Annotated in this window: 58 protein-coding genes, 2 tRNA genes and 1 other RNA gene (2 of these 61 cut by a window edge); 20 read left to right on the forward strand and 41 right to left on the reverse strand. The window is 64.3% G+C overall.

From position 1 onward, the window contains the following. On the reverse strand, positions 1 to 216 hold the 5' end (the start) of the coding sequence (locus MTX35_RS02685; RefSeq protein WP_243593454.1) for an ABC transporter ATP-binding protein. The gene continues 627 nt to the left of window position 1, outside the view; the window shows 216 of its 843 coding nt (coding positions 1-216); its start codon is at positions 214 to 216; its stop codon lies beyond the left edge, outside the window. A 73-nt stretch (positions 217 to 289) separates the two neighbouring features. On the opposite strand from MTX35_RS02685, the gene glgX reads away from it, so the two are divergent. Then, positions 290 to 2413 (forward strand): glycogen debranching protein GlgX, encoded by a 2124-nt coding sequence (gene glgX / locus MTX35_RS02690; protein WP_243593633.1) that lies wholly within the window; start codon positions 290 to 292, stop codon positions 2411 to 2413. A gap of 666 nt (positions 2414 to 3079) precedes the next feature. On the opposite strand, the gene MTX35_RS02700 is transcribed toward glgX, so the two are convergent. The 3 genes from MTX35_RS02700 to ctaD all read right to left on the reverse strand — a co-directional run bounded on the left by MTX35_RS02700 (position 3080) and on the right by ctaD (position 7017). Beyond that, on the reverse strand, positions 3080 to 3844 hold the full coding sequence (locus MTX35_RS02700) for a peptidyl-tRNA hydrolase (RefSeq protein WP_374230229.1): 765 nt from the start codon (positions 3842 to 3844) through the stop codon (positions 3080 to 3082). Positions 3845 to 3855: 11 nt separating this feature from the next. Further along, positions 3856 to 5082, reverse strand: a complete 1227-nt coding sequence (gene serB, locus MTX35_RS02705; RefSeq protein ID WP_243593456.1) for a phosphoserine phosphatase SerB — start codon at positions 5080 to 5082, stop codon at positions 3856 to 3858. A 144-nt stretch (positions 5083 to 5226) separates the two neighbouring features. Beyond that, positions 5227 to 7017: a cytochrome c oxidase subunit I gene (gene ctaD / locus MTX35_RS02710; RefSeq protein ID WP_243593457.1), complete on the reverse strand. Its 1791-nt coding sequence runs from the start codon at positions 7015 to 7017 to the stop codon at positions 5227 to 5229. A 302-nt stretch (positions 7018 to 7319) separates the two neighbouring features. Between ctaD and MTX35_RS02715 the strand changes: the two genes are divergently transcribed. The 4 genes from MTX35_RS02715 to MTX35_RS02730 all read left to right on the forward strand — a co-directional run bounded on the left by MTX35_RS02715 (position 7320) and on the right by MTX35_RS02730 (position 10100). Then, on the forward strand, positions 7320 to 8405 hold the full coding sequence (locus MTX35_RS02715) for an ABC transporter substrate-binding protein (RefSeq protein ID WP_374230230.1): 1086 nt from the start codon (positions 7320 to 7322) through the stop codon (positions 8403 to 8405). A gap of 4 nt (positions 8406 to 8409) precedes the next feature. Beyond that, positions 8410 to 8883 (forward strand): NUDIX domain-containing protein, encoded by a 474-nt coding sequence (locus MTX35_RS02720; protein WP_243593459.1) that lies wholly within the window; start codon positions 8410 to 8412, stop codon positions 8881 to 8883. A gap of 98 nt (positions 8884 to 8981) precedes the next feature. Beyond that, positions 8982 to 9899: an SPFH domain-containing protein gene (locus tag MTX35_RS02725; protein ID WP_243593460.1), complete on the forward strand. Its 918-nt coding sequence runs from the start codon at positions 8982 to 8984 to the stop codon at positions 9897 to 9899. Positions 9900 to 9902: 3 nt separating this feature from the next. After that, positions 9903 to 10100, forward strand: a complete 198-nt coding sequence (locus MTX35_RS02730; RefSeq protein ID WP_243593461.1) for a hypothetical protein — start codon at positions 9903 to 9905, stop codon at positions 10098 to 10100. A gap of 24 nt (positions 10101 to 10124) precedes the next feature. On the opposite strand, the gene nrdF is transcribed toward MTX35_RS02730, so the two are convergent. The 7 genes from nrdF to MTX35_RS02765 form a co-directional block, all read right to left on the reverse strand. Further along, positions 10125 to 11090 carry a class 1b ribonucleoside-diphosphate reductase subunit beta gene (gene nrdF, locus MTX35_RS02735; protein WP_008717549.1) on the reverse strand — a complete coding sequence of 322 codons (966 nt, stop codon included), beginning with the start codon at positions 11088 to 11090 and terminating at the stop codon, positions 10125 to 10127. A gap of 161 nt (positions 11091 to 11251) precedes the next feature. Then, on the reverse strand, positions 11252 to 12646 hold the full coding sequence (locus MTX35_RS02740; RefSeq protein WP_243593462.1) for a DUF2252 domain-containing protein: 1395 nt from the start codon (positions 12644 to 12646) through the stop codon (positions 11252 to 11254). Between the two features lie 69 nt (positions 12647 to 12715). Continuing rightward, on the reverse strand, positions 12716 to 14878 hold the full coding sequence (gene nrdE / locus MTX35_RS02745; protein WP_374230219.1) for a class 1b ribonucleoside-diphosphate reductase subunit alpha: 2163 nt from the start codon (positions 14876 to 14878) through the stop codon (positions 12716 to 12718). Between the two features lie 36 nt (positions 14879 to 14914). After that, positions 14915 to 15376 carry a class Ib ribonucleoside-diphosphate reductase assembly flavoprotein NrdI gene (gene nrdI / locus MTX35_RS02750; protein WP_243593463.1) on the reverse strand — a complete coding sequence of 154 codons (462 nt, stop codon included), beginning with the start codon at positions 15374 to 15376 and terminating at the stop codon, positions 14915 to 14917. A gap of 24 nt (positions 15377 to 15400) precedes the next feature. Further along, on the reverse strand, positions 15401 to 15634 hold the full coding sequence (locus tag MTX35_RS02755) for a redoxin NrdH (RefSeq protein WP_243593464.1): 234 nt from the start codon (positions 15632 to 15634) through the stop codon (positions 15401 to 15403). A gap of 408 nt (positions 15635 to 16042) precedes the next feature. Beyond that, positions 16043 to 16165 (reverse strand): type B 50S ribosomal protein L36, encoded by a 123-nt coding sequence (ykgO, locus tag MTX35_RS02760; RefSeq protein WP_243593465.1) that lies wholly within the window; start codon positions 16163 to 16165, stop codon positions 16043 to 16045. Positions 16166 to 16207: 42 nt separating this feature from the next. Further along, positions 16208 to 16774 carry an NAD(P)H-dependent oxidoreductase gene (locus tag MTX35_RS02765; protein ID WP_243593466.1) on the reverse strand — a complete coding sequence of 189 codons (567 nt, stop codon included), beginning with the start codon at positions 16772 to 16774 and terminating at the stop codon, positions 16208 to 16210. Between the two features lie 106 nt (positions 16775 to 16880). On the opposite strand from MTX35_RS02765, the gene MTX35_RS02770 reads away from it, so the two are divergent. Then, positions 16881 to 17480, forward strand: coding sequence for a TetR/AcrR family transcriptional regulator (locus tag MTX35_RS02770; protein WP_243593467.1), 600 nt, complete (start codon positions 16881 to 16883; stop codon positions 17478 to 17480). Positions 17481 to 17487: 7 nt separating this feature from the next. Here MTX35_RS02770 and MTX35_RS02775 read toward each other — a convergent pair whose 3' ends face one another. Further along, the gene (locus tag MTX35_RS02775; protein WP_279395534.1) at positions 17488 to 18318 is read right to left on the reverse strand and encodes a fructosamine kinase family protein; all 831 of its coding nucleotides are present in this window, start codon (positions 18316 to 18318) and stop codon (positions 17488 to 17490) included. 12 nt (positions 18319 to 18330) lie between these two features. Between MTX35_RS02775 and nadE the strand changes: the two genes are divergently transcribed. Then, positions 18331 to 19176: an ammonia-dependent NAD(+) synthetase gene (gene nadE / locus MTX35_RS02780; RefSeq protein ID WP_243593469.1), complete on the forward strand. Its 846-nt coding sequence runs from the start codon at positions 18331 to 18333 to the stop codon at positions 19174 to 19176. Between the two features lie 33 nt (positions 19177 to 19209). On the opposite strand, the gene MTX35_RS02785 is transcribed toward nadE, so the two are convergent. After that, entirely contained in the window at positions 19210 to 19464 is a 255-nt protein-coding gene (locus MTX35_RS02785) for a MoaD/ThiS family protein (protein ID WP_243593470.1), read from the reverse strand. Next, complete coding sequence (gene moaA / locus MTX35_RS02790) at positions 19457 to 20539, reverse strand: GTP 3',8-cyclase MoaA (RefSeq protein WP_374230220.1); 1083 nt, start codon at positions 20537 to 20539, stop codon at positions 19457 to 19459. Before moaA ends, MTX35_RS02785 begins: the two co-directional genes overlap by 8 nt. A 147-nt stretch (positions 20540 to 20686) precedes the next feature. On the opposite strand from moaA, the gene glp reads away from it, so the two are divergent. The 3 genes from glp to MTX35_RS02805 are packed head-to-tail and all read left to right on the forward strand — an operon-like array spanning position 20687 to position 23290. Then, positions 20687 to 21877, forward strand: a complete 1191-nt coding sequence (glp, locus tag MTX35_RS02795; RefSeq protein WP_243593471.1) for a gephyrin-like molybdotransferase Glp — start codon at positions 20687 to 20689, stop codon at positions 21875 to 21877. After that, complete coding sequence (moaCB, locus tag MTX35_RS02800) at positions 21865 to 22884, forward strand: bifunctional molybdenum cofactor biosynthesis protein MoaC/MoaB (protein WP_243593472.1); 1020 nt, start codon at positions 21865 to 21867, stop codon at positions 22882 to 22884. The genes glp and moaCB overlap by 13 nt, the downstream gene beginning before the upstream one ends. Continuing rightward, entirely contained in the window at positions 22877 to 23290 is a 414-nt protein-coding gene (locus MTX35_RS02805) for a molybdenum cofactor biosynthesis protein MoaE (protein WP_243593473.1), read from the forward strand. The genes moaCB and MTX35_RS02805 overlap by 8 nt, the downstream gene beginning before the upstream one ends. Positions 23291 to 23294: 4 nt before the next feature. Here the strand turns inward: MTX35_RS02805 and MTX35_RS25950 are convergent, their stop codons facing one another. Next, positions 23295 to 24341 (reverse strand): GTP-binding protein, encoded by a 1047-nt coding sequence (locus MTX35_RS25950; RefSeq protein ID WP_243593474.1) that lies wholly within the window; start codon positions 24339 to 24341, stop codon positions 23295 to 23297. Positions 24342 to 24352: 11 nt separating this feature from the next. Continuing rightward, a complete protein-coding gene (locus tag MTX35_RS02815; RefSeq protein ID WP_243593636.1) occupies positions 24353 to 25408 on the reverse strand; it encodes an N-acetylmuramoyl-L-alanine amidase in 1056 nt (351 codons plus the stop codon). Positions 25409 to 25961: 553 nt separating this feature from the next. Between MTX35_RS02815 and MTX35_RS02820 the strand changes: the two genes are divergently transcribed. After that, positions 25962 to 26306, forward strand: a complete 345-nt coding sequence (locus MTX35_RS02820; protein WP_243593637.1) for an Lsr2 family protein — start codon at positions 25962 to 25964, stop codon at positions 26304 to 26306. 118 nt (positions 26307 to 26424) lie between these two features. Here the strand turns inward: MTX35_RS02820 and MTX35_RS02825 are convergent. The 19 genes from MTX35_RS02825 to prfB form a co-directional block, all read right to left on the reverse strand. Then, positions 26425 to 26497, reverse strand: a tRNA-Ala gene (locus tag MTX35_RS02825). 127 nt (positions 26498 to 26624) lie between these two features. Continuing rightward, on the reverse strand, positions 26625 to 27371 hold the full coding sequence (locus tag MTX35_RS02830) for a DsbA family protein (RefSeq protein ID WP_243593475.1): 747 nt from the start codon (positions 27369 to 27371) through the stop codon (positions 26625 to 26627). A 25-nt stretch (positions 27372 to 27396) separates the two neighbouring features. Further along, positions 27397 to 28554: an MFS transporter gene (locus MTX35_RS02835; RefSeq protein WP_243593638.1), complete on the reverse strand. Its 1158-nt coding sequence runs from the start codon at positions 28552 to 28554 to the stop codon at positions 27397 to 27399. 77 nt (positions 28555 to 28631) lie between these two features. Further along, positions 28632 to 30272 carry a phosphoglucomutase (alpha-D-glucose-1,6-bisphosphate-dependent) gene (gene pgm / locus MTX35_RS02840; RefSeq protein WP_243593476.1) on the reverse strand — a complete coding sequence of 547 codons (1641 nt, stop codon included), beginning with the start codon at positions 30270 to 30272 and terminating at the stop codon, positions 28632 to 28634. Positions 30273 to 30342: 70 nt separating this feature from the next. Further along, positions 30343 to 31074 (reverse strand): DUF1295 domain-containing protein, encoded by a 732-nt coding sequence (locus MTX35_RS02845; RefSeq protein WP_279395622.1) that lies wholly within the window; start codon positions 31072 to 31074, stop codon positions 30343 to 30345. Between the two features lie 56 nt (positions 31075 to 31130). Further along, positions 31131 to 32456 carry a cyclopropane-fatty-acyl-phospholipid synthase family protein gene (locus tag MTX35_RS02850; RefSeq protein WP_243593478.1) on the reverse strand — a complete coding sequence of 442 codons (1326 nt, stop codon included), beginning with the start codon at positions 32454 to 32456 and terminating at the stop codon, positions 31131 to 31133. Beyond that, positions 32453 to 33766 (reverse strand): cyclopropane-fatty-acyl-phospholipid synthase family protein, encoded by a 1314-nt coding sequence (locus MTX35_RS02855; RefSeq protein WP_243593479.1) that lies wholly within the window; start codon positions 33764 to 33766, stop codon positions 32453 to 32455. The genes MTX35_RS02850 and MTX35_RS02855 overlap by 4 nt, the downstream gene beginning before the upstream one ends. Next, positions 33763 to 34542: a DUF1365 domain-containing protein gene (locus MTX35_RS02860; RefSeq protein WP_243593480.1), complete on the reverse strand. Its 780-nt coding sequence runs from the start codon at positions 34540 to 34542 to the stop codon at positions 33763 to 33765. Before MTX35_RS02860 ends, MTX35_RS02855 begins: the two co-directional genes overlap by 4 nt. Next, the gene (locus MTX35_RS02865) at positions 34533 to 35804 is read right to left on the reverse strand and encodes an FAD-dependent oxidoreductase (protein ID WP_243593481.1); all 1272 of its coding nucleotides are present in this window, start codon (positions 35802 to 35804) and stop codon (positions 34533 to 34535) included. Before MTX35_RS02865 ends, MTX35_RS02860 begins: the two co-directional genes overlap by 10 nt. Then, a complete protein-coding gene (locus tag MTX35_RS02870) occupies positions 35801 to 36496 on the reverse strand; it encodes a S9 family peptidase (RefSeq protein WP_243593482.1) in 696 nt (231 codons plus the stop codon). Before MTX35_RS02870 ends, MTX35_RS02865 begins: the two co-directional genes overlap by 4 nt. 118 nt (positions 36497 to 36614) lie before the next feature. Further along, positions 36615 to 36985: a transfer-messenger RNA gene (gene ssrA, locus MTX35_RS02875) on the reverse strand. A gap of 65 nt (positions 36986 to 37050) precedes the next feature. Continuing rightward, on the reverse strand, positions 37051 to 38511 hold the full coding sequence (locus tag MTX35_RS02880; protein ID WP_243593483.1) for an NAD(P)H-binding protein: 1461 nt from the start codon (positions 38509 to 38511) through the stop codon (positions 37051 to 37053). A gap of 31 nt (positions 38512 to 38542) precedes the next feature. Continuing rightward, complete coding sequence (locus MTX35_RS02885; RefSeq protein WP_243593639.1) at positions 38543 to 39397, reverse strand: DMT family transporter; 855 nt, start codon at positions 39395 to 39397, stop codon at positions 38543 to 38545. An 8-nt stretch (positions 39398 to 39405) separates the two neighbouring features. After that, positions 39406 to 39879, reverse strand: a complete 474-nt coding sequence (smpB, locus tag MTX35_RS02890; protein ID WP_243593484.1) for an SsrA-binding protein SmpB — start codon at positions 39877 to 39879, stop codon at positions 39406 to 39408. 83 nt (positions 39880 to 39962) lie between these two features. Then, entirely contained in the window at positions 39963 to 40868 is a 906-nt protein-coding gene (ftsX, locus tag MTX35_RS02895; protein ID WP_094674812.1) for a permease-like cell division protein FtsX, read from the reverse strand. 66 nt (positions 40869 to 40934) lie between these two features. Next, the gene (gene ftsE / locus MTX35_RS02900) at positions 40935 to 41624 is read right to left on the reverse strand and encodes a cell division ATP-binding protein FtsE (protein WP_027496574.1); all 690 of its coding nucleotides are present in this window, start codon (positions 41622 to 41624) and stop codon (positions 40935 to 40937) included. 86 nt (positions 41625 to 41710) lie between these two features. After that, positions 41711 to 42157: a hypothetical protein gene (locus MTX35_RS02905; RefSeq protein ID WP_243593485.1), complete on the reverse strand. Its 447-nt coding sequence runs from the start codon at positions 42155 to 42157 to the stop codon at positions 41711 to 41713. Next, the gene (locus tag MTX35_RS02910) at positions 42154 to 43053 is read right to left on the reverse strand and encodes a mechanosensitive ion channel family protein (protein WP_243593486.1); all 900 of its coding nucleotides are present in this window, start codon (positions 43051 to 43053) and stop codon (positions 42154 to 42156) included. Before MTX35_RS02910 ends, MTX35_RS02905 begins: the two co-directional genes overlap by 4 nt. A 5-nt stretch (positions 43054 to 43058) precedes the next feature. Next, positions 43059 to 44171, reverse strand: a complete 1113-nt coding sequence (gene prfB / locus MTX35_RS02915; RefSeq protein WP_027496571.1) for a peptide chain release factor 2 — start codon at positions 44169 to 44171, stop codon at positions 43059 to 43061. 93 nt (positions 44172 to 44264) lie between these two features. Here prfB and MTX35_RS02920 point away from each other — a divergent pair, with 93 nt between their 5' ends. After that, complete coding sequence (locus MTX35_RS02920) at positions 44265 to 45068, forward strand: inositol monophosphatase family protein (protein WP_243593487.1); 804 nt, start codon at positions 44265 to 44267, stop codon at positions 45066 to 45068. On the opposite strand, the gene MTX35_RS02925 is transcribed toward MTX35_RS02920, so the two are convergent. Next, positions 45065 to 45433 (reverse strand): DUF1304 domain-containing protein, encoded by a 369-nt coding sequence (locus tag MTX35_RS02925; RefSeq protein ID WP_243593488.1) that lies wholly within the window; start codon positions 45431 to 45433, stop codon positions 45065 to 45067. The genes MTX35_RS02920 and MTX35_RS02925 overlap by 4 nt on opposite strands. A 142-nt stretch (positions 45434 to 45575) precedes the next feature. Between MTX35_RS02925 and MTX35_RS02930 the strand changes: the two genes are divergently transcribed. The 4 genes from MTX35_RS02930 to MTX35_RS02945 all read left to right on the forward strand — a co-directional run bounded on the left by MTX35_RS02930 (position 45576) and on the right by MTX35_RS02945 (position 50107). Further along, positions 45576 to 46985, forward strand: coding sequence for an acyl-CoA dehydrogenase family protein (locus MTX35_RS02930; protein WP_243593640.1), 1410 nt, complete (start codon positions 45576 to 45578; stop codon positions 46983 to 46985). Between the two features lie 44 nt (positions 46986 to 47029). Continuing rightward, positions 47030 to 48250, forward strand: a complete 1221-nt coding sequence (locus MTX35_RS02935; RefSeq protein ID WP_068045941.1) for an acyl-CoA dehydrogenase family protein — start codon at positions 47030 to 47032, stop codon at positions 48248 to 48250. 185 nt (positions 48251 to 48435) lie between these two features. Next, positions 48436 to 48780, forward strand: coding sequence for a YciI family protein (locus MTX35_RS02940; protein ID WP_243593489.1), 345 nt, complete (start codon positions 48436 to 48438; stop codon positions 48778 to 48780). A gap of 46 nt (positions 48781 to 48826) precedes the next feature. After that, the gene (locus MTX35_RS02945; protein WP_243593490.1) at positions 48827 to 50107 is read left to right on the forward strand and encodes an RNA polymerase sigma factor; all 1281 of its coding nucleotides are present in this window, start codon (positions 48827 to 48829) and stop codon (positions 50105 to 50107) included. Here MTX35_RS02945 and MTX35_RS02950 read toward each other — a convergent pair. Continuing rightward, positions 50080 to 50625: a GNAT family N-acetyltransferase gene (locus MTX35_RS02950; protein ID WP_243593491.1), complete on the reverse strand. Its 546-nt coding sequence runs from the start codon at positions 50623 to 50625 to the stop codon at positions 50080 to 50082. The genes MTX35_RS02945 and MTX35_RS02950 overlap by 28 nt on opposite strands. A 69-nt stretch (positions 50626 to 50694) precedes the next feature. On the opposite strand from MTX35_RS02950, the gene MTX35_RS02955 reads away from it, so the two are divergent. Continuing rightward, entirely contained in the window at positions 50695 to 50874 is a 180-nt protein-coding gene (locus MTX35_RS02955) for a hypothetical protein (protein WP_243593492.1), read from the forward strand. Between the two features lie 7 nt (positions 50875 to 50881). Then, positions 50882 to 51487: a hypothetical protein gene (locus tag MTX35_RS02960; protein WP_243593493.1), complete on the forward strand. Its 606-nt coding sequence runs from the start codon at positions 50882 to 50884 to the stop codon at positions 51485 to 51487. A gap of 6 nt (positions 51488 to 51493) precedes the next feature. Here MTX35_RS02960 and MTX35_RS02965 read toward each other — a convergent pair whose 3' ends face one another. Both MTX35_RS02965 and MTX35_RS02970 read right to left on the reverse strand, forming a co-directional pair. Then, positions 51494 to 52006 (reverse strand): putative immunity protein, encoded by a 513-nt coding sequence (locus MTX35_RS02965; RefSeq protein ID WP_243593494.1) that lies wholly within the window; start codon positions 52004 to 52006, stop codon positions 51494 to 51496. Between the two features lie 111 nt (positions 52007 to 52117). Then, positions 52118 to 52194 (reverse strand) — tRNA-Met (locus MTX35_RS02970). Between the two features lie 499 nt (positions 52195 to 52693). Here MTX35_RS02970 and MTX35_RS02975 point away from each other — a divergent pair. Next, complete coding sequence (locus MTX35_RS02975) at positions 52694 to 53272, forward strand: transglycosylase family protein (RefSeq protein ID WP_243593495.1); 579 nt, start codon at positions 52694 to 52696, stop codon at positions 53270 to 53272. Positions 53273 to 53413: 141 nt separating this feature from the next. Here the strand turns inward: MTX35_RS02975 and MTX35_RS02980 are convergent, their stop codons facing one another. After that, positions 53414 to 56398 (reverse strand): UPF0182 family protein, encoded by a 2985-nt coding sequence (locus MTX35_RS02980; RefSeq protein WP_243593496.1) that lies wholly within the window; start codon positions 56396 to 56398, stop codon positions 53414 to 53416. A gap of 277 nt (positions 56399 to 56675) precedes the next feature. On the opposite strand from MTX35_RS02980, the gene MTX35_RS02985 reads away from it, so the two are divergent. Beyond that, the gene (locus tag MTX35_RS02985) at positions 56676 to 57254 is read left to right on the forward strand and encodes a PPA1309 family protein (protein ID WP_243593641.1); all 579 of its coding nucleotides are present in this window, start codon (positions 56676 to 56678) and stop codon (positions 57252 to 57254) included. A 12-nt stretch (positions 57255 to 57266) separates the two neighbouring features. Here MTX35_RS02985 and MTX35_RS02990 read toward each other — a convergent pair whose 3' ends face one another. Beyond that, positions 57267 to 57671, reverse strand: the 3' end of a protein-coding gene (locus tag MTX35_RS02990; RefSeq protein ID WP_243593497.1) for a PDZ domain-containing protein. Its footprint extends 621 nt past the window's final position; 405 of the gene's 1026 nt are visible here — the last part of the coding sequence; its start codon lies off the right edge, out of view; the stop codon is at positions 57267 to 57269.

A 57671-nucleotide genomic window follows, 5' to 3' on the forward strand; every position in this document is an offset into this window, starting at 1 on the left:
GATACCCGACGTCGGATGGATCTCGGCCGCTGCGATGCGCAGCAACGACGTCTTTCCGGCACCGTTCGGGCCGAGGACGACCCAGCGTTCGTCCAGTTCCACCTTCCAGGTGACGGGCCCCACCAAGGTCACGCCGCCGCGGCGAACGACGACGTCGGTGAAATCTACGAGCAGGTCGGGATCCGGTTCAGACACGACGCCTATCTTCCCGCACATCGCCCCTGCATTCACGGCAGGATGTGCACGCGTGTCGCTCAATCACGATCTACCCGCCAGTGCCCACCGGACCGTGGACGAGGAATCGGGCTCCAATCCACCGGGACCACCGTTCCCCCTCGGTGCCACGGCGTTGTCGACTGGCACTCAATTTGCAGTCCACGCGCCCGAGGCCGAGGGCGTCGAAGTGTGCCTGATCGATCCGGACGGCGGCGAACGGCGAGTAGAGCTGACCACCCGCACTTTCGGGGTTCGGCACGCATTCGTTCCCGGAGTCGAGCCCGGGGACAGATACGGCTTCCGCGCCCATGGCCGGTGGGATCCGCATTCCGGGCGTCGATTCAACGGTGCGAAAATTCTGCTCGACCCCTCCGCCCGTCGGATCAGCGGAGAATTCGGCGACCCGTCGGCTCTGTTGGCCTACGAGGACGATCCGTTCGGGGCGCCGAGCACTCGGGATTCGCTCGGGCACCTCCCCCTCGCCGTGGTGTGCGCACCGCTTGCCCGCGGCGGTCGACCGGCGCGCCCGTCCGTGCCCTGGGACCGAACCGTTCTCTACGAGCTGCACGTGGGGTCGTTCACTGCTCGTCATCCGGACGTACCCGACCATCTTCGCGGTACGTACCTGGGACTCGCGCAACCCGCGGTGCTCGAACATCTCGCTCGCATCGGCGTCACCTCGGTCGAGTTGCTGCCCGTACACACCACATTCACCGAACCCGGTGTACGCGCACGAGGCATGCGCAACCACTGGGGTTACTCGACGGGCGCGTACTTCGCTCCGGATCCGCGTTTCGCCGCTGTCCGCGGGGAGGAGGTCGACGAATTTCGCACCATGGTCGACGCGTTGCACACCGCGGGAATCGAAGTGATTCTCGACGTCGTCTACAACCACACGTGCGAATCCGCAGTCGACGGCCCGTCGATCAGCTGGCGTGGACTCGACGCACCCGGTTACTACCTGCTCGACGGACGTGGCTCGGACGTCGATCTGACCGGCTGCGGCAACACTCTCGACTCCGCGTCGCCCGCGGTCGTGCGGATGGTGTGCGACAGCCTCCGATACTGGGTCGAGGACATGGGTGTGGACGGCTTCCGGTTCGACCTCGCCAGCACGCTCGGCCGGCCGGGCGGATGGCGATTCGATTCTCGCGCACCGCTGTTGACCGCCATTGCCACCGATCCGGTGCTGACGCAACGGAAACTGATCGCGGAGCCGTGGGATGCCACCGGTGCCGGCTATCAGGTCGGCAACTTCGGAGTGGCGTGGTCGGAATGGAACGATCGTTACCGCGACACGGTACGAAACTTCTGGGCCGGCCACCATGGCGTCCGTGAACTCGCCTCGCGGCTCGCCGGTTCCGAGGATCTGTTCGCGAGCAGCGGCCGACTGCCGTGGGCGTCGATCAATTTCGTCACCGCGCACGACGGCTTCACCGCCCGCGATCTCGTGTCCTACGAGGGCAAGCACAACGAGGCCAACGGCGAGGAGAACAGAGACGGAACAGACAACAACTCGTCGGTCAATCACGGCATCGAGGGGCAGACCGATGACCCGTCGATACTGGACGCCCGAGGACGCCATGTGCGCGCCCTACTGGCCACGCTCACGCTCTCCACCGGAACGCCGATGTTGCTCGCCGGCGACGAACTGGGACACAGCCAGGGCGGCAACAACAATGCCTACTGCGTTCCCGAGAATGCTCCGGTGGCCGACGCGTGGGCAATCGACTGGGACACCGCGGATCAGAACATGATTCGCTTCGTGGGCCGACTGCTCCGTGTCCGAGCGAGTGCTCCGACACTGCGTCAGCAGGAGTTCTTCACCGGGCGAGCGACGCCGACCGGTCGCCCCGATCTGGTCTGGTTCGATTCTGCCGGAGTCGAATTCGACACCGACCGATGGAACGACGATTCGGTGCGCACCATCCAGGCCTGGGTCGACGGTTCCGACGTCCGCTCCTATGCGTCCGACGGCGGGCAGGTCGAGGATGCCAGTTCGCTTCTCGTCCTGCATTCCGGCGGACCGGCCGAGATCACGTTGGCGTGCCCGAGTTGGTCGTCCTCGCGATTCGTACCGGTGCTCGATTCCTCGTGCGTGGACGGAGTCCCGTCGAATACCACTGCGCTGGAGCCCGGTTCGACGATATCGGTGACCGGATCGACGGTCCTGGTACTGCGTAGCGCGGGCAGGTGAGTCATGAACAACTGCACGAGCGGACCGACTCCCAGCGCGTAGAGAATCGTCCCGAGACCCAGCGTTCCACCGAGCAACCACCCGGTGAGGACCACTGTCGACTCGATTCCGGTGCGGGTGAGCCGAATCGACCAACCGGTCCTCGCCACCAGGCCGGTCATCAACCCGTCTCGCGGACCCGGGCCCATGCCTGCACCGATGTACAGCGCGGTCGCGAACGCGTTGATCACGATTCCCGACACCATCGCCACCGTTCTGATCGGGAGCCCGTCGAGGTGCGGCAACATCGCCGACGTCGCGTCCACGGCGACGGCAATCACTACCACGTTGCTCACGGTGCCCAGGCCCGGACGCTGCCGCAGCGGGATCCACATCAGCAGCACCGCCACCCCCGTGATGGCGGTGATGGTCCCGAAGCTGAGCGAGAGGTGGCTTTCGAGACCTTGGTGGAAGACATCCCACGGGTTGACGCCGAGCCCACCGGCGATCATCAAGGACATCGACGCCCCGTACAGCCAGAGCCCCACGTAGAGGGCAGCCAACCGAGCAGGAAGCCGACGACCGGCGAGGACACGCAGTGGTGAGGTCAACATCCTTCCAGTCTCGGGCCTACTGGATACCTTCGGCATAGCCAATACTGAGACAGTGGACCCCGCCCATCTCCGATCACGGGACCGCGATCACTGTCGTGGAGCCGGGTGCCACTTCGGTGAAGCCCGCATCCCGCACCGCCACGGCACGTCCGGCCCGAACGTCGTCCAGTACCCGTCTCCACTGTTCCGGGCTCGCAGCTCGGACCGAACATGCGAAACCCGACGCCGCCCACTCGCGGCATTCCTCCGTGCTCATCGCACCGGCCAGCAGCATCGACGCGTGCCCCACCTGAGCCGCTGCCTTGCCCACGGTCATCGACAGGGAGGCGTCGATCCACAGCACGGGGCCGGGCGAGACCGAAGGTTCGTCCTCGGTCGACACGTCCGTCCCCCCGATTTGCAGCCGCTTGATCCGCGGATCGAGATCACCGACCCGACCGGGCACGAAGGCGCGTGCCGACGCTCCCCCGACGTCGACCGTGACACCCGGAACTTCCTGCGCCGCACGCCACTGCGCACCGCGTGCGCGGCGGGCAACTTTTCGGATGCGAGCCGAAGTCCACTCGGTGAAGGCCTCGTGCCATGACGCGCCGACGCCCACTCGTGGGTCCAGGCACAGCGCAACGGTTGCTCTGGCCGCTGCCTCGAGCAACTCGCTCCGCAGCGGCGGATCGACTTTGGGGATGTGCAGGACCAACGGCATGGCCAGGACCTGTGAGGGATCTTCCGGATCTTCGGCCCCGCCGTACCCCCGAGCGAGCTCGGCGTGGCGCGAGGGGAACGTGTTGTCCGCAGAGAATTGCTCGGCCGTCACCTCGTGCGGTGAATCGCCGGTCATGGGATCGCCGGTCATGGGATCGGGACGCGGCGGACTCCCCCGTCGACTGCGTCCGCAGCTTCGATCTCGTTCCGGGTGACGCCGAGGATGAACAGAACCGCGTCCAGATAGGGATGCGAGATGGCGGTGTCGGCAATTTCGCGCAACGCAGGCTTGGCGTTGAAGGCAACCCCGAGGCCCGCAGCAGTGAGCATGTCGATGTCGTTCGCTCCGTCGCCGACGGCCACGGTCTGCTCCATCGGCACTCCCGACAGTGCTGCGAACTCACGCAGAGCGGTCGCTTTGGCGGCTCGGTCGACCACTTCGCCGATGACCCGGCCGGTGAGCTTGCCGTCGACGATCTCCAGGGTGTTCGCCTTGACGTAGTCGAGTTCGAGTTCGTGAGCGAGTCCTTCGATGACCTGCCGAAACCCGCCGGATACGACTCCGCAGGCGAATCCGAGGCGGCGGAGGGTGCGGACGGTCGTCCGAGCTCCCGCGGTCAGCTCCAGGCTCTCGCCCACTTCGTCGATGACGGATTCGTCGAGTCCGGCCAACACGGCGACCCGCTGCTCGAGCGACTCGGCGAAGTCGATCTCACCGCGCATGGCAGCTTCGGTGACCGCACGTACCTCGTCCTCGCGCCCGGCGCGGGCAGCCAACATTTCGATGACCTCACCCTGAACCAGCGTCGAGTCGACATCGAACACGATGAGCCGTTTCGATCGACGCGCGATGCCGGCCCTCTCCACGGCGATGTCCACACCGATTCCTGCTGCGATGGCTGCCAGTCCCGCACGGAGCTGCAGATCGGCATCCGGTGAGCTGTCGGTTGCGGTCACTTGCAATTCGAGGCCCGTCACCGGGTAGTCGGCAATTCCTCGTATGGAGTCGATGTTCGCAGCCTGGCGGGCCAGCTCGCGTGAGATGGTGCTGAACGCTCGCGCGGTCACCGGTCGACCGAGAACGACGACGACGTGGGTCGCCAGGCTGCGGCCACCGTTCTGCGCAGCGCCGATTTCGACGTCCACGTGGACACCGACCGTCGCCATGGCGTCCTCCAGCTCCTCCTGCAAGGCTTCGGGATCGCGCGGACAGGTCAGCAGAACACCGAGGGTCAATCTGCCGCGAATGACCACCTGCTCCACGTCGACCAGGCTCACGTCGTGCCGAGACAGTGCGGCGAACAGCACCGATGTGACGCCCGGCTTGTCGGGTCCAGTCACCGTCACCAGCACTGTGGTGTCGCTCGAAGTCACCGAATCTCCCTTTCGCGCACGGCCAGCGGCCGGATAGGTCTTCGTGTCACCTGTCGTGGACGAGCGAGCCCGAACACGCCACGAGATTGTCGCAAGCGAAGAGCCCCACCCGGTAGCCGGGAGGGGCTCTCGCTGTGCTGTGGACTACTTGGGGTCCGGGTCTCCGGACCCTTCGTGATCGCTGGTGGCGATCGGAGCCCGGCGGGCCTGTTCGAGGACTGCGGTGGTCTTACCGCCGTGCGCTCCCGGCCCGACATGCGCTTCCGCGCGCATCCGTTCGACCATGTGCGGGTAGTGCAACTCGAACGCCGGACGCTCGGAACGGATCCGAGGCAGTTCGGTGAAGTTGTGTCGCGGCGGCGGGCACGAGGTTGCCCACTCCAGCGAGTTGCCGTAGCCCCACGGATCGTCGACGGTGACGACCTCGCCGTAGCGGTAGGACTTGAACACGTTCCACACGAACGGCAGGGTCGAGGCCCCGAGAATGAAGGCACCGATCGTGGAGATGATGTTCAACTCGGTGAACCCGTCCGAGGGAAGGTAGTCGGCGTAGCGACGCGGCATACCCTCGTTTCCGAGCCAGTGCTGCACCAGGAAGGTGGCGTGGAATCCGAAGAACGTCAGCCAGAAGTGCCACTTGCCCAGAGCCTCGTCCATCATCCGGCCCGTCATCTTCGGGAACCAGAAGTAGATGCCCGCGTATGTCGCGAACACCACGGTGCCGAACACGACGTAGTGGAAGTGGGCGACGACAAAGTAGGTGTCGGTGACCTGGAAGTCGATGGGCGGCGATGCCAGCAGAACACCGGTCAGTCCGCCGAAGACGAAGGTGATCAAGAACCCGATCGAGAACAGCATCGGCGTTTCCAGTGTCACCTGGCCTCGCCACATCGTGCCGACCCAGTTGAAGATCTTCACACCCGTCGGCACCGCGATCAGGAACGTCATGAAGGAGAAGAACGGCAGCAACACGGCGCCCGTGGCGTACATGTGGTGCGCCCACACCGCGATCGAGAGCGCGGCGATCGCAATCGTCGCGTAGATGAGACCCGAGTAGCCGAAGATCGGCTTGCGGGAGAAGACCGGGAACACCTCGGAGACGATGCCGAAGAACGGAAGCGCGATGATGTACACCTCGGGGTGACCGAAGAACCAGAACAGGTGCTGCCACAGCAGCACTCCACCGGTCGCCGGATCGAACAGGTGCGCACCCAGGTGGCGGTCGGCCGCCAGACCCAGCAGCGCTGCGGTCAACAGCGGGAACGCGAGCAGGATCAGGATGGACGTCACCAGGATGTTCCAGGTGAAGATCGGCATCCGGAACATCGTCATACCGGGGGCGCGCAGGCAGATCACGGTGGTGATCATGTTGACGCCACCGAGGATGGTGCCGAGACCGGCGACGGCGAGGCCCATGATCCACAGGTCCGCTCCCACACCGGGCGAATGCAGTGCCGAGGTGAGCGGGGTGTAGGCGGTCCAACCGAAGTCGGCAGCACCGCCGGGAGTGATGAAGCCGGCCGTGGTGATCAATGCACCGAACAGGTAGAGCCAGTACGAGAACGCGTTCAGTCGCGGGAATGCGACGTCGGGTGCGCCGATCTGCAGCGGCAGGATGTAGTTCGCAAATCCGAACACGATCGGCGTCGCGTACAGCAGCAGCATGATGGTGCCGTGCATGGTGAACAGCTGGTTGTACTGCTCGTTCGACAGGAACTGCATTCCCGGTACGGCCAACTCGGCGCGCATCAACAGCGCCATGAGTCCACCGACGAGGAAGAACGCGAACGATGTCGCGATGTACATGATTCCCAACACCTTGGGATCGGTCGTCGTCACTGCTTTGTGCAGGAACGACCCCTTCGGTCCCGTTCTCGGCGGGAACGGCCGAGCAGCATCCACCGCGGGAGCGGGTCTAGGCGCTAGGGCAGTCACAGATCCTCCTGATCGCGCGTCCGACCCCGAACCACAGGGCGACGTCATCTAGTCGTGCGCTCCTCGAATCGTAGACCGTCGGACCGACGCTTGCCGAACCGGTCCTACCGTGTGTCGTATTGGACCCGATCGAGCGGGCCCGAATCACGCGATCCGCCTGCGCTGTCGGCCTTTCCGGTACCCCCGGCAACGCTGCGAGCGTCGCCTGTTTCGAGGGCTCGACGGCGTCGGTTCCGGTGTTCTGCGGCGGCCGCCTTCCGATACTGTGTGAGACCACCCGACCCGTCGAAGGAAGTTCCGCGTTGCCACTCCACCCGCGAGTCCCCCGTTCGTGTGCGCCGCGCAGAATCGGCACCCTCGCCGCCGTCTGCCTGACCGGAGCTGTGGCGCTGGTCGGCTGCTCCGACTCCGAGGCACTGGACGACGCGTCCACCATCGTCCGCACGACGACGAACATCGCCGGTGCCGGTGTGGTCGGCAACAACCGGGACACCGTCGGCCTGTGCCCCGAACTCGCACCACTCGACCGAACCGGCGTCGAGGGCGACACCCGACCCGTGGGGCATGCCGAGGGCATCAGCACCATTCCGGCCGACCCGCAGCGCATCGTCGTGCTCGACGCCGCAGGCCTGGACGCGAGCTGCACGGTCGGAATCTGGGAGCGTGTCGTGGGGGCGGCCACGATCGACCCCGATTTTCGCGGCGACGGAGACCAGCCGCTGTACCTGGGCACCGGATTGGCGTCCGTCCCGTCCGTCGGCCCGGTCGGCGCACCCGACATCGATGCGATCACCGCGCTCGACCCCGATCTGATTCTGGGAGCCGATTCTCTCGGATCCGATACCTACGACACCCTGACGGCCATCGCGCCGACGGTGTTCACCGCAACCGAGCAGGGATGGAAGGACACCTTCCTGCAGTCCGCCGCAGCGCTGGGTCGCGGCCAGTCGGGATTCGATGCACTCGCGGCGTTCTCCGCGGATGCCGAACGGGTCGGTCGTGAGATCGACGCATCTCAGACGCAGGCGTCGGTCCTCCGATTCGATGCGGACTCCATCGAGGTGGACGGACCGAACTCGTTCGCGGGCCAGGTGCTCGGCGAAGTCGGTGTCGGGCGGCCCCAGGTCCAACGCGACGGCACGTTCTCGGTCGAGTCGGACGACCTGTCTTCGACGGAAGGCGACATCGTCTACGTCCAATTCGCGGGCCCCGACGGTGAGGCCTTCGGGCGCGAGGTGATGGACAGCGACGCATGGCATGCCCTCGGCTCGGTCACCGACGGCCGAGTCTTCGCCGTGAACGACACAGTGTGGTCGGGCAGCGGCGTCGTCGCCGCACGGGCCATCCTGGACGATCTGTCCGCTTCTCTGAACGCCTACGTCTCCTGACGCGATGCCCATTCCCGAGTTCGTCCGCGCCCTGCGCAGTGTCGTCGGCACGTCACCGCTGTGGCTGTCCGGCGTCAGCGCCGTCGTCCTCGACGACAACGGGCGCGTGCTGCTGACCCTGCGCGCGGACAACAACACCTGGGCCGTCGTGTCCGGAATCCTCGAACCCGGCGAGGAGCCTGCACCGGCCGCCCTGCGCGAGATCGGCGAGGAGACCGGAGTGGACGCCACGATCGTGCGGCTGACGAGTGTCGACGTGACGGAGCCGATCACCTACCCCAACGGCGACGTCGCGCAGTACCTGGACATCACGTTCCTCGCTCGATACACCGGAGGCACCCCACACGTCGCCGACGACGAAAACCTCGACGTCGCCTGGTTCGCACTCGATGCCCTGCCGGAAAACCTCACGGCCACTTCGCGATTGCGAATCGACAAGGCCATTGCCGGCGAGCCGTCAGCGTGGTTCCGGCGCTGACTCGACCGCCCAATACGAGTGCCCGATGTCAACGATCCAGTGCTCGCCGATACTAAATGTGATATCACTTTAGTATCACCATCGAGAGGGAGGTTCTCATGTCCGCACCCGCAACCGTCGCCGAGAAGCCGACGGGCACCCCGACCACCACCATTGCCGAGCGGCCGGGATGGGACCTGCCCGGCTGGTCGATGCTCGGCATCGGCCTCGCACTGTTCCTCGGCGGAATCGCCGCGTTCGCGCTCGGGCTCGTGTTCACCGTGGTCGGACTCATCGTGGCCGGCGTCGTGCTGTTCGTGCTGTCGCTGCCCGCACTCATGGGTCTGACGCTGGTGCAACCGAATCAGGCTCGCGTTCTTCAGCTTCTCGGGAGTTCGTACAGCGGCACCCTGCGGACGCCGGGGCTGCGCTGGACCAATCCGTTGACGTATCGCAGGGCCATCTCGACGCGAATCCGCAACCACGAGACCGGACAATCGAAAGTCAACGACGCCGACGGCAACCCGATCGAGATCTCCGCCATCGTCGTCTGGCAGGTTGCCGATACCGCACTGGCATCGTTCCAGGTCGATGACTACGAGGAGTTCGTCGCCGTCCAGACCGAGTCCGCCGTCCGGCACATCGCCGGCAGCTACCCGTACGACGCCGAAGGGCGAATGTCGTTGCGGGAGAACGCCGACGAGATCACCGCCGCCATGTCGGAGGAGGTGCACGCACGGGTTCGTTCGGCCGGTGTCGAGGTGATCGAAACAAGAATCAACCGTCTGGCCTATGCCCCGGAGATCGCCCAGGCCATGTTGCGGCGTCAGCAGGCCGGGGCGGTCATCGCGGCCCGACAGCAGATCGTCGAAGGTGCCGTCGGAATGGTGGAGATGGCACTCGGGAAGCTGGAGGAGAAGCACGTCGTCGAGCTCGACGAGGAGCGCAAGGCCACGATGGTGTCGAATCTGCTCGTGGTGCTGTGCAGCGACCGCGACACGCAACCTGTCGTCAACACCGGATCGCTGTATCAGTGAGCCATGGCAGTCGAACGTAAGAAGATTCTGCTGCGGTTGGACCCAGCGGTGCACGACGCCCTCGCCCGCTGGGCCTCCGACGAGCTGCGGAGCACCAACGCTCAGATCGAGTTCTTGTTGCGACGCGCCCTGAGCGAGAAGGGCCGAATGCCCAAGGACGCAGAGGACATTCGCGCGCCGGGACGCCCACCGAAAGAGTGAGCGTCCCGACGCGCGGACGAATCTCTAGAAGTCCCAGTCCTCGTCTTCGGTGTTGACGGCCTTGCCGATCACGTACGAGGAGCCCGAACCGGAGAAGAAGTCGTGATTCTCGTCGGCGTTGGGTGAGAGCGCCGACAGGATCGCCGGGTTGACGTCCGTCTCGTCCTTGGGGAACAGGCCCTCGTAACCGAGGTTGTTCAGTGCTTTGTTGGCGTTGTAGCGCAGGAACTTCTTGACGTCCTCGGTCAGGCCGATCTCGTCGTAGAGGTCCTGGGTGTACTCGACCTCGTTGTCGTACAGCTCGAACAGCAACTCGAACGTGTAGTTCTTGAGCTCCTCGCGCTGCGCCTCGCTGACCTTCTCGAGACCCTTCTGATACTTGTAGCCGATGTAGTACCCGTGCACGGCCTCGTCGCGGATGATCAAACGGATCAGGTCCGCGGTGTTGGTGAGCTTGGCCCGCGAGGACCAGTACATGGGCAGGTAGAAGCCGGAGTAGAACAGGAACGACTCGAGCAGCGTCGACGCGACCTTGCGCTTGAGCGGATCGTCACCGTGGTAGAAGTTCAGGACGATCTCGGCTTTGCGCTGGAGGTTGACGTTCTCCTCGGACCAGCGGAATGCATCGTCGATATCGCGGGTGGAGCTGAGGGTGGAGAAGATGGAACTGTAGCTCTTGGCGTGCACCGACTCCATGAACGCGATGTTGGTGTACACCGCTTCCTCGTGGGGCGTGATGGCATCCGGGATGAGGCTGACGGCGCCGACGGTGCCCTGGATGGTGTCGAGCAGCGTCAACCCGGTGAACACCCGCATCGTCAGCTGCTTCTCGACGGCGGTCAGCGTTGCCCACGACGGGATGTCGTTGGATACCGGCACCTTCTCGGGCAACCAGAAATTACTGGTGAGACGCTCCCAGACTTCGGAGTCCTTGTCGTCCTGGACCCGATTCCAGTTGATCGCGGAGACGCGATCGATGAGCTTTACCATGGGTGCCTACCTACAGGTCGATGAGCGAGAAGTGAGGACGGAGCTACGTGAAACTTCGCTGACAGGAACACTACCCGTTGTGTCCGACAGTTCCGGGAGGCACTACAAAGTGTGCCCGGAGTGTTGCCGCGAGGAACGACCGGAATCTCGCGAGTCACCGGTCACCACCCCACCGAGCACGGGACCGTTCCGGCCTCGATGGCACCGACCAGTTGCGCGTGATCGCGCTCGTTCTGATCGGCATAGGCGTGGGCGAACTCCACCATCGCCCGATCGACCTTGTCTCCGCGACCGAGGTAGTCGGCTATCGCGTCTGCGTCACCACTTCGAGCGTGTGCCCGTGCGAGGACCTCGCCGCATGCCGTGGCGAACTCGGTGAGGTACGGCCCGATGATCTCGCCGTCGGGAATGACCTTCATGTCGCGGAACTGCCGAACGTAGAAGTTCAGGTCCCCCACCGATGTCCACCCGACGAACATGTCGGTGGCGCTCTGCAGCATTCGCTGCCCGCTGACCACCCGGGCACCGTGATTGTCGTACGCGCTCGGTTCGAGAAACTTCTCGAACACCGACGGCCCTGCCTGCTTGATCTGCAGGAAGAACGGATCGCGAGTCCGCCGTTCCTCCAACAGGGCCAGATAGACCCGCATTCCGACACTCCCGACGCCGACAACCTGCCGAACGACGTCGAGGACTCGAAATCTGGACAGCAGACTCCAGATGTGGTCGTCGACGGACTCGCTGTAACCGGCGATCACCGCTTGCACCAGCTCGATCTGGGAATCCCCCACGTGAGTGCGAAAAGGTGCGTCCTCGCGAATTCGTCGACGCCCGTCCCTCGTCTCGGTGAACTTGCGGGACGCACCACGACTGGTACGGCGCTCGGCTTTCGTTTCGATGAGCTTCTCGGCGTGGCGCGCGATGCCCGAGGAGAAATGCCCGAGCAGTCCGGCGACGTCGATGCGGTCGTACCAGATGTCGATCTCGGGAATGTTCGCGTACGCCCGCATCTTTCGGCAATATGCCGCCGTCATCTCGGCAACCGCACGATCGGAACGCGACGAGGCCACACCGTTCTCGCGTCCGAGAACCACGAGGGAGGTGGCAAGTCGTTTGAGATCCCACTCGAACGGGCCCGGCAGAGTTTCGTCGAAATCACGGAGGTCGAAATAGAGGTTTCGTTCCGGCGTCGCCCACAATCCGAAGTTCAAGACGTGAGCGTCACCGCACAACTGCACCTCGATGCCGGTGTGCGGGGTCGACGCGAGGTCCGCGGCCATCACGGCGGCGGCACCGCGAAAATATGTCCATGGAGATGCGGACATCCGGGCGTACCGGATGGGCAGCAACTCCTGAACTCGTATCGCGTTCTGCGCAAGAACTGTCTCGAGCGCATCGTGGACGCGCGTGTCGGGATCCCACGCCGCCAATCCGCGGCGAGGTACCCGACGGCGAGCATGTCGACCGCGCGGCGACGGCTCGGAAGGAACCGAGTCCTTCCGAGCCATAGTCACGTCGACGTCGGATTCGACCTCGCCGTCCGCTTCGGTGCCCATACCTGATTATGGTCCGCATCGCGCTCTGACATCACGGTATCGCCACAGGTCGACCGACCGAATCGGCTGCTACAGCATGCAGGAGACGCAACCCTCGACTTCAGTGCCCTCGAGGGCCAACTGGCGCAGGCGGATGTAGTAGAGCGTCTTGATGCCCTTGCGCCATGCGTAGATCTGCGCGCGGTTGATATCGCGGGTCGTTGCCGTGTCCTTGAAGAACAGCGTCAACGACAGGCCCTGATCGACGTGTTGCGTTGCGGCAGCGTAGGTGTCGATGATCTTCTCGTACCCGATCTCGTACGCATCCTGGTAGTAATCCAGGTTGTCGTTGTCGAGATACGGTGCCGGGTAGTAGACGCGACCGATCTTGCCTTCCTTGCGAATCTCGATCTTCGACGCCACCGGGTGAATCGACGAGGTGGAGTTGTTGATGTACGAGATGGAACCGGTCGGCGGGACGGCCTGCAGGTTCTGGTTGTAGATTCCGTACTCCTGCACCGACGCCTTCAGCGCGGCCCAGTCGGCCTGTGTCGGGATGGCGACGTCGGAGTCGGCGAACAACTTCGCCACCTTGGATGTGGCCGGCTCCCAGACCTGGTCGGTGTACTTGTCGAAGAATTCGCCCGACGCGTACTTGGAATCCGGGAAGCCCTTGAAGTACTGGCCACGAGCCTTGGCCAGCTGATTCGAGGCCTGCAGCGCATGGAACAGCACCGTGTAGAAGTAGATGTTGGTGAAGTCGATTCCCTCGGTCGAGCCGTAGTGGATGCGCTCGCGGGCGAGGTAGCCGTGCAGGTTCATCTGCCCGAGACCGATTGCGTGCGAATCGTTGTTGCCCTGCTCGATCGACGGCACCGAGAAGATGTGGGTCTGATCCGACACTGCGGTCAGACCACGGATCGCCACCGCGATCGTCTTACCGAAATCGGGTGAATCCATCGTCTTCGCGATGTTCAGCGAGCCCAGGTTGCACGAGATGTCCTTGCCCACATGACTGTAGGAGAGGTCGTCGTTGAACGTCGACGGCGTCGAGACCTGCAGGATCTCCGAGCACAGGTTGGAGTGAGTGATCTTGCCCTTCACCGGGTTCGCACGATTGACGGTGTCCTCGTACATGATGTACGGGTAACCGGACTCGAACTGCAGCTCGGCAAGAGTCTGGAAGAACTCGCGCGACTTGATCTTCGTCTTGCGGATCCGCTTGTCGTCGACCATCTCGTAGTACTTCTCGGAGACGTCGATGTCGGCGAACGGCACGCCGTAGATCCGCTCGACGTCGTACGGCGAGAAGAGGTACATGTCCTCGTTCTTCTTCGCCAACTCGAACGTGATGTCGGGGATGACGATTCCGAGCGAGAGCGTCTTGATTCGGATCTTCTCGTCCGCGTTCTCGCGCTTGGTGTCGAGGAACTTGTACACGTCGGGGTGGTGGGCGTGCAGGTACACCGCACCCGCGCCCTGACGCGCACCGAGTTGGTTGGCGTACGAGAACGAATCCTCGAGCAACTTCATGATGGGGATGACACCGGAGGACTGGTTCTCGATGCGCTTGATCGGTGCCCCGGCCTCGCGAATATTGCTCAGCAGCAACGCAACTCCGCCACCGCGCTTGGACAGCTGCAGGGCCGAGTTGATGGAGCGACCGATGGACTCCATGTTGTCCTCGATACGCAGCAGGAAGCAGGACACGGGCTCGCCGCGCTGCTTCTTGCCGGAGTTGAGGAACGTGGGTGTCGCGGGTTGGAAACGGCCGGCGATGATCTCGTCGACCAGATCGGTGGCCAGGGCCTCGTCTCCGGCCGCGAGCGTGAGCGCCACCATGCACACCCGGTCCTCGAAGCGCTCGAGGTAACGCTTGCCGTCGAACGTCTTGAGCGTGTACGAGGTGTAGTACTTGAACGCGCCGAGGAAGGTGGGGAATCGAAACTTCTTCGAGTACGCGTGGTTGATCAGAAACTTGACGAACTCGCGCGAGTACTGGTCCAGAACCTCGGGCTCGTAGTAATTCTCCTCGACGAGGTAGTCCAACTTCTCGTCCAGATCGTGGAAGAACACCGTGTTCTGGTTGACATGCTGCAAAAAGTACTGATTGGCCGCCTCGCGATCCTTCTCGAACTGGATCTCGCCGTTGGGGCCGTAGAGATTGAGCATCGCGTTGAGCGCGTGGTAATCCATATCTCCGTCGCCGCTGACAGTGGGTACGGGTGCTGCGTCGGTGATGGTCGGTGCCACGGCGATGCTCCTACTGGGTATGTGATGTGTGGTGTTCTAGTGCGTGTGGGCAGCGCGTCGGACTTCACGTTCCCAGAAGTCCTCCAGCCCCTCCCGGACCCGCACTACGTCCTCGGGGGTGCCCATCAATTCGAATCGATACAGATACGGGACCGCGCATTTCTGCGAGATGACATCTCCCGCAAAGCAGAAGGAGTCACCGAAGTTGGTGTTTCCGGCTGCGATGACGGCCCGGATCAACGACCGATTGTGCTCGTCGTTGAGAAACTTGATCACTCGTTTGGGGACGTAATTGGTGTCGCGCCCAGCGTAGGTGGTCCCTCCCCCATACGTCGGCACGATGAGAACGTAAGGAGAATGGACACGAAAGGTGCCATCCGGATCACGGAGCGGAATACGCGTCGCTGGAATGTCCAACTTCGATACGAAGCGATGAGTGTTCTCGGACGCGCTGGAAAAGTAGACCAGTGAGTGGGAGGACTGCGGTTGCGAACTCACCGCTCACTCACTTTCTCGTTCTGTTCAAGCAGCGTTCACGGCAAGGGTCTTGATGCGGTCCGGGCGGAAGCCGGACCAGTGATCGTCGCCGGCGACGACGACAGGAGCCTGCAGGTAGCCGAGGGCCATGACGTAGTCACGCGCTTCGGGATCCTGCGAGATGTCGATGACGGAGTACTCGATACCCGCTTTGTCGAGGGCGCGGTAGGTGGCATTGCACTGAACGCAGGCGGGCTTGGTGTAAACGGTGATGCTCATGGTGTCCCTCTTTCCGTTGTCGCCATCGGGTGCACCGACGCGACCGATGTGCTCTGCGTGTAGCACCGAGAACATCTCCCGCTCAGGGCGACTTCGACCTGCTCGAACCCGTCTGTGGAGGTTCTTCGAGTAGTGGCCTCTCGGTCGCTCAAACACTACACCTAGTGTTCGCGATCTGCCTACAACACGAGATGTTGCGAACAACACGCGTGGTATTCGCTGGTCACGGCCTTGCCCGGCCGTGAAACTCGGACGTCATCGGCGTGTCGCAGGTCACATGGGGCGCATGTTGTTCGTCACAACGAGTGGTAGCCGCCGCCGTGACGCTGCCCGATCGCCTCATCCGCTCCTCGACACGACAAGGGCCCCCGAATTCCTCCAGGGGCCCTTCTCGGTGCAACGCACTCGTCAGCGCTGGCGCGCCTTGAATCTCGGTTCCTTCTTGTTGATGACGAACACCGTCCCGTGTCGCCGCACCACCTGCGCACCGGGCTTGTTCTTGAGCGATTTCAACGAGTTTCTCACCTTCATGCAGCAGACTCTACATGAAAACGATTCTCATGACCGACAGAGTCACGCATTCACGAGTTCACCGGAGGCCTTCACCAACTCGGCGACGACGTGGCCGATCTCGCCGGAGACCTCGGCGTTCTCACGCGGGTGCGCCGAGCCGAACTTGTCGATGGTGCCACCGATGGAGAGCTGGACATCCTCGAGAACGGTTCCGCCGGCAATGCGCACGGCCTTGCTGGTGTCCTCGTGTGCCCACTTGGCTCCGTTGCCGCTCGGCGACGCACTGATGACGACGACCGGCTTGCCCACCATGGCACCGGCACCGTACGGGCGGGAGAGCCAGTCGATGGCATTCTTCAGCACGGCCGGGATGGTGCCGTTGTATTCGGGCGTGACCAGCAACAGCGCGGAAGCCTTTTCGGCTGCGGTCCGCAGAGCAAGAGCGGCCGCGGGGACCGATCCCTCGATGTCGATGTCCTCGTTGTAGAAGGGGACATCTCCGAGTCCGTCGTACACCACTACCTCGGCACCGGCGGGAGCCACGGTGACAGCAGTCTCGGCGATCTGCTTGTTCACCGACTCGGCGCGCAAGCTTCCGACGAGAACGAGTACATGAGCGTCTGACATGAGGTTATTCCTTCGCGAAGTTCGGATGACGTGATCGTCGTGTCAATTCCTACCATCCAAACGGACCGTGGTCCATTTATGTTCCCGACAAGGTAGGGTTACGGCTGTGACCGGCCCGATGCTGCCCATAGCGGACGAGGAATCCGAACGGTGCGACGCAGCGCGCAACCGACGGCTGCTCCTCGACGCCGCAACAGATCTGGTGGCGACCGTCGGAGCCGACGCCATCACCATGGACGCAGTGGCCACCAAGGCAGGAGTGGGCAAGGGCACAGTGTTCCGCCGCTTCGGGAACCGGGCCGGGCTGATGCGAGCGCTGCTCGACCACACCGAGAAAAAATTGCAGCAGTCCTTCATGTTCGGCGATCCGCCACTGGGCCCGGGAGCCGACCCCATCGATCGTCTCGTCGCCTTCGGCCGAGCTCGACTCGAGTTCGTCAACGTCCAGGGGGAAGTACTGCGCGCCGCGGAGAGCGCCGACGACGCGCGATATTCCGCCCCGGCCCACATGGTCAACTTCACCCACGTCCTGTCGCTGCTTCGCGCAGCCGAGGTGGACGGGGATCTCGAATTGCTCGCGTACTGGCTCCTCACACCACTCGAAGCCACCCTGGTGTTGCACCAGTACCGAGACCTGGGGATGCCGATGGATCGACTGGCCGACGGTTGGGAAGACTTGGTGCGCAGGGCAACTCGCATTCGCTGAGTCCAGCTCAGAGCCTGTTCACTGCCACGGCCGCGGTGTGCAGAGCAGTGCCGTACGAGCGTCCGTGCCCGGCTGCATGGACGGCGAGCGGACGCAGCTGGTGCAGAGCAGTGCGCTCGCGCCACCCGGCTCGTAGTGGCCACACCGTCTCGTAGCCGTCGACGACAACGTCGAGGTGGGGGCAACCGAACAGCGCCAACATCGCCAGATCGGTCTCTCGATGCCCACCGTGTGCCGCCGGGTCGATCAGCACCACTCCCGCGTCGGTCCAGAACACGTTGCCGTTCCACAGATCACCGTGAATACGGCTCGGCGGCTCTGCATCGTCGAAGTCACCGTCCGCGATGCGCCCGCACACCGATTCCACGATCGCCGCTTCGTCCTGCATGACGGTGCCGGCGTCGACCGCGATTCGCAGAAACGGCAGCACTCGTTCGGCCGCGTAGAACCCTCCCCACGACTTGTGCACGGTGCTGCTCATGGGCCGAGCACCGATGAACAGCTGACCCGAAAAAGCGAGGCCGTCGGCATCCACCGGTGGCGCACCGAACCCGTCGGCTCCGGCGGAATGCGTCGCGGCCAGCGCGCGGCCGAATCGTTCGGCTGCGTCGAGCGTGGGACGGGCCGCGACCAACCGCTCGAGTTCGATGTACGTCCGGCCATGCCCGAGGACTTCGACGACAGGGGCCGACGCCTCGCCGAGCCACCTGAGCCCGGTGGCCTCGGCGGCGTAGAAGTCGGGGTGCGCCTGGGGGTTTCGCTTGACGAAGGTATCGGAGGATCCACTCACGACCACCGACACTACGCACGGCGCGAGATCACAGCCGACCCTCGTCATTAGGATGACGTGATGGGACACATCAACTCGGAATTGCGCACGGGGATCATGCGCGAGCTGGCCGTGCAGTCGACCATCGACCCGATCACGGAGGTCCGCAGGCGAGTGGACTTCCTCAAGGACTACCTCGCGTCGACCCCGGCCTCGGGATTCGTACTCGGCATCAGTGGCGGCCAGGACAGCACGCTCACCGGCAAGCTCGCCCAACAGGCTGCGACGGAGCTCCGAGCCGACGGACACGAGGCCGAGTTCGTCGCTGTTCGCCTCCCCTACGGCGTGCAGGCCGACGAGGACGACGCATCGATCGCGCTGAAATTCATCGATCCCGACCGCACGGTGACGGTGAACATCAAGGACGCTGCCGACGCCGCAGCGGCCGCGACGGCGGACGCGCTGGGAAGTGCCGAAATCCGAGATTTCGTCCGCGGCAACATCAAGGCTCGTCAGCGCATGGTCGCGCAGTACGCCCTCGCCGGCGAACTCGGCTACGTCGTCGTGGGCACCGATCATGCCGCCGAGGCCATCACCGGCTTCTTCACCAAGTTCGGTGACGGCGGGGTCGATCTGACTCCGCTCACCGGCTTGAGCAAGCGTCAGGGTGCGGCGCTGCTGCGCGAACTGGGAGCCCCCGAGAGCACCTGGCGCAAGGTTCCCACCGCCGATCTCGAAGACGATCGACCTGCGCTACCCGACGAGGAAGCGCTCGGCGTGACGTACGAACAGATCGACGACTACCTGGAGGGCAAGGACGTCACCGACGAGATCGCCGACAAGTTGGAGAAGATGTTCCTCGCCACTCGGCACAAGCGCACGGTTCCCGTCACGCCGTTCGACGATTGGTGGAAGAGAAGCAGCTGACTCGGGCCGCCGCAGGTCGGTGGCTGGGTGTGCTCAGCCGCCGGCGAAGGGCGGCAACACGTCGACCCTGCCGCCGATCACGCGGTCGAGATCGCGAGTGAGATCTTCTCCCACCAGGTAGGCCGACACCCGGAGAATCGGTTCCATCGGCGCGCCGTGCCGGGACAGGATCAGCTCTCGCAGGTCTGCGAGGGTGGCCCCGACCGGTACGGTCACGTACTCGGACTCGCAGTGCGACGCGTCGACCGCTGCAGCGAAGTACCGCACCTCCACCTGGGTCTCACCCACCGATAGCTCCCATACTGCGGGCGGGGGGTACGAAGCCCTCGGCGTCGATGCCGTGCCCTGCCCACTTGTTCCACATCGCCCCGCGCCACACGGCCGCCACTTCGTCGTCGGTGGCACCGCCTCGTAACGCCGCGCGCAGATCGGTTTCGTCGTCGCTGAACAGACAGGACCGAATCGTTCCCTCGGCCGTCACCCGTGTGCGGTCACAATCGCCGCAGAACGAGCGCGTGACCGAGGCGATGATGCCGACGGTGGCATCGGTGCCGTCGACACTCCACTCCTCGGCTGGAGCCGACGGATCGGCGCGCCCCACCTCACGCAGGTCGAACGCAGTGGACAGCTCGTCGAGCAACGTCTGGGCATCGATCATGTTCGCGCGCGCCCACTCGTGGTCGGCATCGAGCGGCATCTGTTCGATGAATCGAAGCGCCACCCCTTCGTCGAGACACCAGCGCAGTAGGTCGACTGCACCGGAGAGTGTGTCGCGCATCAGGACCGCATTGACCTTCACCGGACCGATGCCGGCTCGCTTCGCCGCTCTGATGCCCGCCATCACCGACGGCAACCGGTCGCGTCGGGTCAGCCGCGCGAAGTCTTCTCGGTCCACCGAGTCCAAGGACACGTTGACTCGGGTCAAACCGGCATCGGCCAGCGCCCCAGCCCGATGCTCCAGACCGACTGCGTTGGTGGTCATCGACAACGGCACGCCCTGCGCGACGTCGGCGCACAACCGCAGTATCTCGTCGAGGTCGCGGCGCATGAGGGGCTCGCCGCCGGTGAAGCGCACGTCGCGGATACCCAGTTCACGCACGGACACCGACACCACTCGAGCGATCTCGGCCGGAGTGAGCAGGTTCGCGGCAGGAATGGCCGGGAGGCCCTCCTCAGGCATGCAGTAGGTGCAGCGCAGCGAGCACTTCTCCGTGATGGAGATGCGCAGATCCCGGGCCACCCGGCCGAATCGGTCGATCAGGTGCGGAACGTCCGGTCGATCGGACACCGAATTCGCACGCGCTGTGGACCCCGTAGTGCCGAATCCGGGAATGCCCAGTGAGGTGACACTGTCCACCGTCACCTCGTACCTCGCCTTCGTCGAAAATCACGCCTGTCGTTCACGTGTCTACCCAGTATGCCGCAGCCCACACCGGGCGACCGGATCGGCGTGCCTAGGATTGGCACCCATGACGGCTGAGCACACGCGCGCATTCACCGGACCCACGCAGTGAGCGCCGTATCGGTCGAGGAGCATTCCGCCGCGGTCGAGACCGTTCTGGCGGCGCTGGCCACCAGGACCGCGCACCGCATTCCTCTCGCCGACGCGCTGGGGCGCGTGTCGTTCGCAGACGTGCGATCACCGGTGGATCTGCCGTTGTTTCGCAACTCGCAGATGGACGGATACGCGGTCGATTCTCGGTCCGTGGCGAGCGCCCCGGTGACGCTTCCGGTCTCGACGATCATCGCCGCAGGCCCCGTGGACGCGGCGGTCCTGAGCCCGGGCAGCGCTGCGAAGATCATGACCGGCGCACCCATTCCCGACGGAGCCGACGCCATTGTCCCGGTCGAGGACACCACCGTGCACGAAGCCGGGTCCGTGACGATCGAGCGAAGCCGCGCAGCCGGTGAATTCGTCCGTGAACAGGGCAGCGACGTGCGCACCGGAACGGTCCTGGTCGAGGCCGGCCGGGTGTTGGAACCCCGACACATCTCCGTTCTCGCCGCCGTCGGCTTCGGTGAGGTCGACGTACGCTCGCGTCCCCGCGTGGCCGTCGTGACCACCGGTGCCGAACTGGTCGACGCCGGCTCGACGCTGACGCCCGGTCAGATCTACGACTCGAACGGCATCACCCTCGCCGCACACCTGCGCGCCAGCGGCGCCGAGGTGGTCTCCGTCTCGCGCAGCTCCGACGAGCCGAGCCGCTTTCGCGAGATCCTCGACGCCGCAGCGCAATCGGCCGAGATGATCATCACGTCCGGCGGGGTGTCGATGGGCGACTTCGAGGTGGTCAAGGACGTACTCCGGCCACTCGGCGGCAACTTCGGATCGGTACGTATGCAGCCGGGTGGTCCACAGGGCATCACGGTGTTCGACGGCGTTCCTGTGCTCAGCTTTCCCGGCAACCCCGTCAGTACGGTCGTCTCGTACATCATGTTCGCGCGCAACATCGTTCGACGAGCGGCCGGCCTGCCTCCGATTCTCTCGACCACCGCCACCCTGCACGAATCGGTGGTGTCTCCGCCCGGCAGACGACAACTGCTTCGTGGCCGAATGCGTGACGACGGCCGGGTCGAGCTCGTCGCCGGCCCCGGCTCGCACCTGGTCGCCGCCCTGGCGTGGGCCGATGTGCTGATCGACATCGATTCCGCCACAACCGAACTCGCTGCAGGATCCGACGTGGAGGTATGGCCACTGTGACCACCGAGAACCCGCAACCTCACCTGTCTCATCTGGACGATCAGGGCCGCGCCCGCATGGTCGACGTGGCGCACAAGAAGGAAACCTCACGCACCGCCGTCGCCGCCGGCGAGTTCGTCACCACTGCCGAGGTCATCGCTCTCGTGCGCGCGGACGACATGCCCAAAGCCGACGTTCTCGCCACCGCACGCATCGCCGGCATCTCCGCGGCGAAGCGTACGTCGGAGCTGATACCGCTGTGTCACCAGCTCTCACTCTCGTCGGTGAAGATCTCGTTCGGCTTCACCGAGTCGACCATCACGGTCGAGGCAACCGCGCGCACCACCGGACGCACCGGCGTGGAGATGGAAGCACTGACTGCGGTCGCCGTCGCCGGACTGACCCTGCACGACATGGTCAAGGCCGTCGATCCCGGTGCCAGCATGAACGGTGTCCGACTGATCACCAAGGACGGCGGCAAACACGGGCATTGGCAACGGGACGACGCAGAGGACTCCCCCGACTCCGTGGCTGCGCCGATATTCGAGTCCTCACGGTCCGCAGCGGTTCTGGTCGCGTCCACGGGCGGTGCCCGTGGTACTAGGCCGGACACCACCGGCCCCGCCATCGCAGCCTGGCTGACCGATCGGGGCTTCACCGTGCGAGGTCCCCTGGTGTACGCCGACGCCGATATCTCGGCGGGTCTGCACGACGCCCTCGCCGGCGGACCGTCGCTCATCGTCAGCACCGGCGGTACCGGTGTATCCCCGACCGATGCGACCCCCGAGGCCACGGCGGCGCTCCTCGACATCGACATGCCGGGGATCGCCGACGCCATCCGAACCCGCGGAACATCTGCGACACCTCATGCGGTACTCAGCCGCGGTGTCTCGGGTCTGATCGGACGCACGCTCGTAGTCAACCTGCCGGGCTCGCCGGGTGGCGTGAAGGACGGACTCTCCGTTCTCGACCCGCTCCTCGACCATGTGCTGGCCCAGATCGCCGGAGGAGGCCCCCACGATGAGTGAGCTCGTCGCCCGTATCTCGAACGAACCCTTGAGCACTGCCGAAGTAGAGGCGGCGGTGCAGGATTCGCATCACGGCGCTGTTGTTCTGTTCAGCGGAATCGTGCGCGATCACGACGGCGGCCACGCCGTGGAGACTCTGGAATACCGCGCCCACCCCGACGCAGAGCGCTTCCTGAGCCGCTGCTGCTCGGAGGTGTCGGCGGAGACCGGGTTGGTGGTGGCCGCAGTGCATCGAGTCGGCGACCTGCGAGTCGGCGACCTTGCACTCGTTGCGGCCGTCGGCTCGGCTCATCGGGCCGAAGCTTTCGAGGCCTGTGCCCGGCTCGTCGAGCGCATCAAGGCCGAGGTCCCGATCTGGAAGCGTCAGGGATTCGAGGGCGGACGTACCGAGTGGGTCGGGCTCTAGGAAACTAACCGGTCTCGAGGTAGCGGTGAACCGGAAGCATGGCGGAAGCGTCGTCGGCGTCGTCCGGCCCTCGTACACAGGCACGCAACCGCTGCTCGACGGCCGATGCATCGAGATCGGTACCGATGAGCACCAATGAGGTCTGCTCGGGCTCACCCCGGGCCCACGACGCGGCCTCGAATCGGATGTGTCGACCCACCGTGTGCACGATGAACTTCTGCGCATAGCCCGTGATGCCGAAGTGTACGAATCCCTTGATGCGGTAGAGGTTTCCGGAAGGATTCTCCAAGAACTCGATCAATCGGCGCGGTTCGACGGGAGTCGTCGTGACGAATTCGGTGTGCGAGTACTGCGCGTGCAGGTGATGATCGTGGTCGTGATCGTGGTCGTGGTTCTCCCGAAGTAGCTCGTCGAACGACAGCTGCACCGCAATAGCCGAATCCACCGACCGATCGTCACGCCGATCGAACAGCAGCAGCGGGTCGACGCGACCGAACGCTACGGGTACGACGGGCACGTCTCCTACGACGGACTGCACCGTCGACACCACCGCGGAGCGTTCGGACTCGGTCACCACATCGGACTTGTTCAGTACCACCAGGTCGGCCAATTGCAGGTGCTGGTCGATCTCGGGATGCCGCACGCGGGTCTGCGGGAACTCCACGGCGTCGACGACACCGACGAGCCCGCCGTAGACGATGAATTCGTTCTCGCTACCTCGAACCATCCGAATCAGATTGCGGGGTTCGGCCAGGCCGCTGGCCTCCACCACGATGACGTCGATGGCGGCCCGACGGTGCGCGAGGGCGTCGAACATCGCGTCCATATCGCTGATGTCGACGGCGCAACAGATGCAGCCGTTACCGAGAGAGACCATCGAATCGACCTGGCCGGCCACGAGCATCGAGTCGATGTTGATCGCCCCGAAGTCGTTGACCACAACCCCGATTCGAATACCGGAATCATTGCGCAACAGATGGTTCAGGAGCGTGGTCTTACCTGCTCCGAGAAAGCCCGCAACTATCACCACCGGAATTCGTCGACGCGCCACGGCGTCCGAGACTACCGGTCGGCGAGAATCTGTTTCAGCAGGCCTCGAGCGAACGTCGACACAATTCTCACGTTGTCCGGGGTCACGAGCCCTCTCGAGCCGTCGACCCCGAACGACTCGACATACGGCGAGACACTCTCGAGCAGTCCGGACAATGCGCTACGCCCCTGCACCGCTGAGCGCTCTGTGCTCGGTGCCGTTGCGGTGGGCACCGTGATGTCGGTCGTCTTCGCCCCGGCCGGAGCTGCCGCGGTTGTCGTGTCGGGGCCGGCCGACGACGCCTCCGCAGTGTCGGATCCGAGAAGATAGTCGATGATTCCGGTCGAAATGGCGATCGCGTGCTTCAGCTGACCATCCGAGCTCTCCAGAAGAGCTGCGTCGTCCGGGTTGGATCCGTTGCCCATCTCGACGAACACGAGGGGCACCGTGGTCAGTGCGGGCCCGGCGACATCGGATCGCTCCTGGATTCCGTTCTCGACTCCTGCGTAGTTGGCGGGCTCGAAGCCTGCGCGCACGTAGGAGTCGCGCATCAGCGTCGATGCCGAACGTCCCCCCTCGGATTGGGCAGCATCGGCAGCCGCGCTCGGAATCGGCAGGGTGGGAACGATCAGATGGAACCCGTGCTTGTCGGCGTCGGTCGTCGTACTCGTGGAGTCCGCATGGATACTCACGGCCACATCGGCACCGGACTCGCCGGCGGCCCGCGCCCTGTCGTCGACGCATCCGCCCCACCCGGTGTCGTCTGCTCGACTCGTCTTCACCGTCGCACCCAGACTCTCGAGGCTCGACCGGACGAGCTCGCTGACCTTCCAGTTGATCGTGTGCTCGGGCACGCCGTCCAGTGTGGTCATGCCGGTGGTCTGGCAATCCTTGGTGCCGCCCCGACCGTCGTTCACCTGCCGCTGCAGATTCTCCGAATGTGCGCCGCCCTGGTGACCCGGGTCGAGGAACACTGTCTTCCCCGACAACTCCGTGCCTACGGCGGATGCGGTGCTGGACGGTGTGATGGGTGCCGCGACGGCCGGTGCGGACACGAGCACTCCGACACCGATGATTCCGGTGCACATCAATGCGGTCACTGCAGATTTTGTTGTTCGCGCAGTTCTCATATCGTCGTGGGCCCACCGGTGGAACTGGTGGTGCCATTCCCCTCTCGACCCCTCGGACCCAGCTGATCGACGCGAGTCACCGACTTCGCGGGACACCACACGCCACAACAGACACTTGCGCCTCAAGTGAAGCAGATCTCGCACCCAATGCCTGTCGAGTGATCTTTCGTTAGTAAAACGATTGCGTTTCGTGACCTATCCGTAGCCGTAAACGACCGCTCCAGCCGATTCCCATTCGGTCGCGCACGAACCGACGTACGGACCGCGTTGCGTATTCAAACCGGACAGTTCGTCTTTGTTTTGGATATGGACGAACAGCACCGCTGGGAGAATCCTCGTCGCAATCACGTTGCCGGTTTCGCCGAACCGTCGCTCCGATTCTGTGGGAATTCTGCGAATCCAGTAACAATCCCCCGACCCGCGTGGATAAACACATTGTTCAGCCGTATAGTCGCTTCAGTTCGATCTGGACATCCCCGCATCATCCCCTGCATCATTGGAGAGCTTCAGCATGGCCAGAAAAGTCTATGTGCAACTAGTCGATGACATCGACGAGAAACCGATCGAATCCGGTGGCGAACACATAACCTATTCGGTCAACGGAGTCAGCTACGAAATCGACCTGAGCGACAAGAACGCGAAGGAATTTCACCGCAAGCTCGACTATTACATCGAGCACTCCACCAAGGTCGGTGGAAAGCGGACGAAGAAGTCGAGCACTCCCACAACCGGAGCGAAGCGCGACGCCAATCAGACCAAAGCCATCAGAGAATGGGCCAAGGCGAACGGCCACAATATTTCCGCACGAGGCAGAATCCCCGCCGAGGTAGAGCAGGCATTCGACGCCGCGCACTGAGCTCGACCGCCGAATCGGCTCCGGGCACCACGAACGGACGCCGTTTCGACGGTCGGCGGACCCAAGCAACAAAAAAGCGTCACCCGAAGGTGACGCTTTTTTTCGTTGATTTTCTCGGTGGAGCTAAGGGGACTCGAACCCCTGACCCCCACACTGCCAGTGTGGTGCGCTACCAGCTGCGCCATAGCCCCGAGTTACTGCGTGCTCCCGCTCATGCGGTTGCTCGAACGAAGTTACACCATCGGTCGCAGCAGCAACAAATCACCTGGTACGGCCGGTTCCGAATACTCGGCGACCGGCCGCACCCGCGCCTCGAGATCAGTTGATCGACGCCAACCATTCAGAGTCACCGAGCGCATCGACAACCTCACCGTCGACGAGGACCCCCGGTGTTCCACGGGCACCCGACGCGGCGAGCGCGTCCCGTCCGATGTTTGCATCCGCCACTGCAGAATCGCGCTGCGCGCCGCTGACGATGCACTCGGTCGCCAGATCACTCGCTCCTACGGAACGAGCGAGTTCTGCGATTTCGGCATCGGTTCGGTCGGAGTCACCGCCTTCTTCGGGGCGGAATTCCGGGTCGAACAACCCGGAGTGAAAGGCGGAGTAGACCCGCGCGTTCTCTGTCTCGGCCACACAGTGCGAGGCCGCGACGGCACGCGTCGAATAGTCACCGGACGCCGACTGTGGATCCAGGAAATTGACCAGGTGGTAATTCACCGAGACGACACCGTCGTCGATTTTCTGAGCCAACTCCTGGCCGTGCTTCACTTCGAGATCGCCGCAGAACGGGCACATCGGATCCTCGAAGACATCGATGACACGCTCCGCTCCCGGACGCGCCAGCGTCACCACACCGTCGCCCGGGAGCGATAATTCGACCGCGGGATTCTTGACTGTTCCGTAGCCATCGTTGCGCGGGGCGTCGCTTCCGCTCTGCCACATGATCGCAACCACGATGACGATCACCACCACAACGAATGCGACGCCGCCCAATACGTATGTCACCGTGTTGGAGGTTGCCTCGGGTGTGTGTTTCGTACTCGATATCTTCTTCTGGCTCACACAACGAATACTACGTTCGCGCCCGTCAGGTGTGCTCGCGCCCGAGTGTGTCCGGAACTCGCGACCACCAGAGTCCAGCCAGTAACAGCAAAGCGCCCGTCACGGCGAAAGCGGGTCCGAACGAGACCTCTTCGACGATCATCCCGGCCACGATCGGGCCGATGACCGCGCCGACATCGGAGGCCATCTGGAATGCAGCCAGCACGGGCCCCCCGCGCGCCTTCGAGCCGATCACGTCGGCAACCGAGGCCTGCTGGGCAGGGCTCATCAGACCCGATCCGATTCCGGCGATCAACGACACCACGAGAAACAGCACGGGATCCTGGACGTACCCCATCACGACGGTTCCCAGGCCGCACACCGCCAACCCACCCACCATGAAGGGCTTGCGTCCGCGCACATCGGACAGGCGACCGGCAGTGGTGAGAACCAGCGCATTTCCCACCGCGAACACGGTCAGCGCGACACCGACGAACACCTCGGATCGCTGCATCGCCTCGACGACGAACAACGGCACCAAGGCCACCCGAACACCGAACACTGCCCAACCGTTGGCGAAATTCGACGCCAACGCAGCTTGATACGACGGAATCCGCAGGGCGGCGAGCAACGACATCGTGGGCGGTGCCGAGCCCTTCTCCGGCTTGACGAGGTCGGAATTGCCCAGGGTGAAATACACGACGGCCGCCGCGATCACGAGAGCCACGGCGTAGATGACGAACGGCACCCGCAGACCGAATCCGACGAGCGCGCCGCCGACGAGCGGACCGCCGATGGTTCCCAACAGGAAGGCGGTCGCATACAGGCCGGAGATGCGGCCACGACTGGTGGGAGGACTGATTCTGATCAGCAATCCCAGCGCCGACACCGAGAACATCGTCGAGCCGATTCCGCCGAGTCCGCGAAAGAGCAGCAGCTGCCAGTACGTCTGGGCCAGAGCGCACGCACCGGTGGACACCGCGACGATCAGCAATCCGATCAGGTACACGGGCCGCTCGCCGAGCCGCTGCACCAGAGCACCACTGGCGGGTGCGAACAGCAACCGCATGAGAGCGAATGCACTGATGACCGCCGACGCCGCCGTGTACCCGACGCCGAATTCCCTGGCGAACTGTGGCAGAGCGGGCGCGACGATGCCGAATCCGAGCGCGATGACGAACGCCGCCGACACCAGAACCCAGATCTCCGGTGGGAGCTTGCCTCCGGGTTGAAACGCCGACTCGGGAGCCGAACTGTCGTTGTCGGGTGGAGGTGAGTCGGTCACGAGCTCTCGAGTGCGGACGACACCAGTTCACGTGCTGCGGATTGAACCCGGGCAAGATGCTCCTCGCCCTGGAACGACTCCGCGTAGATCTTGTACACGTCCTCGGTTCCGGATGGGCGCGCAGCGAACCAGGCGCTCTCCGTCGTCACTTTCAGGCCACCGAGTGCGGCTCCGTTGCCCGGAGCCTCGGTCAGCGTTGCCGTGATCGGTTCGCCTGCCAACTCGGTGGCGGTGATCTGGCTCGGCGAGAGCTTGGCGAGAACGGCTTTCTGCTCGCGGGTGGCCGGTGCATCGACGCGTGCATACGTCGGATTGCCGAACTTCGCAGTGAACTCGCCGTAGCGCTGCGATGGGGTGGATCCGGTGACGGCGGTGATCTCGGACGCCAGCAGCGCGAGGATGATGCCGTCCTTGTCGGTGGTCCAGACTCGGCCGTTGTGTCGGAGGAACGACGCTCCGGCGCTCTCCTCGCCGCCGAACCCGAGCTCACCGGCGAGCAGGCCCGGAACGAACCACTTGAATCCGACCGGCACCTCGAGCAGTCGACGGCCGAGACCTGCGACGACCCGGTCGATCATCGACGAGCTCACCAACGTCTTGCCCACTGCCGCCGTAGGTGACCAATCGGGTCGGTGCGTGAACAGATAGTCGATGGCAACGGCGAGGAAGTGATTGGGATTCATCAGACCACCGTCGGGAGTGACGATGCCGTGCCGGTCGGAGTCGGCGTCGTTGCCTGTCGAGATGTCGAACCGATCGCGGGCAGCGATGAGCGACGCCATCGCGTTCGGCGACGAGCAATCCATCCTGATCTTGCCGTCGGTATCGAGAGTCATGAAGCGGAATGTGCCGTCCACCAACGGGTTCACCACGGTCAGGTCCAGATTGTGCCGCTCGGCGATGGCATCCCAGTAATCGACACTCGCACCGCCCAACGGATCTGCGCCGATGCGGACCCCGGCTGCCCGGATGGCGTCGAGGTCGAGCACGTTCGGCAGATCGTCCACGTAGGTGCCGAGGAAGTCGTAGCGTGAGACGCTCCCCGCGAACGCCTGCGCGAGCGTCACCCGCTTGATGCCCGAAATGCCATCGTGCAGAAGCTCGTTCGCGCGAGCGGCGATGACCGATGTGGCATCGCTGTCGGCAGGACCGCCGTGCGGAGGGTTGTACTTGAAGCCGCCGTCCCGGGGCGGGTTGTGCGACGGAGTCACCACGATGCCGTCGGCCTTCGCCGCGGGGCCCGATTCGTTGTACCGAAGGATGGCGTGACTGACGGCCGGGGTCGGGGTGTACCGATCCCCCGAATCGACCAGTACGTCGACGTCGTTGGCCGCCAACACTTCCAGAGCCGTCGTCCAGGCGGGTTCCGACAACGCGTGGGTGTCCCGGCCGATGAACAACGGCCCGGTGATGCCTTGCGCAGCGCGGTACTCCACGATCGCCTGCGTCGTCGCAACGATGTGTGCCTCGTTGAACGCCGAATCCAAGCTGGATCCTCGATGCCCTGATGTGCCGAACACCACCTGCTGGCTGGGTTCCGACACGTCGGGAACTCGCGAGTAGTACGCCGTCACGAGCTGCGAAAGATCTACCAGATCCTCCGGCAATGCAGTGGTTCCAGCTCTCTCGTGCGCCACGATGCGCCTCCTCGTTGATCGACGAACCGAAATCCTCGACCAACCCTAGCGCCGCTGCCTCCCCCACGAGCTACTTGCTGGGTCCTTTCGGCGGCCGTGGGAGGAAATAGCTGGTCCGCTGCTGGTATTCGCGATACCCCGGACGCTTTTCCATGCTGCGCTCGAGCAACCGCGCACCGGTGGCGAACACCAGGAAGTACGTCATCGCGATGGGCGACAGCAACGTGAACACTCCGGGCCACGCCGACGCCGAGACGAGGAACAGTCCCCACCAGACGGCAGAGTCGCCGAAGTAGTTGGGGTGCCGCGTCCAGGACCACAGACCACGATCCATGATCTTGCCCTTGTTCGACGCGTCGGCCTTGAAGGCCGTCAACTGCGCATCCCCCACTGCCTCGAACGTCCATCCGAGAATCCAGACCAGTACGCCGAGTACCACGACCGGCAGAACGGATCCGTGTGCGACGGCGGATACCTGCAGCGGCAGGGACACGAACCACAGCGCAACCGCCTGCGTCAGGTAGATCTTCCGCAGGGCATACAGGGTTTCGTTGCCGGTGGCCTTGGACAGCAGCTCGGTGTAGCGCGGATCCTCACCGTGTCCGCGCGAGCGTCGAAAGACGTGTACTGCGAGACGAAGCCCCCACACTCCGACGAGCACGAGTAGCAACAGTCGTCGCCACAGATCACCTGTTCCGGTCGCAGCCGAGATCAGTGCGATCAGAACGAATCCGCCGCCCCACGTCACGTCCACGACGTTGTGGCGTCCGATGCGCGCGCCGATGAGGGCAGTGACGATCATCAGAACAGCGGTACCGCCGAGGCTCGCAAGCGATACGGTGAGGAAGTCGGACCAGTTCACCGCGGGCACACCCACACCGGTCGTACCGATTCCATCTCGGACGGTCCGTTATCGGACCGAACCGCCAGAATCTGGTCGACGCCCATCCTGTTGTCTCGGAAGGCCATTCCGCCGCCGATCAGGTACAGCCGCCACACGCGAGCGACCTCTTCCCCGACCATCGCCACCACGTCGTCGAAACGCGCCTCGAAGCGCTCGGTCCAGACATCGACGGTCCGCACGTAATGTTCACGGAGGGCGTGGACGTCGCGAACCTCTAGCCCTGCCTCCTCGATCATTGCGACGGTCCGCCCCACCGGGCGCATGTACATGTCCGGCGCGATGAACGATTCGATGAATGCTCCGCCGCCGGGATTGTCGCCTTCCCGCCGCGACATCTGCTGAATCAGCACGCGTCCACCAGGCTTGACGTTGCTGTGCAGTGCCGCAGTGTAAGTCGGGTAATTGGCCTCCCCCACATGCTCACCCATCTCGATCGACGCCACCGCGTCGAAGGGCCCGTCCGGAATCTCTCGATAGTCCTGGATACGGATCTCGACGTTGTCCTGCAATCCTCGGTCGGCAATTCGCTTGTCGATGAAGGCTTTCTGTTCGCGCGAGATGGTCACTCCGACGACCTGCGCTCCGTACTCCTGAGCCGCGTGCAGGCTCAGGGACCCCCAGCCGCATCCGACGTCGAGAAAGCGTTGCCCTACGCGCTTGTCGAGCCCGATCTTTCGGCAGACGAGGTCGAGTTTGTCGCGCTGGGCATCGTCGAGGGTGTAGTCCGGCGAATCCGAGGTCCAGTACGCGGACGAGTACGCCATATGCGAATCGAGTACCAATTCGTAGAAGTCGTTCGACAGGTCGTAATGGTGGCTGATCGCAGCTCGGTCACGGAGCACCGAGTGCAGCCGCCCCTTCACCGATGCCTGCGACACGGGCGGCGGCAGTGGGCGGCCGAACACTCCGAGATCCTTGGCCAGTTTTGCCAACCGCAGGAGCGACGCCGGCCCCGGTCGTATCGCCGAGAGTCGGCGCTCACGCACCACACCCCAGACGTGATCGAGGGCCGCTGCCAGATCGCCGTCGACATCCAGCTCCCCGGTGACGTATGCCTGCGCGGCACCGAGTTCGCCGGGGCTCCACAGCAATCGCCGAAGAGCGCTCGGGCTCCGCAACAGCACTCGCGGTGCCGATGCATCTCCTGCAACGGATCCGTCCCATGCCTGGAGCCGAACGGGAAGCGGACCACCCACGAGAGGTTCTATCAACTCGGCAATCCGATGTGCGACACCGACACTGCGATCGGTCCTGTCCACGGAAAGTGTCGAGGTGGTCATCGGTTGTCCCTTCGGTCGAGCACGATCTGTTGAACATCGAGGTACCCGGATCTGAATCCGGCTTCCGAGTAACACAGGTAGAAGTGCCACATTCGTGCGAACACCTCGTCGAAACCGAGTTCCTCGGCCTCGCTGCGGTACTCACGGAAACTTCGGTCCCACTGGGCGAGGGTTCGCGCGTAGTGATCGCCCATGGACAGACGCTCGCGAACTCGAAGCGAGGTGTGCTGCTCGGTCACTTCCTCGATGGCCCGCACCGACGGCAGGAACCCGCCGGGAAATATGTACTTGTGCACCCAGGTATACGTATTTCGGGTAGCCAGCATTCGGTCGTGCGGCATCGTGATGGCCTGCAGGGCAACCCGCCCACCCGGCGCGAGCAACGAGTCGATCGTCTCGAAGTACGTTCCCCAGTACTGATGCCCGACGGCCTCGATCATCTCGACCGACACGATCGCGTCGTACTCGCCGTCGACCAAGCGGTAGTCGAGGAGATCGATCTGGATCCGATCTGCGTAACCGGCAGCGGCACAGCGCTTACGCGCCAGTTCCTGCTGTTCGATCGACAGGGTCACCGACCGGACCGTCGCACCACGAGCGGCCGCACGAATGGCCAGCTCGCCCCATCCGGTACCGATCTCGAGCACCCTGGTTCCCTCGCCGACGCCCGCCCGGTCCAGTAGCCGGTCGATCTTGCGGCGCTGAGAGTCGGCGAGCTCCTCACTGTCGTCGTCGTTTCCCGATTCGGCGAACAACGCACTGGAGTAGGTCATCGTCTCGTCGAGGAAGAGTTCGAAGAGGTCGTTCGACAGGTCGTAGTGGCGCGAGATGTTGGATCGCGTGTTCTTGGTCGTGTTCCGCTCGCTCCGTGGAGGCTTGGGGATATAGAGCCCTCGGAGGCGCTGCAGGGGCTTCGGAATCAGGGACGCCATGCGCCGGGCGAAGACCTCGAGCACGGCACTGAGATCCTCGGCATCCCAGTCGCCGGCCATGTATGCCTCACCGAATCCGATGAGTCCGCTGTCGCCTACTCGCGCGGCGAAGTCGTGTGGCCGATAGACGGTCATCAACGGGGCGTCGGCCGAGCCGGCCCCGATCACCTCGCCGTCGGGCATCGCGACACGAACCTGCAATCGCGCGACCGCGCGGCGGAAGAGGAAGTCGGCGACGGGTGCTGCGGCTGCAACCTTCATGCCACCGGGAACCTGGGCGATCTGAGGCCAGACCCGTGGATCCACCAGCGGGCGCGGACCGACAGCGGAACCACCGTACGGGTTCGACACAGAATCGGCCTTCGACACAGTTGTCATCTGTTGGCCCCTTCCTTCTGGAATTCTCGCGCCCCGGGAGGGGCAGGTTTTTGCACGATCTTCAGACCCCGCGCCCAGAGCCGAATGCCTTGCCAGCGGATCTGTATCACCACCCGTAACGGCGCACACGGGATCTCGAGTGCGGTGCGGAGAATGGACCTCGACGTCACCTCGCGTCGACGGCCGTAGACGGTCGCCACGAACGGAGGCTGCCCGGGTCGTTCGAGGACGATCGACAGCCGGAGTGCGGCGTCCGGCTCGGGTAGCCGCATGGAGTATTCGCCGTCGACGTCGTTGAACGGCGAGACGTAGAACTCCTTGGTCGTGCGGGCCGCGCCGCGATGATCGGTGTGCAGCAGATACCGGTATCGCTCGCCGTAGGTGTTGTGCACCTCCGCCACCACGCAGCGGAGTTCTCCGTCGCGATCGTGGCACCAGTACACACTCAGTGGGTTGAACGTGTGCCCGAACACTCGCGCATTGGCCAACATCGTGATCCGTCCGCCGCCCAGGTCGATACCGTTCTCCGCCAGGAACGCGTCGACGTTCTGGCGGATGGTGGCGTCGGGGTCACCGAGGTGGTCACGGGGATCGAACGAGGCCAGCGGTCGCAGTATCCGGGGCAATTCGGGAAGAGCGTCGAGATCGACGAACCAGCTGTAACTCTTGTACGAGAACGTATTTCGAATCGGCGCGCGTCGAACGTGGTCGATCCGAGTGCGATACAACGACGCCCCGTGTGCGCGGGTGGTCGGCAGAACCGATGTCAGAGCCACGTGGCCCCCACCCGTTGTGCGGCGCGCGCGCCCGACAACGCACCGTCCTCGTGAAATCCCCAACCGTGGTAGGCACCGGCGAATACCACTGTGTCGGTGTCCAATTCGGGAAGTCGACGCTGCGCTGCAACCGATTCGGGGGTGTACTGAGGGTGTTCGTAGGTCATCTCGTCGAGTACCGCGTTCGGGTCGATCCGATCCGCTCCACCGAGGGTGACGAGCATTCTGCGATCGGTGTCGCTCAGGCGCTGCAACCTGGTCAGGTCGTAGCTGACCAGCACCCGGTCGGGCCTGGCCGTGCACGACGGGAGGTGGTAGTTCCACGATGCACGCGCCCTGGTGTTCTTCGGCAACACCGACGAGTCCGTGTGCAGTTGCGTGTGATTGGTGGAGTACGGCATCGCTCCCAGGATGCTGTGCTCGAGGGCCGTCGGTTCTGCGAGCATCTTCAGCGCGGCACCGGGATGCACGGCGATCACGGCCGCGTCGAACGTGCGCAGGCGGTCGTGGCCGTCGCGGATCTGCACGGAGTCCTCGGACCTGTAGACCGCGCGCACCGGGGTATCGAGCAGTACCTCGTCGATGTGCTGCGCAACCCGGCGAACGTATTCGATGGATCCGCCGGTGACTGTGCGCCAGGTGGGCGATCCTGTGACGGTGAGCATTCCGTGGTGGCGGAGAAAAGTGAACAGGTAGCGAGCCGGGTAGGCGAGCGCAGTGTCCGGGTCACACGACCACACTGCCGACACCAACGGCGTCATGAAGTGGGATTCGAAGTACGCCGAGAACGAGTGATCTTCGAGAAACTGCGCGAGAGTCGTCTCGGACTCGACCGGTTCGGCACTGTCCAGCAGTTCGTTGGCCAGGCGATGAAAACGCTTGACGTCGAGCAACATCGAGACGAATCGTGGCTTGAACACCGCCGTACGTTGCGCGAGGATTCCGCCCATGCCCTGGCCGCCCGAGTACTCGAGCCCGCACCCGTCGCAGCGCACGGACATGCTCATGTCCGAATCCTGCGTCGGCACGTCGAGTTCGTCGAACAACCGCAGCAGAGTCGGATACGTCCGGTCGTTGTGCACGATGAACCCGGTATCGACGCCTACCGGACCGTCGGGGCCGTCCACGTAATGGGTGTCCGCGTGACCACCGAGCCGAGAGTCCGCCTCGTACAGCGTCACCGTCGAGTTCTTGGACAGTGCGTATGCGGCCGTCAAGCCGGCGATGCCGCTCCCCACCACCGCAACCCGCCGGCGCGTCACGATTGCCTGCCCATGCAGTCGACCTTGGTATCGGCGGCGATTCCGACGACGAAGTCACGCGTGGCCCGCGACCAGAGTCGCGGATTGCGGAGCATGAAATGCCCACCCGGAACGGAAATGTAGCGAGCGGACGCCCCGCGATCCGCCGCACGTTCGGTTGCCCGGCGCGAGGTTCGCGGATCGGTCCACTTGTCTGCAGTTCCGTGCATCACGAGCAGCTTCTTACCCGGGCCGAACGCATCGGCCTCCGCCCCCTCAGGCCACCACGGAGCCAACGCGACGACACCCACGATCTTCCGGGTCGTTTCTGCAGGCTCCACTCCCGCGACAGAAGGCTCGTCGATCAGGGCAGCTGCGGTGCGGCCACCCATCGAATGGCCGACGACCACGACGTGAGCGTCGGGATGCTCGGCGTGGATCCGGTTCAGTGCCCACCGGGCATCCTCGACCGGAGACCGTTCGGGGGCGTTCCAGCCCCGGAACCGGTACTGCAACTGCTGCACCGAAATGCCGCGGGTGCGTCCCACGCGCCGAAGCATCCAGGTGAACGGCCACATTCGCAGGCCGGCCAGATGCCAGGGCCTACTGCGTGCCCGGCTCACATCCTTGCCGCCGCCGAGGACCAATACGACCAGTGCAGGCTCGGACACTCTTCTGCCGGTGCGCAGAACTGGAGTCGGCTCGTTGCTCATGACCACTATTCGGCACCGCGGTCGCTTCGGGTGGGATGGGTCCTGTCGAGTGGACAGTGACCTGTCCGACATAGAAAGAAGACCGGGCCGAGAGTGTGTCTCTCGGCCCGGTCTTCGTCGGTGGAGCTGCCGGGAATCGAACCCGGGTCCTCTGCTGCATTGCCAGGGCTTCTCCGTGTGCAGTCCGCTATGCCTCTACTTGGATCTCCCGATCTCGCGAACAAGTCAGGATGACGATCCCAGCCACTGTTTGATGTTCCTCATCATCCCGCGGCCGGATGAATCGGTAAGCCCTCTAGCTGATGCCAGTACCCGGACCGAGGGCGAGCCCGGACTGACAGACACGCAGTCGCTACTTAGGCAGCGAGTGCGTAGTCGCGCTGATTGGAATCGGCGCTTATAAGGTTGCGATGACGCTTACGGTGGTCTCTCGCCTGCACCGACACGCTTCCCCTGACTCAACATACAAAGTCGAAACCGTTCAGCCCCGTATGTTCCCGAACACCGTGTCCGGGCTGTTCAGTGTAACGCCTCGCACGGGCACAATCATCCCATTAACTGTCGGTCCGGCGATCCGCCGTGTTCGCAGAGGCATCGGCGTCCACCCGCTGCACGACCGTGCGCAACATTCGACGCGCCATCACCAGGCGTGCAGGCAACGAGGCGTACCAGACCGCGCGACCGGCCAGACCACGCGGAAAGAACACCAACCGCTGCTCGATCGTCGGCTGCTTCGCCGTGCCGCCGACCGTCAGGTCGAGCCAGGCCTCGCCGGGCAATCGCGTGGAGGACTTGAGCCGAGTGGTGTGTTCGGTGCCCGACGCGGATGCGTCGGGTCCGGTGACGTCGCGGTGCCAGCCGGTGAGAACATCGGCGTCGGCCAATCGTTCGAGTGCGGGCCGGATCGCGGTCGACTTCGCTGCGCTTCGGGCGACGCGGGTGTCGGTGTAGACGACCTCGCCTGCCCACGCCGGATCCGAGGGCAGCGGGTCCGACGGTGCCGCGGTGCCCGTGGCGTCGGTCCACCGCGTCTCCACCTCACCGTCGTCGATCTTGCGCAGTGCCAATCTCACGGAGTCGCGGTAGCCCGTCAGGCCGCCGTCCGGACGGGGTACGACGGCGTCGATGTCCATCTCGTGGCCGACGGCGTCGTATTGCAGTGATTCGATGAGCGGCATCGCCAGCCCGCGCGGAATGGGAGTCACCAGCCCGATCCAGTGGCCGGCCAGTCGCGGCGTCAACACCGGGAGCACGATGATTCGACGCTGCCGCAGACCCGCGACGTCGGCGTAGATGTTCATCATCTCGCCGTACTGCATGACGTCGGGACCACCGATATCGAATGTCCTGGATTCGGTGATCGGCGCACTCGCGGCCCCGATCAGGTAGTGCAACACGTCGCGCACAGCGATGGGTTGGATGCGGTTGTGTACCCACCGCGGTGTGGTCATCACCGGAAGCCGGTTGGTCAGGTGCCGGATCATCTCGAACGACGCCGAACCCGATCCGATCACCACGCCTGCTTGCAGCACGATCGTCGGAACTCCCGAATCGATCAGAATGCGTCCCACCTCGGCTCGGGACTTCAGGTGTGGTGAGAGCTCTCCGGTGGGCGGGTGCAAGCCGCCGAGGTACACGATGCGCCCGACGCCGCAGTCGGCAGCGACAGCCGCGACGTTCTCGGCGCTGTCGCGTTCGGTGTCGGCGAAGTCGGAATGGCCTGCGGTGCCCATGGAGTGCACCAGGTAATACATGATGTCGACACCGGTCAGTGCTTCTTTCAGCGAGTCGCGATCGCTGAGATCGCCCTGAACGATCTCGACGTTCGCCGCCCACGGCACGTTGTCGAGCTTGCTCGGGGTACGAGCGAGCACCCGTACCCGATATCCGTCGTCGAGCAGCCGCGGTGCCAGACGCCCGCCCAGGTATCCCGTGGCACCGGTGACGAGTACGCGGGGAGGCTGTCCGTCGTCTCGGGCCGCGGGGGTGTCGGACGGCGAATCGGAAGCTGTCATAAACGGGTTCCTTACCCGTCTGCGAGCATGTTCAACCCGCGAGCGCGATCATGGCGATGGCCCCGAGCGCCAACGCCATTCCCACCTTCTGCAGCGTTCCGACCCGTTCGCCGAGCATCACCATCGCCAGCAACACCGTGGCTGCGGGATACAGCGAGGCGATGACGCTCACCAACGACAGCAAACCGCCCTGATACGCGTAGATCATGGCGGCATTGGCGACGACGTCGAGCACGCTGACGAAGGCCGCCAGTTTCAACACGCTGCCGTGCGGAGGTGCGAAGTGTCCCGATGCCAGCGCCACGATCCAGACCACCGCGGTCGCCGACGCGCGTGACGCGGCCAACGGCCACAGCCCGCTGCCGTCCCCGATCTGGTGCAGGAAAATGAAGGCGAACGCGAATGTCACGCCCGAACCGACCGTCAACCAGGCCACGGTTCGGGTGAACTTCATCTCCCGACCACCGGCCACCTCACCGGTCACCTCGTCCGGGGATTCCTTGCTGACCAGCACCACCGCAACCAGCGCCACGGCGATGCCGAGGAACGCGATGACGCCGGGACGCTCGCCCATCGACAGGCCGACCAGCACCGGAATGCCGGCCACCAGAACGGCGGTGACCGGTGAGACGACGGCCATCGGTCCGGCGGCGAGGGCGAGGTAGAACCACCACACCGCAACGCCACCGGCAACACCCGAGGCCAGTCCCCACAACATCGCCGGAAGTTCGATGGTGCCGCCGACGAACGGCGCGACGAGCAGCACGATCACCAGCGAGAGCGGGTAGGACACGATGACCACCCGCAGGGCGGCAACGCGGCGGGATGCGACGCCGCCGACGAAATCGCTCACCCCGTATCCGACGGCGGCTACCAGAGCGAGCAGAACAGCGGTCAGCGCATTCCCTTCACACGACGTCCCAGCTCGCGGGTCACTTCGCGTTCGGCAGTCCGCTTGGCCAACGACTGTCTCTTGTCGTAGTCCTGCTTACCCTTGGCCAAGGCCAGTTCGACCTTGACCTTGCCGTCCGAGAAGTACATCGACAGCGGCACCAACGTCAGATTTCCTTCTTTGACCTTGCCGGCCAGACGATCGATCTCGCGACGATGCAGAAGCAGTTTGCGGTTTCGCCGCGGTGCGTGGTTGGTCCAACTACCGAGCGTGTATTCGGCGATGTGCAGCCCGCGCAGCCAGATCTCACCGTCGTCGACGGTCGCGAAGGCGTCGACCAGCGAGGCCTTGCCGTCACGCAGACTCTTGACCTCGGTTCCGACGAGGGCAACTCCGGCCTCGAGGACATCGAGTATGGAGTAGTTGTGCCGCGCCTTGCGGTTGGTCGCGATGGCCTTGCGGCCCTTCTCTTTCACTGCAGGGCCCTTTCTCGAGCGTTCGCCACGTGGAGCGGTTCCACAGGCAACCGCTCCAGCATAGAACCGAACGGCAAGCGAATTTATTCGCGCACGTAGAGGCGCAACGTGATGTACGCCGTCACCGCTGCCATGCCGACTCCGACGAGAGCGAGGAACGGCGACACGAGGAGCACGTCGCTGTTCGATATTCGAGCCAGGATGTTCGCTTGATACACGTCCGAAAGCACGTCATCGATGAACATGTTCTTCGCCGTGAACAGGCCCGCGATGGCCAGCGCCGAGCCGATCAAGGCCGCCACCACCGCCTCGAGCAGGAACGGCAGCTGGGTGTACCAGCGAGTGGCACCGACCAAACGCATGATGCCCACCTCGGTTCGTCTGGTGAACGCGGCGATCTGCACCATGTTGGCGATCAGAAGGATCGCGGCGATGGCCTGCACCGTCGCGATGGCGAAGGCAGCGTTGCGCACACCGTTGAGCACACTGAAGAGCCGCTCGACCAGGTCGCGCTGATTGAGCACGCTCTGCACGCCCGGTCGATTCTCGAAGTTGTCGTTGATGACCCCGAACCGTTCGGGATCACTCAGTCGCACCTTGAACGACGCGGGAAAGCTGTCGGCACTGACCAACTCGGCCAGTTCGGGCTGGTCCTTGAACACGCGCTCGGTGGCGTCCTTCACCGCGTCCTCACGGTTGAGGTACTGCACCGACACCACCGACGGGGTGTTGTCGAGATCCGAACGCAAGGCGGCGCAGGTCTCCTGGGCGCAGTCGGGGTCGGTCGCGGAGATGTCGTCGGTGAGGAAGATCTGCACTTCGACCCGATCGAGGAAGATCTGTTGGGTCTTTCCTGCCATCTGCACCACGAGCAGTCCACCGCCGAACAGGCCGAGGGAAATGGCGGTCGTCAAGATCATGGCGATCGTCATGGTGATGTTGCGACGAAGTCCGGTGAGGACCTCGCTGAAGATGAAACTTGCGCGCATCGCGGAATCCGAGCCCTTCGATTCGTTCGGTCGTGAAGTCTGTGCGGTCCTCTTACGGTGGAAGCGTCAGCGACCGACGCCGTAGACCCCGCGGGCCTCGTCACGAACGACTCGTCCGTTGTCGAGTTCGACGACGCGTCGGCGCATCGAATCGACGATGTGGTTGTCGTGGGTGGCCATCAGCACCGTGGTTCCGGTGCGGTTGATGCGCTCGAGCAGCAGCATGATGTCCTGACTGGTGTCCGGATCGAGGTTTCCGGTCGGCTCGTCCGCGAGCAGCACGAGCGGGCGATTGACGAAGGCCCTGGCGATGGCCACACGCTGCTGTTCGCCACCGGACAACTCGTTGGGCAGACGGTCCGATTTGCCGCCGAGTCCCACGAGGTCCAGAACCTCGGGGACGGTGCGCTTGATCATCGAGCGAGGCTTTCCGATCACTTCCAGTGCGAACGCCACGTTCTCCACGACCGTCTTCTGCTGCAGCAGGCGAAAGTCCTGGAACACGCAGCCCATGCTCTGCCGCAGTCGCGGGACGCGTCGAGCGGCCAGACGGTTGACGTGGAAATCGGCGACGTGGATATCGCCGGAGGTGGGCGTCTCCTCCTTGAGAAGCAGCCGCATGAACGTCGACTTGCCCGAACCCGACGGACCGATCAGGAACACGAACTCACCCTTGTCGATGGAGACCGTCACCTTGTCCAGGGCGGGCCTGGTGGAGGTCTTGTAGGACTTGGAGACATTCGAGGTGCTGATCACGGGTCGCCAGTGTAGTCCTTACTCGCCGGTAACCGCCGGAACTGCTCGGCCGTCGCGGCGAGTCCCGAGGGACGGTAAAGAATGCCTCAGCGAGACGGCGTCGGCGCTGGTTGGGTCGGTATCAACGACTGAATTCCCGGTGGCAGCGGCAGGCCGAAAGTCGTGGTCGTGGTCGGCGCTGCGGTCGACGTCGGCTGCTGTCCGGTGTCGTCGACGACGCCGGAAGGTTGCTCTGTTTCGGTGGTCGCGGCAGGTGTCGACGTCGCGGTCGAGGTGCCCGAGACACCGGTTTCGGACTGCGGCTCGGTGTACGGGGTGAGGTCGGCCGGATCGGGGGCAGTCGGCCCCTGAATCTGTTCACTGTCTCTCTCGGCGATCTCTGCGCTGACCTGGCCGTACCACAGACCGGTGAGCACGAAGAAGATGCCGAACGCGAGGGTGGAGGTGCGGACGCGGCCGTTGATCTTGGCCGGAATGCGCCACTGCCGCCAGTGTCGTCGTGGGAGAGCGGTTCCAGAATCCGGTGTACTCACTGATCCTCCGTCCGTTCTCGTCCCGATGCTTCCGGTGCCACCCCGGCAGTGCTCACGTCGGGTGCCACGTTGATGCCCTCGGGTTGCAGGGCGGCAGCCACCCGGACCCGGAGCTCGCGCCCCACCTGGAATTGCTTGCCCGGCAACGTACGCGCCACCAAGCGAACATTGACCTGACCTACTTCGATGCTTTCGACACCCATCACCGTCGGTTCGTCGAGCAACAGCGGACGCAGTCGAGAGTCCGCGAACGCATCGCGGCCGACTGCACGCAGCAGCCCGTTGACCTGGGTGAGATCCGCAGTGCTGGGCACCGGAACGTCGACGACTGCTCGAGCCCAGTCCTTCGACAGGTTGATCGCTTTGACGATCTGGCCGTTCGGGACCGTGATGACCTCGCCGTCGACACTGCGGACCCGCGTCACTCGCAGGGTCACGTCCTCGACGGTGCCCTCGGCATCCTCGGCCGACCCCATGACCGCGATCTGAACCACGTCACCGAACCCGTACTGACGCTCGGTGATGATGAAGAAGCCGGCCAGAATGTCCTGCACCACCCGCTGAGCGCCGAAGCCGAGTGCCGCGCCGAGGACCGTTGCCGGTGCCACCAGTCCGCCGACACCGAAACCGAAACGTCGCAGCACCTCGATGGTGACGAGGATGTAGATGAGAGTGACGGCTACCCAGGTGATGACCTGTGCGAGGGCGTGCCGATGCTTCGCGGCCTCGGACCGCACCAACGCGTCGCTGTGCTGATAGTTCTGATCGATTCGGGCCGTGATCCGCGAACCGGTCCACGTGACGAACCGCGCGGCCAGCAATCCACCGAGGATGTACAGCACGATTCCGAGGCCGTTGAGCTTGACCTCGGGCGTCACGTTGAGCCAGGCCGTCATCGAATTTACTGCTCCCCTCGCATTCGCCAACGGATGCCCGACTCCAGGAATCCGTCGATGTCCCCATCGAGAACAGTAGACGGGTTGTTCACCTCGTACTCGGTACGCAGATCTTTCACCATCTGGTACGGGTGCAGCACGTACGACCGCATCTGGTTGCCCCAGGAGCTGCCGCCGTCACCCTTGAGCGCGTCCATCTCGGCACGCTCTTCCTTGCGCTTGACCTCGAGCAGCTTGGCCTGCAGCACGCGCATGGCCGAGACCTTGTTCTGCAGCTGCGACTTCTCGTTCTGGCAGGTCACGACGATTCCCGTCGGGATGTGCGTCAAACGGACGGCGGAGTCGGTGGTGTTGACCGACTGGCCGCCGGGTCCTGACGAGCGGTAGACGTCCACGCGAATGTCGTTCTCGGGGATCTCGATGTGATCGGTGGTCTCGACGACCGGGAGAACTTCCACCTCCGCGAAGGAGGTCTGTCGACGTCCCTGGTTGTCGAAGGGACTGATGCGGACGAGACGGTGTGTGCCCTGCTCGACCGACAGTGTGCCGTAGGTGTACGGGGCCTTGACTGCGAAGGTCGCGCTCTTGATGCCTGCCTCTTCGGCGTAGGACGTGTCGTAGACCTCGACACCGTAGCCGTGCTTCTCGGCCCAGCGGATGTACATGCGCATCAGCATCTCCGCCCAGTCGGCGGCGTCGATCCCACCTGCGCCGGACCGGATGTTGACCAATGCGTCGCGAGCGTCGTACTCGCCGGACAGCAGGGTCCGCACTTCCATGGCCGCGATGTCCTCGCGAAGAGACGCGCGTTCGGCATCGGCGTCGGCGGTGGCCGACGCAGCTGCCTCGCCCTCCTCGCCCTCGGCGAGCTCGTACAGCACCGGCATGTCCTCGAGTCGCTGCCGAAGCTCTTCGACCCGGCGCAGTTCGGCCTGCGCGTGGGAGAGCTGGCTGGTCACCTGTTGAGCGTGCTCCTGGTCGTTCCACAGGTCCGGCGACGCGGCCTGGTGCTCGAGTTCGTCGATGCGTCGCCGCAATTCCTCGACGTCGAGAACCGACTCGACGGTGGACAGAGTGGTGTCGAGCTCGGCCAGGTCTGCAGAAACGTCGGGATGCACGAGAGTCAAGGTTACCGGCACGCGAACCCGAACCCGACCGCCCCCGAGTATCGGCAGACACAGTCGTGACGTACCCGTCGATAGTCTTACGCGGTGACCGACTACTCCGCTGATCTTTCTCTCGCCCTCCGACTTGCCGACGAGGCCGACGCCATCACTCGTCGACGTTTTCTCGCCATGGATCTCTCGGTGGACTCGAAGCCGGATCTCACACCGGTGAGCGACGCAGACCTGGCCGTCGAGACGATGATTCGCAGCGAGCTTGGTTCGGAGCGTTCCGGCGATGCCTTGCTGGGTGAGGAGTTCGGCGGCACGGCCACCTTCAGCGGCCGTCAGTGGGTTGTCGATCCCATCGACGGCACCAAGAACTTCGTGCGTGGTGTCCCGGTATGGGCAACTCTGATCGCCCTGCTGGACGACGGCGTACCTCGGGTCGGAGTGGTCAGCGCGCCCGCCCTGAACCGACGGTGGTGGGCTGCGGCCGATCTGGGTGCCTGGGCGGCCTCGAACGGGGACACCCCACGCAGGATCGCGGTCTCGAAGGTCGACTCACTGGCGGCGTCGAGCCTGAGCTTCTCCAGCCTCGCCGGCTGGGCCGATTTGGGGATCCGAGACAGGTTCCTCGATCTGTCCGACGCCGTGTGGCGGGTACGCGGCTACGGCGATTTCTTCTCGTACTGCCTCGTGGCCGAAGGGGCCGTCGACATAGCGGCCGAACCCGAGGTCTCGCTGTGGGACCTGGCCGCGCTCGATGTCCTCGTCCGCGAGGCCGGTGGCGGTTTCAGCGCGCTCGACGGCACCGCGGGGCCGCACGGTGGCAGCGCCGTGGCCACCAACGGCCTACTGCACCACGAGGTCCTCGCGCACCTGTCCCCCAGCGCGAAGAATCTCGCCTAGAGAACTGCGGCAAGAATCAGAGCGATCAGCGGCGTGATGCCCTGTACGAAGGCAGGCCGGAAGTACTTCGCGCCGCCGGTGGCCAGAACCAGCGCTGCACCGACGATGCTGGCGCAGGCGAAGTAGACGACGGCGTTACCGGCGGACCCGCCCACGATGAGACCGGCCACGATGCCGATGGCGAGAAACAGGTTGTAGAAGCCTTGATTGAAGGCCATCGGCTTGGTGATGTCTGCATCGTTCTGGCTGGCGACGCCGAATTTCGCCCAGATGGCCGGCTTGGACCAGAAGACGCTTTCCATGAGGAATATGACGACGTGGAGGGCCGCGGCGACGGCGGCGAATATCTGAGCTGTCGGATGCACGGAAACAGCCTGTCACACCGATACGACGCACGGTACGAACTGCGGTTCCGGTCTCGTACGACTCCGCTCCTTACTCGACAGTAGACAGCTAACTTACTCGGGAGTAAGATCTGTGAAGTCCGTGCCCGATGCCGAGGAACTGGTGATCATGAGCAAGCAAGACAGTGTGGTCGACGCGAAGGCCCCCAAGGCGCCTCGCGATACTTCTGCGGTTGGCCTCAACCCGTTCAAGAGAGATGCAATCGGAACCGCGATGCGCTTTCTAACCGCCATCACCGGATCGGAACTGGCGGAGAAGTACAACCTGCGCCAAACCATCGACCGGGTGACGTACGAGAGCACCAAGACCGGGTTCAAGACACTCGGTGCGGCCAATCGTACGTTCGCCAAGGTCACCGGAGGCGGCAAGCCCAAGCGTCTCGACGACGGTGCCGCCAAGAACCTGAGCTACTTCGACCTCACGCCCGACGACGAGCAGCGCATGATCGTCGAGACGGTGAAAGAGTTCGCCGAGGAGATCCTCCGCCCGGCTGCCTTCGACGCAGACCACAGTGCCTCGTCGCCCGAGGATCTGGTTCGCCGTTCCGCCGAGCTCGGCATCACGCTCATCAACGTTCCCGAGGAGCTCGACGGCGCAGCCACCGAGCGTGGGGCGGTGACCAACTCCCTCGTCGCAGAAGCACTCGCCCACGGCGATATGGGCCTGGCATTGCCCATCCTCGCGCCCAGCGGTGTAGCCGTGGCCCTCACCCAGTGGGGAACCGACGCGCAGCAGAAGACCTACCTCCCGGCGTTCGTCGGCGAGAAGGTGCCGAACGCCGCCGTCGTCGTCAACGAACCCCGCGCACTGTTCGATCCGTATGCGTTGCAGACCAAGGCCGTTCGCTCCCCCAGTGGCTACAAGCTCAACGGCGTCAAGAGTCTCGTGCCTGCTGCCGGTAGCTCCGAGCTGTTCGTCATCGCCGCGGAACTCGACGGCCGTCCGGCGTTCTTCATCGTCGAGTCCGACTCCAAGGGCCTCGTCGTCGAAGCCGACCCGAGCATGGGCTTGCGTGCAGCAGGCCTGGGTCGCCTGATCCTCACCGATGTCGCGGTTCCCGAGTCGGCTCTGCTCGGCGACGGAGACGCAGATCAACGAGCAGCCGAATACAGCGCTGCCATCGGCCTGGCGCGACTCGGTTGGGCATCCCTGGCCGTCGGTACCGGTCAGGCCGTGCTCGACTACGTCATTCCGTACGTCAACGACCGCGTCGCCTTCGGTGAGCCGATCAGCAACCGTCAAGCCGTGGCCTTCATGGTCGCCAATATCGCCATCGAGCTCGACGGCATGCGGTTGGTCACGCTGCGCGGCGCTTCGCGGGCCGAACAAGGTCTGTCGTTCACTCGCGAATCGGCCCTTGCTCGTCGACTCGCCTCCGAGAAGGGCATGCAGATCGGTTCCGACGGCGTGCAACTGCTCGGCGGTCACGGTTTCACCAAGGAGCACCCGGTCGAGCGTTGGTACCGCGATCTGCGATCCGTCGGCGTCGCCGAAGGCATCGTTCTCATCTAGCTCGCCGCCCCGAATTCCATGGCACTCACCCAAGGACATACACGATGATCAATCTTGAACTTCCCAAGAAGCTTCGGGCGCAGGCGAATCAGGCTCACCAGGTCGCTGCCGAGATCTTCCGCCCCATTTCCCGTAAGTACGACCTGGCCGAACACGAGTACCCGGTGGAACTCGACACCATGGCGTCGATGGTCGAAGGCATGTCCGACGCCGGTGGCGAAATCGGCGGAGCCGCCGGTGGCCGCGAGAAGGACAGCGAGTCGGCCAAGCCCAGCAAGACCGCGAACGCCAACGGCGGCAACATGTCCGCTCTGGTGAACGTGATCGAGACCTGCTGGGGCGACGTAGGCCTCACGCTGTCGATCCCCTACCAGGGACTCGGCAACTCGGCCATCGCAGCGGTGTCCACCGACGAGCAGCTCGAGCGCTTCGGCAAGGTGTGGGCCTCGATGGCCATCACCGAACCCGGTTTCGGCTCGGACTCGGCAGCCGTCACCACCACCGCTGTCCTCGACGGCGACGAGTGGGTACTCAACGGCGAGAAGATCTACGTCACCGCCGGTGAGCGTTCGACCCACATCGTGGTGTGGGCAACGGTCGACAAGTCTCTCGGCCGTGCGGCCATCAAGTCCTTCGTCGTCCCGCGTGACGCTCCGGGCCTGTCGGTTGCCCGCCTCGAGCACAAGCTGGGCATCAAGGCCTCCGACACCGCAGCACTGCTGCTGGAGGATTGCCGCATCCCGAAGGACAACCTGCTCGGTACTGCCGAGGTGAACGTCGAGAAGGGCTTCGCGGGCGTCATGCAGACGTTCGACAACACGCGCCCACTGGTGGCAGGCATGGCCATCGGTGTGGCACGGGCGGCTCTCGAGGAGCTGCGGTCCATCCTCGTGGACGCCGGAGTCGACATCTCGTACGAGACCCCCGCGTACAACCAGCACGCTGCAGCGGCGGAGTTCCTGCGCCTCGAAGCGGACTGGGAGGCAGCACATCTGCTCGCGTTACGTGCGGCGTGGATGGCCGACAACAAGGAGCCGAACTCCCTGCAGGCCTCGATGTCCAAGGCCAAGGCCGGTCGCTCGGCGGTCGACATCACCCTCAAGGCAGTTGAGCTGGCCGGCACGTACGGCTACTCCGAGCGCCCACTGCTCGAGAAGTGGAGCCGCGACTCCAAGATTCTCGACATCTTCGAGGGAACGCAGCAGATTCAGCAGCTGATCGTTGCTCGTCGCGTCCTCGGAAAGTCGTCGGCAGAACTGAAGTGACACCCGGCTCGTCAGCGAGCCCGCGCAGCAACCGCGAAGCGGCATCGGACCTCGAGTCCGGTGCCGCTTTTCGTGCGCGAGAAGAAAATTTCGGCACCGGTGTCGATATCGTGGTCTGCCGAACGTCGTCATCGTGTACGGCGACTCGCGCCGCGACAACGAGGTACCGAACCCAGGAGCGCACCATGAAGTACATCCTCTTGATCAACGCCGACACCGGGCCCGGAGCAGCACCGGGCTGCAGCAGTGTCGAGGACTGGATGACCTACGAGAAGGAGATGAAGGAGGCAGGCGTCCATGTCTCCGGTCACGCGATGGCGGATCTGACGACTGCCACGGCCGTGCGCGTCGACGCCGCCACCGGAGCACGCACCGTCACGGACGGACCGTACGCCGAATCGCACGAGGTTCTCGGCGGCTACGACGTGATCGACGTTCCCGACCTGGACGCAGCACTCGAATGGGCGGCCCGATGCCCTGGTTCCAAGGACGGCGGCACGGTGATCGTGCGGCCCCTTGCCGAATTCTGACCAGCCGAATTCTGACCGGCCGGATACTGCGGTGCTGAATTCCTCGGTGAACGATTCCGAGGTTCGTCGGGCGCTCGACTCGGTGTTTCGAGCCGAGCGCTCGATTCTGCTCGCTTCGTTGGTGCAGCGATATCGCGACCTGGACCTCGCCGAGGAAGTGGCCTCCGACGCCATCGAATCGGCTCTGAAACACTGGCCTGTCGATGGCGTCCCGGTCAGGCCCGGTGCCTGGTTGCTCACCACCGCCCGCCGGAAAGCGGTCGACCGCCTGCGCCGCGATCAGAGCCTGGCCGCGAAAGTCGGAGTGCTGCAGGCGGATACGGATCGCAGCGAACCGAACCGCCCGAATCCGCTCGACGATGCCCTGCCCGACGACCGACTGCAGTTGTTCTTCACCTGCGCGCATCCTGCCCTCGCCGCCGGTGACCGGCTCGCACTGACTCTTCGATGCCTGGCCGGCCTCACCACCGGCGAGGTGGCCCGGGCGCTGCTCATCCCTCCAGCCACGGCAGCGCAGCGAATAGTGCGAGCCAAGAACAAGATTCGGGCCGCACGAATACCGTTTCGCCTCCCGGGCCCGGACGAGCTGGCAGACCGAGTGCCGATGGTGCTCGAGGTCGTCTATTCGATCTTCACCGAAGGCTATTCGGCGACGTCGGGTGAGAGCATCGGGCGAATCGATCTCACCGCGGAAGCACTAGGGATGGGCCGACTTCTTCATACTGCCCTACCGACCGAAACCGAAGTGGCGGGCTTGCTGGCGTTGATGCTGCTCGTCGAGGCCAGACGCGACGCTCGAACCGGACCGGAAGGCGACATCGTCCTGTTGGCCGATCAGGACCGGCGACTGTGGAACACCGCGTTCATCGCCGACGGCACGAGACTCGTCGTCGAGGCCCTGGGCGGCGGCCGGACCGGTCCGTACGCAGTCCAGGCTGCCATCGCTGCGCTGCACGACGAATCACCCGACTCGGACAGCACGGACTGGCCCCAGATCGTTGCCCTGTACGACGTGCTCATGACGCTCACACCGAGCGCGATAGTCGCGCTGAACCGGGCGGTAGCCGTGGCGATGCGCGACGGCCCCGGACCAGGCCTTCGGGAGCTGGACCGGCTTGCCGACGAGGCGTCGTTGCGCCGATATCATCCGTATCCCATGGCGAGAGCCGATCTGCTGCAACAACTCGACAGATTCGAGGAGGCGGCAGTCGACTATCGACGAGCGTTGGATGTCGCCCGAACCGCACCGGAGAAGCGCCTGCTCCGCCGCCGGCTCGAGGAGGTGAACACCCGTCTCGGTCAGGCCGACAGAATTACGTCCACCTGACCTGCCGTCAACGAGCGGTCTGCGTACACCAGGCGAACTGCGTCGGCGTCGGGATTGCCGACGTCGGGGCCACGGGTAATCAACTCCAGGCCCGCGCGCTCGGCCACCCGGGCCGACGCGACGTTGTGTTCGAGGAGGTATGCCACGATCGGCAGTTCGGGCTGGTTTCGTTGCGCGCACTCGACTGCGATCTCACACATCTCCGCGGCGTATCCGTACCCCTGTGCGTCGGGATGGAGGCGATAGCCGAGATTCCAGAAGGCGTTCTGCCGCTTCGAACACCCGCCGTACCCACTGATCGTGCGGCTACCGCGCTCACGAATGATCCACGTGGCCAGTCCATCCCGCCGCCACTGCTCCGTCCAGCCCTGCAACATTCGTTCGGTCGCGCTGGGGTCGGTGTGTCGCAGGCTCGGAAAGTGGGTCCACGACAGCGGATCGCTGCAGATCGCGTACAGCGCATCGAGATCGGTCGCGACAGGCTCGTCGAGATCGAGACGCGAGGTTCGTGTTCGCACACCGTGGATCCTAGGGGGAAGAAGTCTGGTAGACCGGTGGTACACGATCGAGCGAAGGGTGTGACCGACATGGCCGAGTGGGTCAAGAAGATCGAAGAGAACGCGAAGGGCTTCATCGCGGAGGCAGAGCAGGAGTTGACGGCACTCGAGGGTGTGGACACAGTCGATCTCACCGCAGATGGCTCCGAGAGCGCCGACGATTCCGAAGCGGTCACCAGTGACGATGCGCGCGAGCAGGTCTCGGACTGAGCCCTCGATGTCCAGTCGGCGCACCTGGCGCACGACGACACACGACTGGTCTGTCGACGTCGATCGAGACCATCTCGCACATATCCGAGCTCGACCCGACGACTACGCGCCCGGCGGCGTCCTGCACCTGATTCTCGAGGTTCTCGCGTACGCGGCAGACGAGGCCGAGTATCAGGGCGACGGTCATGCGAGCGTCACGCTCTGCTCGGACGGCGTGATCGAGGTGTCCGATACCGGTCGCGGCACCGACACCAGACTCGATGACGGCGTCGCGGTTCGCAAGCCTGTCGTCTGCACGAAAGATGTGCGTTTCTTCGACGAACAACAGCCCATTCTGCTCGACGACGGCCATGCTCGGCGTGGGATGTCCGTGGTCGCGGCACTGTCCGAGACGCTCGAACACACCAATCGCCGGATCGACGGTGCCTGGACCGCACGATACGAGCACGGAATTCCCGTCACCGAGCTGATGCCGACCGCACCGACCGAGCGCACCGGTACCACCATTCGGTTCCTGCCCGACGCCTCCCTGATACCTACGCCCCCACCGACCCCCGACGATGTGCGTGCGACTATCGCCCCGCACGAATTTCTCACGGTGTCGGTGACGTAGCCGGGATCAGTCGAACACGGACCAGCAAATATTGTTCCTTCTCTTCTGGTCTTCCAGCACGAGTTCCCGCACGCTGTCCGGTAGCCGGTCACGCTGCCACTCGAGTTCTTCTCTGCCCGCACTCGGCTCCGAGCCGTGACGAGCCGCCGCCCGAACTGCCTTGATGGCGTACGCGGCCGCTCCGAGATCGTGTTCGGGCACATGAGCAACACAGGCGGCCTGACCGGCGGCATAGGCGGCGAAACGCGCCGCACCGTGCAGTGGCCGTGCCGCTCCCATCGAATGGCCCCCGAGGGCGCGAGTGGCCATCATTGCGAGTTCGCCGCGCACCCACGCGCGGGTGGCCTCGATTGCTTCGCGGGGCCGCGGATCGGAGGGCTCGACCGTCTCGAACAGAGCGAGAACGTGTTCCGCACACTCGGCCGCCCAGAGCGCGAGGCTTCGATGATCGTCGTCGGTCAGCAGTCCGCCGCGATGCACGGTGATGAGGCGAGGGTCTCTGACGGCAGGGAGAATCATTCGAACCGACCCTCGCGGTGATACCGCGTACGACATTCGTCCGAGTGGCCGACCACGACACCCAGCAGAGCACAGAAAAAGACCCAGGACATGTCCTGGGTCTTTTCGTGTTGGTAGCGGGGACAGGATTTGAACCTGCGACCTCTGGGTTATGAGCCCAGCGAGCTACCGAGCTGCTCCACCCCGCGTTGCATCTACGAAGTTACCCTCGTGTGTACGGCGAATGCAAATCACGTGACCACAGGGTTCCCGATCACGTCGACCGGGTTCGTGTGCGCCCGAGCAGACCGACTTATCACGTCCCGGACCGCCGGAAATAGTGCTCCAGGTCTCTTTTCCTGCGTGTTTCGAGTCACATAACGGTCGGGTCACGAAGTAGACTCGATAGCGCCACAAGGTGGTCTGAGCTGCTACGACACCCCCCTGTTTCCCACTATGTGGACATGCCCCGTCTCATTCCGGCTCAGTGACGGTGGTCGAATCCTCGACTACGTTCACGGACGGCCCTACACCGCTGGGCCTGCACCACCCCGCCGCTTCCTTCGCTCTGCCCCGCGGGTGTGGTCCCCAATACGTACGGGGGCAGAGCCGCGACGATACGAAGCGCCTGGTCACCAACGCCACACATCCCGGCGAGGTGATTGCAGGCCAGTCGCGCCAGTCGAGCGCGGAAAGGATTCACCCCGCATGACCACTCAGAACAATGTCGGCAAGCAGACTCGAGTCCGGCGCGCACTCGGAATTGCCACCATCGCAGGTGCCGCCGTAGCAATCCCCCTCGGCGTCTCTGCCGGAACCGCCAACGCAGCCCCGAACAACTGGGACGCGGTCGCACAGTGCGAAAGCGGCGGCAACTGGAGCATCAACACCGGTAACGGCTACTACGGTGGCCTGCAGTTCTCGCAGAGCACCTGGACGGCCAACGGTGGAACCGGGTCACCGGCCAACGCGTCCAAGGCCGAGCAGATCCGCGTCGCGGAGAACACCCTGCAGAGTCAGGGACCGGGCGCATGGCCTACCTGCGGAAAGCAGCTGAGCACCGCTGCCTCCACTCCCGAGCCCGAGTCGGCCCCCGCACCGCAGCCGGCACCCGCACCGGCTCCCGCTCCGGTACCGGCCGTGGCTCCCGAGGTCGCAGCGGCCACGCAGGCTGCACAGGGCGCGTTCGACGCTGCGTCCACGCTTGCCGACCAGTACGGCCTGAGCACGCAGTTCCAGCACCTCGTTGCTGCCAACGCCCCGGTGCTCGCACCCATCGGACGCTGATCACCCGGCAGTTCGCTCGAACTGCCACTGACCTCGTCGCTGTAGCTCGCGCACGAGTCAGGTAACGACAACGAAAGAGCCGCCCCACCATTTCGGTGGGGCGGCTCTTTCGCTCATGTCAGCGGGCCGTAGCCGTACCGATCAATTACCTGCCCCGTTGTACGTGTCGACAGCGACCTGCAGGTTCTCCAGCGCGGTGCCGAGCTCCGCGAGATTTCCGCTCTGCTGTGCAGTGCGCACTGCGTCGAGTGCGGAATTCAATCCGGTGACCGCCGCGTCCCGTGTTGCCGAGCCGCCGGTGGACGGAGCCGGATCCGGGGAATCCGGAGTGGTGGCCTCGGTCTCCGAGGTACCTCCCGATTCGGCCGGTTGTGGGTCCTCGGGAGCACCACCAGGAGCAGTGGCCGCCGCGCCTGTGCCCGCGCCGAACACCTGATCGAGCGCCTCGGACAGCCTGGGCGCGTACCCGACCCTGACCCCACCTTCCGCCCCCGGCTCACGGTAGCTCACCAGGACCTTCGTCAACTGCGGGAACGTCGAGGTCGAAGCATTCTTCCGAGACGTGTACAGCGGTTCCACGTACAGGATTCCGCCGTCGGCAATCGGGAGCGTCAGCAAGTTGCCGTACTGCAGTTCGTTGGACTGCTCGAGCAGCGTTCTGTCCGATGCCACCCGGGCGTCCGAGGTCATCGAGTTCTGCGCCTGCTGCGGACCCTGGGTCTGCGTCTGAGTCGGCAATTGCAGAACCGTGAACTTGCCGTAGTCGTCCGGATCGGACCGGACCGAGATGTACGAAGCCAGCAGTTCTCGGTTGAACCCGACCATGGCGCTGGTCAGCCGGAACGACGGCTCTCCGGTTTCAGGATCGCCGACCAGGACGTAGTACGGCGGCTGATTCAGATCACTGCCGGCACCGCTGTTGCTGGTCGGGTCACTGGGCACGGACCAGAACGCGTTGTTGGTGAAGAACTCGTTGGGGTTGTCCACGTGGTACTTCGCCAACATTTCTCGCTGAACCTTGAACAGGTCCTCCGGGTAACGGAAATGCGAACGGAGCTCGTCCGAGATCTCGGACTCGGGTTGGACCGAATTCGGGAACACACCCATCCATGCCTTCAACACGGGATCGGTGTCATCGACCTGGTACAGCGTCACTGTGCCGTCGTATGCGTCGACCGTCGCCTTGACGGAATTTCGGATGTACGACACCTCGTCACGTGGGAGTGGCCGACCTGTCGTCGACTCGACACTGTCCACCGTCAGACCGTCCAGCGATGCCCGCTGAGCGTAGGGGTAATCCTTCAGCGTCGTGTAGCCGTCGACGATCCAGACGATCTTGCCGTCCACGACCGCCGGGTACGAATCGGTATCGGTGGTCAACCACGGCGCAACCTTCTGCACACGATCACGAGGATCGCGATCGAACAGGATCTTCGAGTCGTCGCCGATGGCTCCGGAGAAGAGAATGTTTCGCTCTGCGTATTTCGCAGCGAACGCCAGGCGGTTGAACCAATTGCCCACCGAGACGCCACCCGAACCGGTGTATGTGTAATTGGATTCGTCGGTGTCGTACTCGCGGTCCCCGGTACCGGTAGCACCCACGATCGCGTAGTCCGGATCTGCTGCGGCGATGACTTCGCCGTAGTAGATACGGGGCTGGTCGACCGGGATGACCTGCTGAGAATCCTGCGACGCGATGTCGCTGACCGTGTAGATCGGGTAGCCGCTGTTGCTGTTGGCACCTTCGGCGGTCGGATCCTGAACAGCTGCATTGACCCTGTTGGCAGGAGCTGCAACGAAGCCGTTTCCGTGCGTGTAGACGGTGTGCCGGTTGATCCAGTCCGTCTGGTTGCCGGTCAAGGACTGCGGTGAGAGCTCGCGGGCCGCGACGATGTAATCCTGCAACTGCCCGTCGATTTCGTACCGGTCGATGTCCAGTGTGTCGGGGAAACCGAAGAAGTTCTTCAGCTGCTGCTGCTGGGTGAAAGTGCGGGACAACACATTCGGATCGAGCAGACGAGTGTTGGCGATGGTGGTCCTGTCCGCCTCGCTCTCGCGCGGATTCTGCGAACTCTCCCCGGAATAGTCCTGGTACTCGACCACGTCGTCGCCGATCCCGTACGCATCCCGCGTCGCCGTGATGTTCCGCTGGATGTAGGTGCTCTCTTTCTCGGCCGCGTTCGGGCGCACCGAGAACTGTTCCATCACCAGCGGCCAGACGGCACCGATCAGAATGGACGAGAGCACCAGCAATGCCGTGGCCAAGGCCGGAATTCGGAGATCACGCAGGAAGATCGCCGCAAAGAAGGCGACCGCGCAGATCACGGCAATAGCGAGCAGGATCAGCTTGGCCGGCAACACCGCGTTGATATCGGTGAAGCTGGCACCGCTGAACGTGGGTTCCTTACGACTGCTCGACAGCAGCGTGTACCTGTCCAGCCAGTACGCGATCGCCTTGAGAAGAACGAAGCTGCCGGCGATGACTGCCAGTTGAATGCGCGCGGCGCGAGTGAGAGCACCCTCGCGTCCGGCCAGGCGAATACCGCCGAACACGTACTGCGTCATCAGGTTCGCGAGGAAGGCCAATACGACGGCCACGAACAGCCAGTTGAGGATGAACCGGTAGAACGGAAGGTCGAACGAGTAGAACCCGACGTCGAGGCCGAACTGCGGATCGGTGGTCCCGAAGTCCCCGCCGTTCAGGAACAGCTGCACCGTCACCCAGTTGGCCTGAGCGATCATGCCGGACAGGAATCCGAAGACAACCGGGATTCCGATGCCGAACAAGCGCAATCGGCTCATCACCGTGGTGCGATACCGCGCGATCGGATCGTTGGGGCCGGCCACCGGAACGAACACGGGACGGTTGCGGTACGCCAACAGCAACGCGGCGAACAGGATGAGTCCCACGATCAGAGCGACAACGAGGAAGATCACCAACCGTGTCAGCAGAGTAGTGGTGTACACGCCGCGGAAGTCGACCTCACCGAACCACAGCCAGTTCGTGTAGACGTCGATCAGACGGGGACCGATGAGGAGCAGACCTGCTGCTACCAAGGCCAATACGAGCAAGATCCGGCTTCGCCGCGACAAGGACGGCATACCGGTGGGGGGCCTCATGCCCACGTGCCACACTCCAACTTCGGGCGACGCCGACCGGCGCCGCAGATGACTTCTTCGGCGCACTCGTCGTGCGCCGCATGTCCGTTTCGCCCTACTGTACGTACGTTGATCCTACGGCCGCGACGCCCGTACTGCGGCCACTGCTGGGCCCAGGTCAGGAGCGTCGGTGCCCGTGGAACCATCCGGATGCGAGGATAGTGCGGTGAGCAACGAGAGCAACGGACTGCCCGGCCAAGACCATTTCGGTGACGATTTCGACCCCGAGTCCGGTGGGCAGGACGTGGCCGAGGCTCTGACTCGGTGCGCTCGCGAGGTAGCCGACTTCGTCGACGCAGGAGGATGGCACCAGGCCCCGCAGATGTTCGCACTGGTGCCCACCGCGGCGCTCGCCGCAGCCGAGCCCGGTCTGCTCGACGATCTTGCCGACGGCGCTGCGCTGACTCCGATTCAGCAGCATTCGCTTCCCGAGGACATCACCGGCGGCTCCCCCGCCCTGGACGAGTTCCTGGCCACCTCGACGTGGCCCGACGGTGTCGTCGGATGCGCTCTGGTGCAGGAGATCGTGGTACTCCCCCCGGCCGCCGAATCGAGCCTCGACGAGGCATTGATGCCGCTGCTCGCCGATCCCGATGCGGCCGACGAGGCCGCACGCTCGGCTGCCGAGAACCATCCCGAGAAGAAGGATGCTCGGTTGATAGTCGCGGTACTCAAGGACGGTCCGTCGTTGACGCTGTTGCAGTTGCACCCGGACGAGGACGCCGATCCTTTCGCGCCCATCGATCTTCGTATCGCGCCGGACCTGGCCCCCAACGTGGTACACGGCCTGTACGCGACCTTCGACGTCGTCGACGACGACTGACGACGGCCTGGATCAACTGCAGGACGGCACGTCGCCGCCCGAGCCGAGCGCCTGCAGCGACTCGACAGCACCGTCCAACGATTCGACACGTACCAGCCTGAGGCCGTCCGGAACGTTCTGTTGCGCCTCACCACAGTTCGCGTCCGGCACCAGGAACGTCGTGGCTCCCGCCTCGCGGGCAGCGATCAGCTTGTACGGAATGCCGCCGATGGGGCCGACGGTTCCCTCGGCGTCGATGGTTCCCGTACCCGCGACGAAGTCGCCGTTGCTCAACTCACCGGGACTGAGCTTGTCCACCACGGCAAGGCTGAACATCAGCCCGGCCGACGGTCCGCCCACGTCGGCGAGATTGAACGTCACATCGAACGGCACATCGGGTTTCTCCTCGGGCGTGACGCCGAGATAGCCCTTGGAGTC

This window comes from Rhodococcus sp. ARC_M12 (assembly GCF_022810385.1).
Lineage (GTDB): Bacteria > Actinomycetota > Actinomycetes > Mycobacteriales > Mycobacteriaceae > Rhodococcoides > Rhodococcoides navarretei.

What these genes read in the sequence shown, in the direction of transcription:
- moaCB (WP_243593472.1), top strand. Translation starts at nt 21,865, where the DNA reads ATGGCCACTGTGACCACCGAGAACCCGCAACCTCACCTGTCTCATCTG.
- MTX35_RS02805 (WP_243593473.1), top strand. Translation starts at nt 22,877, where the DNA reads ATGAGTGAGCTCGTCGCCCGTATCTCGAACGAACCCTTGAGCACTGCC.
- MTX35_RS02955 (WP_243593492.1), top strand. Translation starts at nt 50,695, where the DNA reads ATGGCCGAGTGGGTCAAGAAGATCGAAGAGAACGCGAAGGGCTTCATC.
- MTX35_RS02850 (WP_243593478.1), bottom strand. Translation starts at nt 32,456, where the DNA reads ATGACCACCTCGACACTTTCCGTGGACAGGACCGATCGCAGTGTCGGT.
- MTX35_RS02960 (WP_243593493.1), top strand. Translation starts at nt 50,882, where the DNA reads ATGTCCAGTCGGCGCACCTGGCGCACGACGACACACGACTGGTCTGTC.
- MTX35_RS02845 (WP_279395622.1), bottom strand. Translation starts at nt 31,074, where the DNA reads ATGATCGTCACTGCCCTCATCGGCGCGCGCATCGGACGCCACAACGTC.
- MTX35_RS02730 (WP_243593461.1), top strand. Translation starts at nt 9,903, where the DNA reads ATGGCAGTCGAACGTAAGAAGATTCTGCTGCGGTTGGACCCAGCGGTG.
- MTX35_RS02975 (WP_243593495.1), top strand. Translation starts at nt 52,694, where the DNA reads ATGACCACTCAGAACAATGTCGGCAAGCAGACTCGAGTCCGGCGCGCA.
- MTX35_RS02935 (WP_068045941.1), top strand. Translation starts at nt 47,030, where the DNA reads ATGATCAATCTTGAACTTCCCAAGAAGCTTCGGGCGCAGGCGAATCAG.
- MTX35_RS02765 (WP_243593466.1), bottom strand. Translation starts at nt 16,774, where the DNA reads ATGTCAGACGCTCATGTACTCGTTCTCGTCGGAAGCTTGCGCGCCGAG.
- nrdF (WP_008717549.1), bottom strand. Translation starts at nt 11,090, where the DNA reads ATGGTAAAGCTCATCGATCGCGTCTCCGCGATCAACTGGAATCGGGTC.
- ykgO (WP_243593465.1), bottom strand. Translation starts at nt 16,165, where the DNA reads ATGAAGGTGAGAAACTCGTTGAAATCGCTCAAGAACAAGCCCGGTGCG.
- MTX35_RS02940 (WP_243593489.1), top strand. Translation starts at nt 48,436, where the DNA reads ATGAAGTACATCCTCTTGATCAACGCCGACACCGGGCCCGGAGCAGCA.
- MTX35_RS02815 (WP_243593636.1), bottom strand. Translation starts at nt 25,408, where the DNA reads ATGTGCACCGGAATCATCGGTGTCGGAGTGCTCGTGTCCGCACCGGCC.
- MTX35_RS02910 (WP_243593486.1), bottom strand. Translation starts at nt 43,053, where the DNA reads ATGACGGCCTGGCTCAACGTGACGCCCGAGGTCAAGCTCAACGGCCTC.
- MTX35_RS02755 (WP_243593464.1), bottom strand. Translation starts at nt 15,634, where the DNA reads ATGAGCATCACCGTTTACACCAAGCCCGCCTGCGTTCAGTGCAATGCC.
- MTX35_RS02880 (WP_243593483.1), bottom strand. Translation starts at nt 38,511, where the DNA reads ATGACAGCTTCCGATTCGCCGTCCGACACCCCCGCGGCCCGAGACGAC.
- ftsX (WP_094674812.1), bottom strand. Translation starts at nt 40,868, where the DNA reads ATGCGCGCAAGTTTCATCTTCAGCGAGGTCCTCACCGGACTTCGTCGC.
- MTX35_RS02720 (WP_243593459.1), top strand. Translation starts at nt 8,410, where the DNA reads ATGCCCATTCCCGAGTTCGTCCGCGCCCTGCGCAGTGTCGTCGGCACG.
- MTX35_RS02740 (WP_243593462.1), bottom strand. Translation starts at nt 12,646, where the DNA reads ATGGGCACCGAAGCGGACGGCGAGGTCGAATCCGACGTCGACGTGACT.
- nadE (WP_243593469.1), top strand. Translation starts at nt 18,331, where the DNA reads ATGGGACACATCAACTCGGAATTGCGCACGGGGATCATGCGCGAGCTG.
- MTX35_RS02775 (WP_279395534.1), bottom strand. Translation starts at nt 18,318, where the DNA reads ATGACGAGGGTCGGCTGTGATCTCGCGCCGTGCGTAGTGTCGGTGGTC.
- MTX35_RS02965 (WP_243593494.1), bottom strand. Translation starts at nt 52,006, where the DNA reads ATGATTCTCCCTGCCGTCAGAGACCCTCGCCTCATCACCGTGCATCGC.
- MTX35_RS02725 (WP_243593460.1), top strand. Translation starts at nt 8,982, where the DNA reads ATGTCCGCACCCGCAACCGTCGCCGAGAAGCCGACGGGCACCCCGACC.
- MTX35_RS02700 (WP_374230229.1), bottom strand. Translation starts at nt 3,844, where the DNA reads ATGACCGGCGATTCACCGCACGAGGTGACGGCCGAGCAATTCTCTGCG.
- MTX35_RS02855 (WP_243593479.1), bottom strand. Translation starts at nt 33,766, where the DNA reads ATGACAACTGTGTCGAAGGCCGATTCTGTGTCGAACCCGTACGGTGGT.
- MTX35_RS02820 (WP_243593637.1), top strand. Translation starts at nt 25,962, where the DNA reads ATGGCCAGAAAAGTCTATGTGCAACTAGTCGATGACATCGACGAGAAA.
- MTX35_RS02870 (WP_243593482.1), bottom strand. Translation starts at nt 36,496, where the DNA reads ATGAGCAACGAGCCGACTCCAGTTCTGCGCACCGGCAGAAGAGTGTCC.